56 protein-coding genes (1 of these 56 cut by a window edge) are annotated in these 56,086 nt (G+C 69.9%); 30 read left to right on the top strand and 26 right to left on the bottom strand.

Annotated elements, in window-relative coordinates; all coding sequences use genetic code 11:
* The 5 genes from ACZ7CH_RS11990 to ACZ7CH_RS12010 all read right to left on the bottom strand — a co-directional run.
* The coding region (locus ACZ7CH_RS11990) for a carboxymuconolactone decarboxylase family protein (RefSeq protein ID WP_470373842.1) at positions 1-763 on the bottom strand (763 nt) is incomplete at its 3' end.
* Between the two features lie 65 nt (positions 764-828).
* Positions 829-2,664, bottom strand: a complete 1,836-nt coding sequence (locus ACZ7CH_RS11995; RefSeq protein ID WP_470373843.1) for an endonuclease/exonuclease/phosphatase family protein — start codon at positions 2,662-2,664, stop codon at positions 829-831.
* Entirely contained in the window at positions 2,661-3,785 is a 1,125-nt protein-coding gene (locus ACZ7CH_RS12000; protein ID WP_470373844.1) for a hypothetical protein, read from the bottom strand. Before ACZ7CH_RS12000 ends, ACZ7CH_RS11995 begins: the two co-directional genes overlap by 4 nt.
* Positions 3,782-5,221 carry a (5-formylfuran-3-yl)methyl phosphate synthase gene (locus tag ACZ7CH_RS12005; RefSeq protein WP_458432146.1) on the bottom strand — a complete coding sequence of 480 codons (1,440 nt, stop codon included), beginning with the start codon at positions 5,219-5,221 and terminating at the stop codon, positions 3,782-3,784. The genes ACZ7CH_RS12000 and ACZ7CH_RS12005 overlap by 4 nt, the downstream gene beginning before the upstream one ends.
* Before the next feature lie 309 nt (positions 5,222-5,530).
* The gene (locus ACZ7CH_RS12010) at positions 5,531-6,691 is read right to left on the bottom strand and encodes an ROK family protein (protein WP_458432147.1); all 1,161 of its coding nucleotides are present in this window, start codon (positions 6,689-6,691) and stop codon (positions 5,531-5,533) included.
* A gap of 192 nt (positions 6,692-6,883) precedes the next feature.
* Between ACZ7CH_RS12010 and ACZ7CH_RS12015 the strand changes: the two genes are divergently transcribed.
* The 10 genes from ACZ7CH_RS12015 to ACZ7CH_RS12060 all read left to right on the top strand — a co-directional run bounded on the left by ACZ7CH_RS12015 (position 6,884) and on the right by ACZ7CH_RS12060 (position 17,646).
* Positions 6,884-8,164 carry an ABC transporter substrate-binding protein gene (locus tag ACZ7CH_RS12015; RefSeq protein ID WP_360401949.1) on the top strand — a complete coding sequence of 427 codons (1,281 nt, stop codon included), beginning with the start codon at positions 6,884-6,886 and terminating at the stop codon, positions 8,162-8,164.
* A gap of 26 nt (positions 8,165-8,190) precedes the next feature.
* Positions 8,191-9,138, top strand: a complete 948-nt coding sequence (locus tag ACZ7CH_RS12020; protein ID WP_360401952.1) for a carbohydrate ABC transporter permease — start codon at positions 8,191-8,193, stop codon at positions 9,136-9,138.
* The gene (locus ACZ7CH_RS12025) at positions 9,125-10,033 is read left to right on the top strand and encodes a carbohydrate ABC transporter permease (protein WP_360401955.1); all 909 of its coding nucleotides are present in this window, start codon (positions 9,125-9,127) and stop codon (positions 10,031-10,033) included. The genes ACZ7CH_RS12020 and ACZ7CH_RS12025 overlap by 14 nt, the downstream gene beginning before the upstream one ends.
* A 20-nt stretch (positions 10,034-10,053) precedes the next feature.
* Positions 10,054-11,856, top strand: coding sequence for a glycoside hydrolase family 13 protein (locus tag ACZ7CH_RS12030; protein ID WP_470373845.1), 1,803 nt, complete (start codon positions 10,054-10,056; stop codon positions 11,854-11,856).
* Between the two features lie 129 nt (positions 11,857-11,985).
* A complete protein-coding gene (locus ACZ7CH_RS12035) occupies positions 11,986-14,292 on the top strand; it encodes a family 49 glycosyl hydrolase (protein ID WP_470373846.1) in 2,307 nt (768 codons plus the stop codon).
* Between the two features lie 297 nt (positions 14,293-14,589).
* Positions 14,590-15,297 (top strand): hypothetical protein, encoded by a 708-nt coding sequence (locus ACZ7CH_RS12040; RefSeq protein ID WP_470373847.1) that lies wholly within the window; start codon positions 14,590-14,592, stop codon positions 15,295-15,297.
* A 66-nt stretch (positions 15,298-15,363) separates the two neighbouring features.
* On the top strand, positions 15,364-15,780 hold the full coding sequence (locus ACZ7CH_RS12045; RefSeq protein ID WP_470373848.1) for a hypothetical protein: 417 nt from the start codon (positions 15,364-15,366) through the stop codon (positions 15,778-15,780).
* Complete coding sequence (locus tag ACZ7CH_RS12050; RefSeq protein ID WP_360401970.1) at positions 15,777-16,196, top strand: DoxX family membrane protein; 420 nt, start codon at positions 15,777-15,779, stop codon at positions 16,194-16,196. The genes ACZ7CH_RS12045 and ACZ7CH_RS12050 overlap by 4 nt, the downstream gene beginning before the upstream one ends.
* Positions 16,197-16,498: 302 nt before the next feature.
* Positions 16,499-16,921, top strand: a complete 423-nt coding sequence (locus ACZ7CH_RS12055) for a DoxX family protein (protein WP_470373849.1) — start codon at positions 16,499-16,501, stop codon at positions 16,919-16,921.
* Positions 16,922-16,980: 59 nt separating this feature from the next.
* Complete coding sequence (locus ACZ7CH_RS12060) at positions 16,981-17,646, top strand: lytic polysaccharide monooxygenase (protein WP_360401976.1); 666 nt, start codon at positions 16,981-16,983, stop codon at positions 17,644-17,646.
* 275 nt (positions 17,647-17,921) lie between these two features.
* Here the strand turns inward: ACZ7CH_RS12060 and ACZ7CH_RS12065 are convergent, their stop codons facing one another.
* The 3 genes from ACZ7CH_RS12065 to ACZ7CH_RS12075 all read right to left on the bottom strand — a co-directional run bounded on the left by ACZ7CH_RS12065 (position 17,922) and on the right by ACZ7CH_RS12075 (position 21,684).
* Positions 17,922-18,863, bottom strand: a complete 942-nt coding sequence (locus ACZ7CH_RS12065; RefSeq protein WP_470373850.1) for a Leg1-related protein — start codon at positions 18,861-18,863, stop codon at positions 17,922-17,924.
* Positions 18,864-18,980: 117 nt separating this feature from the next.
* Complete coding sequence (locus ACZ7CH_RS12070) at positions 18,981-20,123, bottom strand: oxygenase MpaB family protein (RefSeq protein ID WP_470373851.1); 1,143 nt, start codon at positions 20,121-20,123, stop codon at positions 18,981-18,983.
* A 157-nt stretch (positions 20,124-20,280) separates the two neighbouring features.
* Positions 20,281-21,684: an FAD-binding oxidoreductase gene (locus tag ACZ7CH_RS12075; RefSeq protein ID WP_360401987.1), complete on the bottom strand. Its 1,404-nt coding sequence runs from the start codon at positions 21,682-21,684 to the stop codon at positions 20,281-20,283.
* Between the two features lie 271 nt (positions 21,685-21,955).
* Here ACZ7CH_RS12075 and ACZ7CH_RS12080 point away from each other — a divergent pair, with 271 nt between their 5' ends.
* The 3 genes from ACZ7CH_RS12080 (at position 21,956) to ACZ7CH_RS12090 (ending at position 24,133) form a co-directional block, all read left to right on the top strand.
* Positions 21,956-22,252, top strand: coding sequence for a hypothetical protein (locus ACZ7CH_RS12080; protein WP_360401990.1), 297 nt, complete (start codon positions 21,956-21,958; stop codon positions 22,250-22,252).
* Entirely contained in the window at positions 22,249-22,887 is a 639-nt protein-coding gene (locus ACZ7CH_RS12085; RefSeq protein WP_360401993.1) for a hypothetical protein, read from the top strand. The genes ACZ7CH_RS12080 and ACZ7CH_RS12085 overlap by 4 nt, the downstream gene beginning before the upstream one ends.
* A gap of 352 nt (positions 22,888-23,239) precedes the next feature.
* Positions 23,240-24,133 (top strand): fibronectin type III domain-containing protein, encoded by an 894-nt coding sequence (locus ACZ7CH_RS12090; RefSeq protein WP_360396492.1) that lies wholly within the window; start codon positions 23,240-23,242, stop codon positions 24,131-24,133.
* Between the two features lie 100 nt (positions 24,134-24,233).
* Here the strand turns inward: ACZ7CH_RS12090 and ACZ7CH_RS12095 are convergent, their stop codons facing one another.
* Both ACZ7CH_RS12095 and ACZ7CH_RS12100 read right to left on the bottom strand, forming a co-directional pair.
* Positions 24,234-24,581 (bottom strand): hypothetical protein, encoded by a 348-nt coding sequence (locus ACZ7CH_RS12095; RefSeq protein WP_470373852.1) that lies wholly within the window; start codon positions 24,579-24,581, stop codon positions 24,234-24,236.
* Between the two features lie 24 nt (positions 24,582-24,605).
* Entirely contained in the window at positions 24,606-25,502 is an 897-nt protein-coding gene (locus ACZ7CH_RS12100; protein ID WP_470373853.1) for a hypothetical protein, read from the bottom strand.
* A gap of 60 nt (positions 25,503-25,562) precedes the next feature.
* Between ACZ7CH_RS12100 and ACZ7CH_RS12105 the strand changes: the two genes are divergently transcribed.
* Genes ACZ7CH_RS12105 through ACZ7CH_RS12115 form a run of 3 tightly spaced genes read left to right on the top strand, consistent with a single transcriptional unit; the run spans position 25,563 to position 26,849 of the window.
* Positions 25,563-25,838 (top strand): hypothetical protein, encoded by a 276-nt coding sequence (locus ACZ7CH_RS12105; RefSeq protein WP_470373854.1) that lies wholly within the window; start codon positions 25,563-25,565, stop codon positions 25,836-25,838.
* The gene (locus ACZ7CH_RS12110) at positions 25,798-26,037 is read left to right on the top strand and encodes a DUF6301 family protein (RefSeq protein WP_470374183.1); all 240 of its coding nucleotides are present in this window, start codon (positions 25,798-25,800) and stop codon (positions 26,035-26,037) included. Before ACZ7CH_RS12105 ends, ACZ7CH_RS12110 begins: the two co-directional genes overlap by 41 nt.
* Complete coding sequence (locus ACZ7CH_RS12115) at positions 26,034-26,849, top strand: TY-Chap domain-containing protein (protein ID WP_470373855.1); 816 nt, start codon at positions 26,034-26,036, stop codon at positions 26,847-26,849. The genes ACZ7CH_RS12110 and ACZ7CH_RS12115 overlap by 4 nt, the downstream gene beginning before the upstream one ends.
* 312 nt (positions 26,850-27,161) lie before the next feature.
* Here ACZ7CH_RS12115 and ACZ7CH_RS12120 read toward each other — a convergent pair whose 3' ends face one another.
* On the bottom strand, positions 27,162-27,422 hold the full coding sequence (locus ACZ7CH_RS12120; RefSeq protein WP_470373856.1) for a hypothetical protein: 261 nt from the start codon (positions 27,420-27,422) through the stop codon (positions 27,162-27,164).
* A gap of 58 nt (positions 27,423-27,480) precedes the next feature.
* On the opposite strand from ACZ7CH_RS12120, the gene ACZ7CH_RS12125 reads away from it, so the two are divergent.
* Positions 27,481-27,813, top strand: coding sequence for a VldE C-terminal domain-containing protein (locus ACZ7CH_RS12125; protein ID WP_360396502.1), 333 nt, complete (start codon positions 27,481-27,483; stop codon positions 27,811-27,813).
* Here ACZ7CH_RS12125 and ACZ7CH_RS12130 read toward each other — a convergent pair.
* Both ACZ7CH_RS12130 and ACZ7CH_RS12135 read right to left on the bottom strand, forming a co-directional pair.
* Positions 27,803-28,669, bottom strand: a complete 867-nt coding sequence (locus tag ACZ7CH_RS12130; RefSeq protein WP_470373857.1) for an alpha/beta hydrolase — start codon at positions 28,667-28,669, stop codon at positions 27,803-27,805. The genes ACZ7CH_RS12125 and ACZ7CH_RS12130 overlap by 11 nt on opposite strands.
* A complete protein-coding gene (locus ACZ7CH_RS12135; protein WP_360396506.1) occupies positions 28,666-29,892 on the bottom strand; it encodes a metal-dependent hydrolase family protein in 1,227 nt (408 codons plus the stop codon). The genes ACZ7CH_RS12130 and ACZ7CH_RS12135 overlap by 4 nt, the downstream gene beginning before the upstream one ends.
* Positions 29,893-29,944: 52 nt before the next feature.
* Here ACZ7CH_RS12135 and ACZ7CH_RS12140 point away from each other — a divergent pair, with 52 nt between their 5' ends.
* From ACZ7CH_RS12140 to ACZ7CH_RS12150, 3 genes are all read left to right on the top strand, one after another.
* A complete protein-coding gene (locus tag ACZ7CH_RS12140) occupies positions 29,945-30,520 on the top strand; it encodes a TetR/AcrR family transcriptional regulator (protein WP_470373858.1) in 576 nt (191 codons plus the stop codon).
* A 340-nt stretch (positions 30,521-30,860) separates the two neighbouring features.
* Entirely contained in the window at positions 30,861-31,499 is a 639-nt protein-coding gene (locus ACZ7CH_RS12145) for an AAA family ATPase (RefSeq protein ID WP_360396509.1), read from the top strand.
* Positions 31,500-31,507: 8 nt separating this feature from the next.
* The gene (locus ACZ7CH_RS12150; protein ID WP_470373859.1) at positions 31,508-32,194 is read left to right on the top strand and encodes an aminoglycoside phosphotransferase; all 687 of its coding nucleotides are present in this window, start codon (positions 31,508-31,510) and stop codon (positions 32,192-32,194) included.
* On the opposite strand, the gene ACZ7CH_RS12155 is transcribed toward ACZ7CH_RS12150, so the two are convergent.
* From ACZ7CH_RS12155 to ACZ7CH_RS12165, 3 genes are all read right to left on the bottom strand, one after another.
* Entirely contained in the window at positions 32,195-32,428 is a 234-nt protein-coding gene (locus tag ACZ7CH_RS12155) for a hypothetical protein (RefSeq protein WP_360396513.1), read from the bottom strand.
* A gap of 201 nt (positions 32,429-32,629) precedes the next feature.
* On the bottom strand, positions 32,630-33,316 hold the full coding sequence (locus tag ACZ7CH_RS12160; RefSeq protein ID WP_470373860.1) for a DUF5984 family protein: 687 nt from the start codon (positions 33,314-33,316) through the stop codon (positions 32,630-32,632).
* Positions 33,317-33,386: 70 nt separating this feature from the next.
* The gene (locus ACZ7CH_RS12165; protein ID WP_360396516.1) at positions 33,387-33,698 is read right to left on the bottom strand and encodes a hypothetical protein; all 312 of its coding nucleotides are present in this window, start codon (positions 33,696-33,698) and stop codon (positions 33,387-33,389) included.
* A 64-nt stretch (positions 33,699-33,762) separates the two neighbouring features.
* Between ACZ7CH_RS12165 and ACZ7CH_RS12170 the strand changes: the two genes are divergently transcribed.
* Positions 33,763-34,542: a DNA-formamidopyrimidine glycosylase family protein gene (locus tag ACZ7CH_RS12170; protein WP_470373861.1), complete on the top strand. Its 780-nt coding sequence runs from the start codon at positions 33,763-33,765 to the stop codon at positions 34,540-34,542.
* Between the two features lie 69 nt (positions 34,543-34,611).
* On the opposite strand, the gene ACZ7CH_RS12175 is transcribed toward ACZ7CH_RS12170, so the two are convergent.
* Positions 34,612-35,139, bottom strand: coding sequence for a hypothetical protein (locus ACZ7CH_RS12175; protein ID WP_470373862.1), 528 nt, complete (start codon positions 35,137-35,139; stop codon positions 34,612-34,614).
* Positions 35,140-35,239: 100 nt separating this feature from the next.
* Here ACZ7CH_RS12175 and ACZ7CH_RS12180 point away from each other — a divergent pair, with 100 nt between their 5' ends.
* Positions 35,240-35,533, top strand: coding sequence for a hypothetical protein (locus tag ACZ7CH_RS12180; protein ID WP_360396520.1), 294 nt, complete (start codon positions 35,240-35,242; stop codon positions 35,531-35,533).
* 81 nt (positions 35,534-35,614) lie between these two features.
* Here the strand turns inward: ACZ7CH_RS12180 and ACZ7CH_RS12185 are convergent, their stop codons facing one another.
* The gene (locus ACZ7CH_RS12185; protein ID WP_360396522.1) at positions 35,615-35,878 is read right to left on the bottom strand and encodes a GlsB/YeaQ/YmgE family stress response membrane protein; all 264 of its coding nucleotides are present in this window, start codon (positions 35,876-35,878) and stop codon (positions 35,615-35,617) included.
* A gap of 237 nt (positions 35,879-36,115) precedes the next feature.
* Between ACZ7CH_RS12185 and ACZ7CH_RS12190 the strand changes: the two genes are divergently transcribed.
* Together ACZ7CH_RS12190 and ACZ7CH_RS12195 are read left to right on the top strand one after the other, a co-directional pair.
* Positions 36,116-37,291: a SpoIIE family protein phosphatase gene (locus tag ACZ7CH_RS12190; RefSeq protein WP_360396524.1), complete on the top strand. Its 1,176-nt coding sequence runs from the start codon at positions 36,116-36,118 to the stop codon at positions 37,289-37,291.
* Positions 37,288-37,629: an STAS domain-containing protein gene (locus ACZ7CH_RS12195; RefSeq protein ID WP_360396525.1), complete on the top strand. Its 342-nt coding sequence runs from the start codon at positions 37,288-37,290 to the stop codon at positions 37,627-37,629. The genes ACZ7CH_RS12190 and ACZ7CH_RS12195 overlap by 4 nt, the downstream gene beginning before the upstream one ends.
* A gap of 6 nt (positions 37,630-37,635) precedes the next feature.
* Here the strand turns inward: ACZ7CH_RS12195 and ACZ7CH_RS12200 are convergent, their stop codons facing one another.
* The gene (locus ACZ7CH_RS12200) at positions 37,636-37,785 is read right to left on the bottom strand and encodes a hypothetical protein (RefSeq protein ID WP_360396527.1); all 150 of its coding nucleotides are present in this window, start codon (positions 37,783-37,785) and stop codon (positions 37,636-37,638) included.
* 112 nt (positions 37,786-37,897) lie between these two features.
* On the bottom strand, positions 37,898-38,935 hold the full coding sequence (locus ACZ7CH_RS12205) for a fatty acid desaturase family protein (RefSeq protein WP_470373863.1): 1,038 nt from the start codon (positions 38,933-38,935) through the stop codon (positions 37,898-37,900).
* A gap of 283 nt (positions 38,936-39,218) precedes the next feature.
* On the opposite strand from ACZ7CH_RS12205, the gene ACZ7CH_RS12210 reads away from it, so the two are divergent.
* A complete protein-coding gene (locus ACZ7CH_RS12210) occupies positions 39,219-40,028 on the top strand; it encodes a MerR family transcriptional regulator (protein WP_470373864.1) in 810 nt (269 codons plus the stop codon).
* A gap of 35 nt (positions 40,029-40,063) precedes the next feature.
* Here the strand turns inward: ACZ7CH_RS12210 and ACZ7CH_RS12215 are convergent, their stop codons facing one another.
* Positions 40,064-41,245, bottom strand: coding sequence for an FAD-dependent monooxygenase (locus ACZ7CH_RS12215; RefSeq protein WP_470373865.1), 1,182 nt, complete (start codon positions 41,243-41,245; stop codon positions 40,064-40,066).
* 117 nt (positions 41,246-41,362) lie between these two features.
* Here ACZ7CH_RS12215 and ACZ7CH_RS12220 point away from each other — a divergent pair, with 117 nt between their 5' ends.
* The 3 genes from ACZ7CH_RS12220 to ACZ7CH_RS12230 all read left to right on the top strand — a co-directional run bounded on the left by ACZ7CH_RS12220 (position 41,363) and on the right by ACZ7CH_RS12230 (position 44,564).
* Positions 41,363-42,283, top strand: coding sequence for a LysR family transcriptional regulator (locus ACZ7CH_RS12220; RefSeq protein ID WP_360396881.1), 921 nt, complete (start codon positions 41,363-41,365; stop codon positions 42,281-42,283).
* Positions 42,284-42,490: 207 nt separating this feature from the next.
* Positions 42,491-43,579, top strand: coding sequence for a TolB family protein (locus ACZ7CH_RS12225; RefSeq protein WP_470371908.1), 1,089 nt, complete (start codon positions 42,491-42,493; stop codon positions 43,577-43,579).
* A gap of 97 nt (positions 43,580-43,676) precedes the next feature.
* Positions 43,677-44,564 (top strand): oxidoreductase, encoded by an 888-nt coding sequence (locus tag ACZ7CH_RS12230; RefSeq protein ID WP_360396537.1) that lies wholly within the window; start codon positions 43,677-43,679, stop codon positions 44,562-44,564.
* A gap of 75 nt (positions 44,565-44,639) precedes the next feature.
* Here the strand turns inward: ACZ7CH_RS12230 and ACZ7CH_RS12235 are convergent, their stop codons facing one another.
* From ACZ7CH_RS12235 to ACZ7CH_RS12245, 3 genes are all read right to left on the bottom strand, one after another.
* The gene (locus tag ACZ7CH_RS12235) at positions 44,640-45,047 is read right to left on the bottom strand and encodes a hypothetical protein (RefSeq protein WP_360396539.1); all 408 of its coding nucleotides are present in this window, start codon (positions 45,045-45,047) and stop codon (positions 44,640-44,642) included.
* Positions 45,048-45,159: 112 nt separating this feature from the next.
* Positions 45,160-46,407: an MFS transporter gene (locus ACZ7CH_RS12240; protein ID WP_470373866.1), complete on the bottom strand. Its 1,248-nt coding sequence runs from the start codon at positions 46,405-46,407 to the stop codon at positions 45,160-45,162.
* A 159-nt stretch (positions 46,408-46,566) separates the two neighbouring features.
* Positions 46,567-49,389 carry an ATP-binding protein gene (locus ACZ7CH_RS12245; protein ID WP_470373867.1) on the bottom strand — a complete coding sequence of 941 codons (2,823 nt, stop codon included), beginning with the start codon at positions 49,387-49,389 and terminating at the stop codon, positions 46,567-46,569.
* A gap of 239 nt (positions 49,390-49,628) precedes the next feature.
* On the opposite strand from ACZ7CH_RS12245, the gene ACZ7CH_RS12250 reads away from it, so the two are divergent.
* Both ACZ7CH_RS12250 and ACZ7CH_RS12255 read left to right on the top strand, forming a co-directional pair.
* Positions 49,629-51,179, top strand: a complete 1,551-nt coding sequence (locus ACZ7CH_RS12250; RefSeq protein ID WP_470373868.1) for a S8 family peptidase — start codon at positions 49,629-49,631, stop codon at positions 51,177-51,179.
* 58 nt (positions 51,180-51,237) lie between these two features.
* Complete coding sequence (locus ACZ7CH_RS12255) at positions 51,238-52,695, top strand: trypsin-like serine protease (protein WP_458432177.1); 1,458 nt, start codon at positions 51,238-51,240, stop codon at positions 52,693-52,695.
* Between the two features lie 104 nt (positions 52,696-52,799).
* Here ACZ7CH_RS12255 and ACZ7CH_RS12260 read toward each other — a convergent pair whose 3' ends face one another.
* On the bottom strand, positions 52,800-53,906 hold the full coding sequence (locus ACZ7CH_RS12260; protein ID WP_360396547.1) for a pectate lyase family protein: 1,107 nt from the start codon (positions 53,904-53,906) through the stop codon (positions 52,800-52,802).
* Positions 53,907-54,159: 253 nt separating this feature from the next.
* A protein-coding gene (locus ACZ7CH_RS12265) for an ABC transporter ATP-binding protein (RefSeq protein ID WP_470374184.1) crosses the window boundary here: on the bottom strand, positions 54,160-56,086 show its 3' portion. It continues 44 nt past the right edge of the window; the window shows 1,927 of its 1,971 coding nt (coding positions 45-1,971); its start codon lies off the right edge, out of view; it ends in the stop codon at positions 54,160-54,162.

The following is a 56,086-nucleotide window of genomic DNA, read 5'->3' on the forward strand; positions in this document are numbered from 1 at the left end:
TGTGCAGGACGGTGAACCAGACGTTGAGCAGGCCGCTGAAGTGAACGGTGAGCCAGGTCAGCTCGACGAGCATGCCGGTGGCGTAGGCGTTGTGGTAGGCGGGGGTACCGGTGCCGGGGTACTGGTCGAGGCCGTGGGTGGTGATGGCGGCGGGGGCGTGGTCGAGCAGGACGCGGTGGGTGTCGCGGACCTGGTCGTCGGTGATGGCGTGGGGGTCGGCCCGGGTGGCGGCGGCCAGTCGCAGGCAGGCCAGGTGCAGGTCGGTGTAGGGCGGAGCGCCGGGGCGGTCGAAGGTGGGGTTGCCGTGGTCGTCGACCAGGTGCAGCAGCATTGCCTCGGCCTGCTCGGCGCGGGTGTCGGGGTCGGGGTGGGGGAGAAGTTCGGACAGGGTGTTGTAGCCGATGACGGTGTGGTGGGTCATGGAGTAGCGGCTGCGGTTGAGCAGGCTGACGACGTTGATGACCAGTTCCTTGGTGACCCGGTCGAGGAAGCCCGAGGTCGGGTAGCGGACGGTGCCGCCCTGTGCGGTGTCGGGGTTGGGGATCTCGGTGAGCACGCCGGCGTCGAAGATGACCGAGTTGGCGTACGGGACCTCGGTGATGGCCAGCGCGGGGTGGTGGGCCATGGTGCGGAACAGGTTGCTGGGGATGCCCCAGGTGGCGATGCTCAGCTCGTAGGCCGCTTCCACCTCGGCGTTCATGCCGGCGCGGGGCAGTGGCGGCACGCGGGTGCCGGTGGTGGGCAGGACGAGTTCGTCGGCCATCGGTTCAGTCCTCCGAAGTTTTGGGACGCTGGCGTCTCTCGGGCGCAACCGGTGGGGACTCGTGGTCACGGGAACGTGAGCCGGACCAACTGGGGGTCGTGGTCGCTGACCTGGTCGGCGAACTCGGCGTTGACGTGGACGATGTCGTAGTCGTAGCCGCCCGCGACCAGGCTCGGGCTGAGCAGGACGTGGTCGAGGACCTGGGCGTTGCCCTGGTGGATGTAGGTGTAGCGCTCCGCTTCGCGCAGGGTGGCGGGCAGGTCGGTCAGACCGAGGTCCTGCAGCGCCCGTAGCGGTGGCGAGAACTCGGTGTCGTTGAAGTCGCCCGCGAGCACCAGTCGTGCGTTCGGGTTGCCGTCCAGCAGCCGGCGGGCGAACTCGCCCAGCAGTGCGGTCTGCTCGCCGCGTGGGACGCGGCTGGGTGTGCGGGGCGGCTGGAAGCGGCCGAAGGTGGGGTCGTCGCCGCGCTGGGAGCTCAGGTGGTTGGCCACGATGACCAAGCGGGTGCCGCGGAAGGTGAACTCCCCGGCCAGCGACTTGCGGGTGTCGGTGAAGGCGGGGTGCTCGGGCTGGATGCGGCCGGGGCTGACGGTGAGCGTGCCGTCCGGCGCGACCTGGACCGGTGTGGTCGCGGTGCCGCCGGGGCGGTCGACGAAGGACAGCCCGATGTCGGTGCGGAAGAGGAACCCGACCCGGATGTTGCCACCCGGCACGCCGCCGTCGGCGTGGTCGAGCGGGTCGATCTGCCGGAAGGCGTAGCGCGGGCCGCCGGCGGCGGTGATCGCGTCCACGAGGTTTTGCCAGGTGCGCCCGGCGGTGGTGACGCCGGTGTCGGCCGGCCCGTCGTCGTCCTGGACCTCCTCGACGACGACCACCGCGGGCGAGGCGAGGTGGGTCGTGATGGTGCGCGCGAGCTCGGCGAACTTCTCGGGCGGCGACACCACCGAAAGGTTCTCGACGTTGAACGTCGCGATCGTCAGCTCGTCGGCCGCCGCGGGCCGCGCGGTCTCCCGGGCCAGGCCCGCTGGGTGGCGGGTCGAAGAGCACGTGGCCACGATCTCGTAGGCGCCGTAACGGTAGTCCAGGACACCGCAGGCCCGGGAGAGCCGGTCGCCGACGTCGATGCCCGCGGGGATGGCGTCGGACACGGGCCCGGAGACCAGGCCGAGCCGTTCCGGGTTGGGGTCGTGCTCCCGCACGGGCAGCGCGCCTCGATCGGCCAGGACCGAGGCGTCCACGCCGTCGTCGGCCACGACGGTGACCCGCCTGCCACCGGAGAACTCCAGTGCCGGGGACACCGCGACCGGCTCGTCCACCCGCACGGGCATGCCCTCCAGCGACTCGTAGAAGTCCAAGCCCTGGGTGTCGGGGTCGAACGCGGCGCTGTGCTCGACGTCGCCGACCACGTCGTCCTTGACCACCTCCCGCGGGGGAACCCGGCCGGACCCGCCCAGCAGGACGGGTGCGGGCACCGGGTGACGGCCCACCACGACCACCGCTGCCGGACCGCCGATGCGAGTCACCGACAGGTTCGCGTTGGCGGGGATGTCGCCGCCGTCGCGGTGCTCCTGCACGACGCCGGAGACCCGCACCAGGTCACCGGCACGCGGGACGGGTGTGTCGACGGCGACCTGGACCGCCTCGGAGGTGGCCGGATCGGCGTCGGGGGTGAGCGAGTGCAGCCAGAACAGCCCGCGTCGGGCGTCGCCGGCCACGACCACGCCCCGCCTGACGGTCACCCGCTGTCCTGTCAGCGGCGACCGGTGCCCGCCGCCCTGCACGTCGTGCACGTCCACCACCGGTGCCCGCAGCGGACCTGCCGAAGCCCCGACGAAGGCCGAGGCCGGGGCCGGGCACAGCAGCACCACAACCGCGCCGAGAACGAGCGCCGGCGTTCTCACCGTGTCGCCTGAGCGGTGGACTCGAGCGGCTCGCGCGGCAGCACCAACTCCGGCAGCGTGCCGTACGGCCACGCCACCTCTGCGCGCGCCCGCACGGGCGCAGTCGCGCCGTCCAGCATCGCCCGCGCCCGCGCGGTGGCGTCGAGGACCTCGTAACCGGGCAGGGTCTGCTGTTCGGTCTCGGCGAGGCTGAACGGGCGGCCGTCGAAGAACCCGGCCATCTCCTCACCGACACCGTAGGCGGGGTCACCGCGGCGGGCCTGGTTGAGGCGGTGGTGGATGTTCCACTCGTCGTGGGCGCCCAGGCTGAACGCGGTGCTCACCCGAGTGCCGTAGTAGACCAGGAACCTCCGGCGCCGCGCCTCGTAGACCATCGCGTCCTGGGGCTCGCTCGGATCCAGCGGGCGGCGCCCGCCTGTGCCGTCGTCGACGGTGGCGAAGTCGAGGTAGAACTGCGGATCGGTGGCGTAGCGGCGGGCGAAGTAGCCCTCCATCCGGTCAGTGAGCGATTCACCGCCGCTGCGCAACGAGAAGAACTCCCGCGCGTCGGTGGGACCGAGGAAGTAGTAGGCGTCGAACGCGCCGCCGAGCTTGAGGTCCCTGCGGGCCGAGTCGGCCAGGTAGTCGTCCTCGATCAGCACACGGGACCACATGCGCATGTAGTCCCCGCCCGTCGGATGGGTCTGGGCCAGCAGTTGTTCCAGGGTCAGGCCGGGGTACTTGTCCTGCAGGGCCGCGATGTGGCGGGTGATCAGACCTGTGCCCTGGCGGGACTCCAGCTGGTAGGCGGCCGGGTTGAGGAAGAAGAACCGTTCGCCCCACTGCTCGGTGAGCCTGCGGGCGGTGTGGTTGGCGATGTCGACGTTGGTGGCGAAGTACCCGCCGCCGCGGGAGCTGATCGGGCAGCTGAGGTAGACCACCACGCGGCCCTCGGCCTGGGCGCGCGCCAGGTCGGACTTGATCAACGCGGTGTGCAGCTCGAACACGTCGAACCACGCGCCGGTGTGCCAGGTGAACTTCATGATCGGCCGCTCCGGCACCGGATACCCGGTCTCGGTCTCGGGCTCCGCGGTGCCGTCCTGGGCACGCAGCAGCGACGCGGGGGTCGTGGTGCCGGTCACGGCGCCGCCACCTCCTCGACAGGACGCTCGCCGTCACCGAGGTCGGCCTGGCGCAGCACCGCGGTCAGGGTGCCGCTTCCGGGGATCCGCGGCTGCACCGGCGTCAACCGGCCGTAGGGGTCGGCCCAGAACACCGACGTGATGTCGGGGAAGTTCTGCCGCAGCCGGGCCACGGCCTCGTCCACACCGTCGACCGACCGCATCTTCTCCGGCAGGCACACGTAGCCGCCCTGCTCGGGGGGAACCAGACCGCGCACGAGTTGGCGCATCATCACCTGGTCGCGTCGCGAGGCCACCGGATCGTCCTCGGCGGGCGGCTGGGAGGGGTCGAGCAGGATCGCCGACCCGCCGCCGCGCGTGGACACCTGGTCGATCTCGGGCACCAGTCGCCACAGCTGCTGAGCCTGGTGGCTCTGCAACGACCCGGCCAGGTTGGCCTCGACCCCGCGGTAGTGGCAGTAGTCGACGAAGAACCTGATGTCCTCCAACGGCAGGATGCCCTTGCGCACCAAGGCCTCCGGCCCGGTGCCGGTGACGTCGTACCGGTTGAAGTCCACAATGGAGGAAACGTCTGCCCCGGTGGGCTCGGTGGTGTCGACCAGGCCGACCCTGGCCACCTTGAACAGGATGCTGGTGTCGAGCATGATGCCGTCGGCCCCGGCGTCCGCGGTCGCGTCGACCATGTTCTTGATCGCTTCCCGGTCGGTCCGCTCGGCCGGGGTGATGCCGAACTCCGAGTGCGGGAACGGCTCGTTGATCTTCACCCTGGTGGTGTCCGACCACTCCGGCAGCACACCGGCCTCGATCAGCTGCTCCAGGTCGGGCCGCTGCGGGAACAGCGGCCCGCCGTCGGGACCGGTCAGGTACTGGTGGTAGTCCAGCAGGTCGATCGTGCCCTCGACCGGTGAGTCCGCCGTGACGGGGGAGAACTCCCGCAGTGCCACCAGTTCGCGCACCACCAGCGGGTTGTCCCGACGTTCCCGCCACAGCACCAGGTCCTGTGCGAACAGCACCGACATCACCTGGCTGTGGCTGAACTGCTCGGTGCGGTTGAGCGTGCGCACCACCTCGGTCAGCACGTCCTTGAGGACCGGCAGGTGCATCCCGTCCAGGCCCACCTTGATGATGTTGCACGGGTGCACCCTGGTGCCCATCGACACCGCCACCCCCAGCGCCGCCTGGGACGCCTTGCCCGCGATCTCGTACGGCGACTTCTCCACCGCGTGCCCGCTGTCGGTGCGCCGGAACAGCAGCTGGTCCTCGCCGATGTTGGTGCTCAGCTGCACCTCCTGATCACGCGTGTAGTTCAGCACCGCGTCGGAGATGTCCATGATGGCCTGCGGCTTGATGTTGCCCAGCGCGCTGCGCGGATCCTCGCTGTCCACGATCCGCGCACCACCCAGCACCGCCTCCCGCGCCTCCTGCGGATCGAACACGCTGACCAACAACTTCCTGTTGTGCTGCCGATCATGTGCGTTGTCCTGCTTCGCGTTCACCATCGTCGAACACGCCTCCATCCGAATCGGACCTCGATCTGATGCAAGCAACCGCCACCGTCGAATCCAATACGGCATCGGACCGGCCATGCCTTCGTGTCCCGGAATCCTTCTGGAGACACCGGCGCCGCCACGGGCGGTAAGCCGGCTTCGGACCGGTTCACCTGCCAGAGCGCATCGCACGCCGGTGGGATGATGTGAGGGGCCACCAAGCCTTGGAAACGACCGCCGCGGCTGCCGCTGCCGCGGTCAGGGGGTTCGCTGGGACGGGGTGGCGAGCACGGTGCGCTGGATGGCCACGGCGGCGGCGCCGCGGGCCCAGAGCGTCGGGTCGTCGTTGATGAACCGCAGGTCGATCGGTGAGGCTTCGGCGTGGCGGGCTTGGGCGATGCCCGCGCGCACGCGCGACTCGGCGACCTGGGCGAGGCGGATGCCCTCGCCGGTGAGGATGACCCGCTCGGGCTGGGCGATGTTGGCGACGGCCGCGATCAGCGTGCCGAAGGCGTGCGCGGCTCGGCCGACGATCTGGTCGGCGACCGGGTTGCCGGCTTCGGCGAGGTCGAGGACCTCGTCGTAGGTGACGGGCCGGCCCAGGGTCAGGGCGGCCTGCGACCGGATGGCGTCCGTGGTGAGCAGGGCCTTCACGCAGCCGCGGTGCCCTTCCGGGCAGGACGGGCCGAGCGGGTCGACGGGGAAGTGCCCGAGCAGGCCCAGCCCGGAGTCCGGGCCGCTGACGAGGTGGTCGTGGATCACGAGCCCGCCACCGACACCGGCGCCGATGGTGAGCACGGCGAAGCTCCGCACGTCCTTGCCGTCGCCGAACCAGTGTTCGGCCTCCAGCAGGGCGTCCAGGTCGTTGGACACCACGGTCGGCCTGCCGGTGGCCGCGGCGACCGCCGCGCCGAGGTCGACCTCACCCCAGTGCAGGAACACCGCCCGCTGCACGTGGGTGAAGTCGCGGACGACGGCACCGATGCCGATGCCGATCGCGGTGACCGGGCGTGCCGGGTTGTCCAGTGCGGCGACCAGCTCGGCGATCTTGGCCACGACCGCTTCCGGGCTGTGGTCGGTGATCTCGACGGCGGCGCTGTCGAGGATGTCCGCGCGCAGGTTCGTCAGCACGCCGTAGGCGCGGAAGCCCGCGAGCTTGATGCCGATGAACCGCTGCACGTCCGGGTCGACGTCGAGGGGTTGCAGCGGTCGTCCGCCGCCGCGCAGGTTCGGTGTCTCCACCTCGCGCAGCAGGCCGACGTCCATCAACGGCTTGGTCAGCCGCGTCAGGCTCGCCGTCGACAGGCCCAGCCGGTCCGCCAGCTCCGAGCGGGCCAGTGGGCCGTGGAGCAGCACCTCCAGCGTCACGCGGCGGGCGGAGGGCAACAGGGGTGCCCAGGGCGATGCGGCGTCGAGCACCGTGCGCTCCTCGTCGGGGGTCGGGGGTAACCGAGCCGCAATAGTATCGCCGCAAAACTCTCTGACAAGACCTCCTGCGTGACAAAAACGTGACTAGCTGCGGGTTGACGGGTTACAGTCAGGTCGCCCTTAATGTTGCGACAAAGAAAACCCCGGTAGGCGACGCCGCCGTCGCGACTCTGGAGGATCGAGATGCGCAAGCACCCCTTGAGGCTGGTCACCGCAGTGGCCACCGCCTTGGCGCTGGTGATGACCGGGTGTTCGAGCGGGGGTGACTCCGGTGACCCGAGCACGCTCAAGGTGTGGTGGTGGGAGACCGACGACAGCGCGCTGTCGATGGCCTGGAAGCAGGCCGTCTCGATCTTCGAGAGGGAGCACCCCGGCGTCACCGTCAAGCAGGAGCTCAAGACCTACGAGCAGATGCAGCAGTCCGGGCAGCTCATCCTCGACTCGAACGACACCCCCGACGTGCTGGAGTACCTCAAGGGCAACGCCACCGCCGGTGTTGTGGCCAAGGCAGGCCTGCTCACCGACCTGACCGAGGTCTCCCAGACCCGGGGCTGGAAGCTGGACAACTCCGCCCAGGACGTCGGCCTCTACGACGACAACGGGTTGATGGGCTCGGGCAAGCGCTACGGCATCACGAACTACGGCGAGTACGTCGGCGTCTGGTACAACCAGGACCTGTTCGCCCAGCACGACGTGCAGGTGCCGACGAACATGGCCGAGTTCGAGAAGGCGCTGAAGACCTTCGCCGACAAGGGCGTCACGCCGCTCGCGCTCGGCTCGGCCGACTACCCCGGCCCGCACCTGCTGTACTCGCTCGCGCTCTCGCACATGAACGAGCAGTCCCTGGCTGCCTACCAGCGGTTCAAGGGTGAGGTCGACTGGTCGGCCTGGGAGAAGGCCGCCACCACCATGCGCCAGTGGGTGGACAAGAAGTACATCAGCACCGACTCCACCGGCATCCCCGCGCAGGACGCGGGCAACGCGTTCATCGCCGGCCAGTACCCCATGTTCGTCTCCGGCACCTGGTGGGCCGGGCAGATCGCCGAGCAGCCCAAGTTCAAGACCGGCCAGTTCCTGTTCCCGGGCAACAAGCTGCACCCCGGCTCCGGGGGGAACCTGTGGGTCGTGCCCGCGAAGGCGAAGAACAAGGACCTCGCTTACGACTTCCTGCAGATCACGCAGCGGCCCGAGGTGCAGAACCTGCTGGCCGACAAGGGTGGCGTGCCGGTCGCCGCCGAGCCGGGGGCGGCGAGCTCGGCGATGGGTCTGCTGGTCGGCGACCGGTTCACCGAGCTGCTCTCCGGCGACGACGGCGGGCTGGCCCTGTACCCGGACTTCCCCGTGGCCGGGCTCAACGACGTCCTGGTCGCCAACACCACCAACCTCGTCGGCGGTGACGCCAGTCCGCAGCAGGTGGTCCAGGCGATCAAGGCCGCCTACGACGCCGGCAAGCCGGCCGCCTAGAAACCGGCCGGGCCGAAAGGATCGCCATGTCCACGCACATCAGCGCACCCCGCCGGGCACGCAAGGCAACGTCCGAACGCCGGGGCGGCTACTGGTGGTACGTCCTGCCGGGCGCGGCCGGGTTCCTGGCCGTCGTCGCCGTGCCGTTCGGGATGAACCTCTGGTACAGCCTCACCTCCTTCCGAGGCGTCGGCGACCCGGTGTTCATCGGGTTCGAGAACTACCAGCGGCTGCTGGGCGACCCGCTGTTCTGGGCGTCTTTCCGGCACAGCGTGGCGTTCATCGTGGCCATGGCGATCCTCCCGACCGCCATCGGCGTGCTGGTCGCGGCGGTGCTGTTCAACTACATCTCACCGAAGTTCGGGACGAAGGTGGCGAGCTTCCTGCGCGCCACCTACTACCTGCCGCAGATCCTGCCGATCGCGGTCGCGGGCGTGCTGTGGAAGTGGATGTACCAACCGCAGTACGGGATCATCAACACCACCCTGCGCGACCTCGGCCTCGGCGGCCTGGCGCACAACTGGCTCGGCGACTCCGGCCTCGCCCTCTACGCCGTGATGAACGTGCTGGTCTGGTTGCAGGTCGGCTACACGGTCGTGGTGTTCATGGCCGGGCTCTCCCGCGTCGACCCCGCGCTGTACGAGGCCGCCGAGCTCGACGGCGCGACCTGGCTGCAGCAGTTCCGCACCATCACGCTCAACCAGCTGCGCCCGGAGATCGCGGTCGTGCTGATCACCACCTCGGTGGCGGCGCTCAAGGTGTTCGCGCCGATCTACGTGCTCACCCGCGGTGGACCCGGCACCAGCACGATCGTGCCCGCCTACTTCTCGTTCTCCAACTTCTTCACCACCACCAAGGTCGGCTACGGCGCCGCGGTGGCATCCGTGCTGGCGCTGATGATCTCGGTCGTCGCGGTCGCGCTGTTGCGCTACCAGACCCGCAACTCCGAAGGGTTCGAAGATGGCCGTCGATAGCCTGGAAAAGCCGGCCGCCGTGACCATGACGATCCCGCCCGCGCCACCGGTGCGCCGCCGGGTCAAGCGCCGCAAGCGCGGCGTCAGCGGCTGGGTGGTGCTCGCCCTGGTCGCCGGGATCGGCCTGCTGATGCTGTTCCCGTTCTGGATCGCGATCATCAACGCGTTCAAACCCGCACCCGACTACATCGCCAACGGGCCGGTCTCGCTGCCCACCGAACTGGACTTCTCCGCCCTGGTCGACTTCTGGGGCGGTGTGGACTTCAACCGCAAGCTGCTCAACAGCGTCGTGATCAGCGGCAGCGTGGCCCTGATCGCGGTGACGCTGAGCCTGCTGTCCGCGTTCGCCATCGGCATCGGCCGCATCCGCGGCCGGGTGTGGATCCTCGCGCTGTTCATGCTCGCGTTCACCATCCCGCAGGAAGCCCTGGTCTACCCGCTGTTCGTGCTCACCCGCGACCTCGGGCTCTACGACACGATGGCCGGCGTCGTCATCATCCTGGCCGTGCTGCAGAGCGCGTTCGGCACCTACATGCTGTCCTCGGTGCTGGGCACCTTCCCGCCCGAGGTGCTCGAAGCAGCCCGGCTCGACGGCGCCACCCGCCTGCAGGTGCTCCGGCTCGTGGTGCTGCCGCTGACCAGGCCGACGATGGCGGTGCTGATGACGTTCTTCTTCATCTGGACCTGGAACGACTTCTTCCTGCCCCTGGTGCTGCTGCCCTCCGCGGACAACCAGACCGTGTCGGTCGCGCTCGGCGCGCTCAGCGGCCAGTACACCAGCGACCCCACCGCCCTGGCCGCCGCGTCACTGGCGGGCATCCTGCCCGCGCTGGTGTTCTTCCTGCTCTTCCAACGCACGCTCATGCGCGGAGTGAACCTCGGCGCGGTCAAATGAACACCCCACGAAGGACGTCCATGACTCTCGACCAGACGGTCACCCCCACCCTGGCCACCGCACCGTGGTGGACCTCGGCCGTGGTCTACCAGGTCTACCCGCGCAGCTTCGCCGACTCCAACGGCGACGGCATCGGCGATCTGCCCGGCCTGATCACCCGGCTCGACCACCTGCACCGGCTCGGCGTCGACGTGGTCTGGCTGTCCCCGGTGTACGCCTCGCCGCACGCCGACAACGGCTACGACATCTCCGACTACCAGGCGATCGACCCGGCGTTCGGCACGCTGGAGGACTTCGACCGCCTGCTCGCCGAAGTGCACGCGCGGGACATGAAGCTGGTGATGGACCTGGTGGTCAACCACACCTCCGACGAGCATCCCTGGTTCGTGGAGTCCCGCTCTTCCCAGGACAACCCGAAACGTGACTGGTACTGGTGGCGTCCGCCGCGTGAGGGTTTCGAAGCCGGGCAACCCGGAGCCGAACCCACCAACTGGGAGTCGTTCTTCTCCGGGCCCACGTGGACCCTCGACGAGACCACCGGCGAGTACTACCTGCACCTGTTCGCCCCCAAGCAGCCCGACCTCAACTGGGAGAACCCCGAGGTCCGCCAGGCCGTGTACGAGATGATGCGCTGGTGGCTGGACCGGGGCGTGGACGGCTTCCGCATGGACGTCATCAACCTGATCTCCAAGGACCCCGCCCTGCCCGACGGTGCCACCACCGGCACCAGCGGACGCGGGGACGGATTCCCCCACTACGGCACGGGACCGCGCATCCACGAGTTCCTCCAGGAGATGCACCGCGAGGTCTTCGAGGGCCGGACGAACCAGCTGCTGACCGTGGGGGAGATGCCCGGCGTCACCTGGAAGGACGCCCGGCTGTTCACCGACCAGCGACGGCGCGAGCTCGACATGGTGTTCCAGTTCGAGCACGTCTCCCTCGACCACGGCCCCGGTGGGAAGTTCGACCCCAAGCCGCTGGACCTGCGCGACCTCAAAGCCTCGCTGGGCCGCTGGCAGACCGCGCTGGGCGAGGTCGGCTGGAACAGCCTGTACTGGAACAACCACGACCAGCCCCGCGTGGTGTCCCGCTTCGGCGACGACGACAGGTACTGGCGCGAATCGGCCACCGCGCTCGCGACCGTGCTGCACCTGCACCGCGGCACGCCGTTCATCTACCAGGGCGAAGAGCTGGGCATGACCAACGCGCCGTTCGCCGGCGTGCACGAGATGCGCGATGTCGAGTCGCTCAACCACTACGCCGAGACCGTCGCCGCGGGCGGCGAACCGGAATCGGTGTTGCGCGGCCTGCGCGCGATGGGGCGCGACAACGCCCGCACCCCCATGCAGTGGGACCCGACTGCCCAGGCCGGGTTCACCACCGGTGAACCGTGGATCACGGTCAACCCCAACCACACCTGGCTCAACGCCCGAGCCCAGTACGACGACCCGGACTCCGTCTTCCACCACTACCGCCGGCTCATCGAGCTGCGCCACTCGCTCCCGGTCGTGGCCCTGGGCGACTTCCGGATGCTCCTGGCCGACGAGCCCCACCTCTACGCCTATGAACGTTCCCTCCACGACGACCGCCTGCTCGTCGTGGCCAACCTCAGCGGCACACCGCAAACCGCCACCCTGAACGACGAATGGTCCGCCGCCGACCTGGTGCTGTCCAACATCGCAGAACCATCCGTCATCAATGGCCGGGTCGCCATGGAGCCGTGGTCCGCGCACGTTTTCCTGCGCTCATTCCCTGAAGGACGACGAGTCATGTCCGGCGTGAATTCTTTTATTGACAAGGAAAACGCGGGACCACTAGCCTGAAAAGGAAGCGCTTCGCGCGCACTGCGCCTGAAACCTCCGGACTTCTTGTTCTGTGACGTCTGCGCTTCTGCGTCACCGGTGAATCCGGAATGACGTGCCCCTTCCCAACGATGAGAAGAGGAATTCGCCATGCCCGCAGCAAGAATGAGCCGACCGGTGGCATTTGCCGCCGGTCTGGTGCTCGCCCTGATCGGCGTCGTCGCGCCGACCGGGGCGAGCACGGGGACGCCCCCGGCCCAGGCCGCCGCCGTCTCCACCGCCGACAGCGAGCAGCTCAAGACGTGGTGGCACGACAACCACGAGTTCAACACCAGCAGCCCGGTGGCCGGTGACAAGGTCAGGCGCTCGTCGTTCTACGACGTCCAGGTCGCCACCGCCGTGGCGCCCGCGACCAAGTACGACTCGTTCCCGTACATGAGCATCGCGCGCAGCGGGAAGGGCAAGATCGGCTACACCAAGGAAGACGGCGCCGAGTTCTCCTCGGCGGCGAACCTGACGATGAGCTGGTCGTCCTTCCAGTACGCCACCGACGTGTGGGTCGACGTCTCCCTGCGTACGGGCCAGACCATCTCCTCAGCCGACCAGGTCAAGATCAAGCCGAGCAGCCTGGACTTCGCCAAGCAGCTCGTCGACAGCGACACCGTGCGCATCAAGGTCCCCTACAGCACGGCGGGTCACCGCTTCTCCGTCGAGTTCGATCCGCAGCTGTACACCGCGTACAACGACATGTCGGGGCCGGCCACCGACGCCGGCAAGCTCACCACCGAGTCCGGTAGCGGCAACCGCGCCATCCACACCGAGCCCCGCAACTCCATGATGATCTTCGCCGAGCCGGCACCCGCCGGGGCGGAGCGGGACCGGCTGATCCCCACCGCGGCCTCGGGGAGCACCTACTACCCGCCGCAGGGGCAGGTCACGAACCTGAACACGATCAGCGAGGAGATCGTGTACTTCCGGCCCGGCACCTACTACATGACCTCGAAGTACCACGCGCTGCTGCCCAAGCAGGTCAAGTGGGTCTACCTGGCGCCGGGGGCCTACGTGAAGGGCGCCATCCGCTTCCCCGACGACAGCCAGGGCCTGTACAAGGTGACCGGCTACGGCGTGCTCTCCGGTGAGCAGTACGTCTACGAGGCCGACACCGCCAACAACTACGACCACCTCTCGGGTGCGTCCAACTGCCACTCCACCTGCGTGAAAATGCTGCAGTTCGCCTCGGCGCAGGGGCGGCAGCAACACCTGGACCTGCAGGGCGTGACCATCAACGAGCCCCCGTACCACTCGTTCGTCGTGTACGGGGACGAGCAGACCTTCAGCATGCGGGTCGAGAACTACAAGCAGGTCGGCTCCTGGTACTGGCAGACCGACGGCATCGAGCTCTACCGCGGCAGCACCATGAAGAACACGTTCTTCAACGCCAACGACGACGTGCTGAAGATGTACCACAGCGACGTCACCATCGATAACACCGTCATCTGGAAGAACGAGAACGGCCCCGTCATCCAGTGGGGATGGACTCCGCGCAACATCGACAACGTCCGGGTCAGCAACACCCACGTCATCCACAACCGGATGTACTGGAAGGACGTCAAGTACAACACCTGCATCCTCAACTCGTCCTCGCACTGGGAGAACATGGGCTCGACCACCACGGCTGACCCCGGCACGTCGGTGAAGAACATGACCTTCGAGAACATCACCGTCGAAGGCATGACCAACTGCGCGATCCGCGTCTTCGCCCTGTCGAGCACCGAGAACATCCACATCAAGAACCTCAAGATCGGCGCCTGGAGCCAGCTGGACCCCTCCTCCCAGGTCAGCCTGCTCAAGCGGTACAGCAACAGCAGCGGGCAGAAGGTCACCCTGGGCAACGAGGCGCGCGACAGCCGCGGCCTGAAGCTGGAGAACTACACCGTCGGCGGCACCGTCATCGACAAGGCCGGCTCCAACTGGGCCGCGGACAAGCTCGGCCGGATCGGCTTCGACGCCGAGACCTGGGACAACTGGAACGCCTGGGGCCCCGGCGGCAACAACCCGGGCCCGGATCCGGTCACCGGCGGCAGGATCGTCAACGGAGCGACCGCCCAGTGCATCGACCGCGCGGGCGGAGGCACCGCGAACGGCACCGCCATCCAGCAGTGGACCTGCGCTGACACGCTCACCATGGCCTGGGTGGTCGAGGGGCAGCAGCTGAAGTCCGGCGGCAAGTGCCTGGACGTCGAAGGCGGCGCCACCGCCAACGGCACCAAGGCCCACCTGTGGGACTGCGGCACCTGGGACAGCCAGAAGTGGGCCTTCCAGTCAGGCGGCACGCTGAAGAACCTCAAGTCCGGTCGCTGCCTCGACGTCGAGGGCCAGAGCACGGCCAACGGCGCCCGCCTGCACCTCTGGGACTGCGGCACCTGGAACAGCCAGAAATGGACTCTCACCACCTGACGATCCGCACGGTGGTCGCCGGCACACCAGTCCGGTGGCCACCGCCCTGTTCCGCACACTCGACAAGCGATCCGTCCCTGATTGGAGGATCGTCGAGTGAGCGTGCCTGGAACAACGCTTCCCTCGTAAAGCTCAGAAAAGAACATCGATAGTGGACTGATCGGGCAGTTTCATATTCGATGTTGACAGCAAAAAGATCGTTTAACTAACCTGAAGAAGCCGCCGCCACGGTGTTTCGGCCCCGGCGGGACACATTTCCCCCGGGTGTTTCCTTCCGATTCTGACGGAGGCACACCCATGAAGAAGTCGGCCAAGACGGCGTTATCCGCAACCGGGGCCGCCGGCCTCGCGTTGTCCGCGGCGTTCGTCGTGTCCTCGCTGTCCGCGAGCGCGAACGTCGTCGCCGTCACCTCGCCTGTGAGCGCGGGACCGGTGGCCCACGGTCAGCAGTACCCGGATGGTCCCTCCTCGGTGGACGGCTCACCCCTGGAGCGGTGCCGCCGTGGCACGGACTACGCCGTACCGAGCCGCAACCCGGTCCTGGACGAGCCGCTCAACACCGCCTTCAAGAGCAACGTCGGCCTGTCGGTCAAGGTGCAGCTCGAAGGCGGCACCTCCTACGGCAGCCGCAAGCTGATCTTCACCAACACCGGCAACGCGCCCGTGCACACCGACTGCCTGGTGTTAAAGTTCCGCGCTCCCTCGGGCTCCGTCGACCACCACTACCGGGCGTCCATCCAGTACGGACACCCGCAGCAGGACTACGTCGAGGTTTCCCGCGGCAACGGCGAGTCGCACTACATCATCCGATTCGGCTTCCACGACGTGCCGCTGGCCGACCGCACCATCCCGGTCGGGCAGACGTGGACCTACGAGCTGGCCGGCTCCGACCAGGGCTCCATGAGCCTGGAGGCGACGCGTGACTCCGTCGAGGTGCTGGCGGACATGAACGTCGGCGGCAACGACTGGATCTCCCAGTACGGCACCAAGCGCCTGGGCAACTGACGCCAGGCGGGGGAGCGGTCCCGCAACGGTGCGGGGCCGCTGCCCGGCCACCCCGGGAGGATCCACATGAGAACCCTTGTCTGCCTTGCCCTGACCGTCGCGGCCGCTGCCGGATGCGCGCCCGGCGGACCCGACCACTCACACCACCACCAGCACCACGCGATGACGGCGCAGGACGTCGCGCTGCTGCGCGGGGTCGCCACCACCTACCTCGGCTTGCTCTCGGGCGGCGAGCCGGCCAAGGCCTGGGACATGTGGACCGCCGAAGCACAACAGCGCGATCCCCGTGACGTGTTCGTCGACCGGCTCGCGCACTGCGAGCTCGGAGTTCCCCACGAGGTGCTCGGTGTCGTGGCCGACGGGCCCGACGTCGTCCGGGTCTCCTGGCGGCGCGGCCAGCGCACCGGCGAGCACTGGCTGCGCTCCCGCGAGGGGCAATGGCGCGTCGACCCCGCCGACACCAGCACCTGCGGTGCGCCGTGATCACCCGCGCGGTGACGCTGCTGCGCGGCTCGCTCGGCCTGGTGTTCGTGTGGTTCGGCGCGCTCAAGGTCGCCGACGTGACACCAGTCGCCGACCTGGTCGCCCGCACCGTGCCCTGGCTGGACCGCGACCTGCTGCTGTTCTCACTGGGATCGGCGGAGATCGTGCTCGGCGCGGCCCTGTGGCTCGGCCGCCGGCTGCGGTGGGTGGCGGGAGTGGCGTTGGCCCACCTGCTCGGCACGTTCCTGGTGCTGGTCGTCCAGCCGCAGGCGGCGTTCCAGGCGGGCAACCCGTTGCTGCTCACCACCGAAGGCGAGTTCGTGGTCAAGAACCTCGTCTTGATCACCGCGTGCCTGGTGCTCATGTCCGCGGCTCAACCACAACCGTCCGAACCTTTGATCGGCGCACGGAAATAGACCACGACGAGGTGGCACGTGCGACCCGCTGGCGTGAGGGCCTACCGGTTCGTGGTGATCGCACGCGAGCCAGCTCGTGGTTGCAGTCCGGCACACCTGCCTGAAGCAACGAGGACACCCTGCCGGGCCCGAACCGCGCAGGGGTGAGCGGGGCCGTCGGTGGCGGCCTGCGACCCCGCTCCGCAAGAGCGGTGGCGTCGTCACGGACAACCGTGCACGACGCCACCGTGGGCGGCCCTGCCGCCTGCTCACCAGCCGTTCGCACCTTCCCGCGACGGCGCTCACCGCAGAAGGGAACCACCGTGGAACTGACGGCCGACCACCGGCAGCTGGCACTGAGTCTGTTCAGGTTCGTCGTGGGGCTGCTCTTCGCCTGCCACGGCGCGGCCACTCTCTTCGGCGTGCTGGGTGGACCGCACGGAGGCCGGACACCCGGCTTCGCGCACTGGCCGAGCTGGTGGGCCGCGGTCATCCAGCTCGTGGGCGGCGCACTGGTGCTGCTCGGGCTGGTCACCCGCGCCGCCGCGGTCGTGTGCTCCGGCTCCATGGCCTACGCCTACTTCACCGCGCACCAGCCCCACGGCCTGTTCCCGATCGAGAACGGCGGCGAGCCGGCCGCGCTGTTCAGCTGGGCGTTCCTGCTCCTCGCGGTTCTGGGCCCCGGCCGGTGGGCGCTGTCCGAGCTGCTCGCCCGCCCGCAGACCGGCACACGCCAAGGGAGGTGATCGCCACAGCACACGCCCCGGTGGGAACAGCACACATCGACTACACGGAGGACTGACCCATGCACGTCACCCTTTCGGCGCCCCGACGCCGGACAGCCCTGCACATCGCCGTGCTGCTGTCCGTCGTCGCCTCGCTCATGACCTTCCAGCCGACCCGCGCCTCGGCACACGGCACGGTCATCGACCCGCCGACCCGCAACTACGGCTGCGCCACCCGCTGGTCCGGCCCCGACGCTCCGGGCATGCAGGAGCAAGACCCCATGTGCCACATCGCGTGGCACCAGAGCCCGGACGCGATGTACAACTGGAACGCCCTGTACGCCAACAACCTGGGCGAGGACCTCGAGCGCGTCGTTCCCAACGGCCAGATCTGCAGCGCCGGTCGCGCGGAGATGGGCCGGTACGGCCCGATGGACAACCCGGGACCGTGGCGGATGACCAAGGTCGACAGCACGTTCACCGTCCACGTCCAGGACGTGGCCCGGCACGGCGCCGACTACCTGAAGATCTACGTCACCAAGCAGGGTTTCGACCCGGCCACGTCGACGATCAGCTGGAACAACCTCGACTTCGTCAAGCAGACCGGCAGGTATCCGGGCCAGCTCGACTACAGGACCGAGGTGAACACCTCCGGCTACACCGGGCGCCACGTCGTCGTCACGATCTGGAAGGCCTCGCACATGGACCAGAAGTACTTCCTGTGCAGTGACGTCGACTTCGGCTGATCTCTTCCCTCCAGGAACCGCGGCCCTTGAGGACACCCGTTCTCGAGGGCCGCGGCCGACCTGCCCACCACTGCGGTCACGCACCGGTTGACCACCTATGCCATTGGCTTGATCGTCAAGCTTGGCGGCAGCCTGAGGGGGAGATGCGCTGGCGTGCTGCCGTGACGACTTGTCGAGCGGCACAGGTCGACATCCGATCCGGCGAGGGCCCAGTCCCGCCTGTACCCGCGCTTCGACGGCCGACACCCGCCGACTCCGGCGTGCTGGTGCTGCGGTCAGGGGCGCAGCAGGTAACCGAGCATCGCGCGGCGCTCGGCGACGTTGTCCGGCTTGGGGTTGAACACCGCGTCGAGCAGGGGCAGCACCCGGTCACGGGCTTCGCGGGTGCGCATGACTCGCTTCCACAACAGCAGGTTGAGGTTGTAGCGCCACTTCGAGGTGGTCGCGAGACTGAGGATGTTCACGACGTTGCCGCGCGTCTTGGGCGGCAACGCATCCACGTCCTCGGGTGTGGCGAGCAGGGATTCGGGCAGCACGTCGAGGCCGTGGGCGGTCATGAAGGTGAAGTCGGTGGGCCAGGCTGCTGCCCACAGGTAGTCGACCATCCGGCACCAGCCGCGCAGGAAGCTGATCTCCAGGTCGGGCCAGGGAGCGGTGTCGACGCCGGCGAGCACGTCGACCACCACGTCCAGGGATGTCTTGTGCGCCTTCCACAGGGCGAGGCGTGCCGGTTCGGGGTCGGTCAGGTCACCCCGGCTCACGAGGGAGAAGTAGGCGTGCCAGTCCTGCACCGCCGGGGCGAGCTCTTCCGGGACGGTTCGGCCTGTGACGTATCGGAAGCGGGAGTGGGCCGGCGGGTCGGCGACCGGCAGGGCCGGCACCACTTCGGCGGCTGCGGCGCCCAGCCACGGGATGACGCTGAGCGTGTAGTTGCCGTAGCCCCACGGCGAGTCCGGGTCGATCCGCCCGTTCTGCCGGGTGCCGGCGCCGAGCCGATCCGTGCGGAACTGCCATTGGTGCTGGAACATCAACCCCCACAACGGGTTGTGCCGGTTGTCGGCGCCGAACCGGCCGCCCGCGTTGGTGTTGTCGATCATCATCCGGTAGGCGGCCATCCGCTGCTCGAAGGAGAACGGGTCGAACACCCCCTCCAAGTCCCGCGCCGTTGACCAGACCGAGTACAGGTCCAGCGCCGCCAACTCGTCCGGATGAGCCATGACCGCAATCCTCCACGATGAGCCGGCGGCGAGAGTGCGGCCCGACCTGCCGGAGTGCCAGAGCCTGTACCGACCGAACCCTCGCACGACGTGGCGGGTCTACCGGTCAGCGCCTTGTCATGCCCGGTCCGCCGCGGTGGGCACAGGCGACCGGCCATCGGCTTCCCACCGCTCACGCAGGTCCGCGGGGATGGTGAGGGTGGTGGACTGGCCGTTGGTGAGGTTGCGGACGCTACCTCCGAGGAGGATGGCGCCGGCGCGGTCGAGGATGGTGGTGGCCAGGGCGCTGTTGTCCTCGGCGCGCTCCAGCGCCCGCACCAGGCGGGTACCCGCGCGCACGACGCCGGCCCAGCCGCGGGACTTCGGCACCTCCATCCAGTCGGCGACCTCGGGGTTGACGACCTGGCGGATCATGGCGGCGACGATGCCGTCGAAGATCTTTCCGGGGAACAGCTTCTCGTAGAGGTCGAGCAGGTGCCGGGTGAGCACCACGCCCTCCGGCGACGGCCCGTAGACGGACTCGACCAGTGTGGCGCTCAGCTCGCGGGCGTCCTCGATGGACTCCGGCATGGCCTCGGCGGGAATCCCGAGCATGGCGCCCGCGGCACGCCACACGTAGTAGTAGTCCTGCGCCTCCTGCTCGGTGACGGAAATGCCCATGCGGCGCATGCCCTCGATCACCTGGACGGAGAAGATGAGCAAGGCGCCGACCATGTCCTGCTGGCACACCGGAACGCCGTCGGCGGCGACGTCCCAGCGGCCGGAAGCGGTGAGGAAGTGGCGCACGGCGGCGTGGATGAGACGCGTCTTCTGGATGGTGGGCACGAACGACCCGCCAGAGCCGAACGCGTCACGGCCCATCATGTCCATGACGAACTGGGAGGTCTCCGACAGCCGCCGGTGGGGCTGGTTCAGGCCGTGGGTCAGGGTGAGCGCCCGGGACGCGCGGGCGTGGGCGTAGCAGTTGACCATCGCGCCGAACGTCAGCACGGAGGCGACGTGCACGCCGTCGTCGACGAAGAAGTCATAGGCCCGCGCCACCCGGTCGGCCTCCACCCACTCCGGCGGGTTGTCCGTCGCGATGAGGAACTCCCGCACCTGCTCGGGCAGCTGCTCGGGGATGGGCTGGTCGTTGGCGCGGAAGTGCTCCAGCACCTCGTTGACCACGCCGACGCGGTTCGTGGCGACCAGGTCGGCGATCACCGCATCGGCCAAGGGGTCACCCTGGAACTTCAGGGCCTCGAACGCGGCTGTGTCCATCACAGGACTCCTTCACTGCTGAGTGATCACTACCTCACTCCTAGTACGCGCCGCACACCAGAACACGATCCGGTGAACGCAGCATCGAGAACAGCTACTCGCTGTAGGCAGACCACATGACCGGGAGCAGTTCGCCGGTGTCGAAGCTGACCTGGGTTCAGCGCACCGACTGGGGGAATCGCAGCACGTGGTCCGGGTCGTAGCGGCGGGCCACGGCGCGCAGCCGGCGCAGGTTGTGCCGGTACGACGTCTGCGCCCAGTCCTCCTGCAACGGGTCGAGGTAGTTGATGTACGTGCCGGTGCCGATCAGGTCAGCCAACGCCTTCTGCGCTTGGTCCACCTCACGCGTGACCTGGTCGGGCGGCAGGCTGCCGACGGAGCCGAAGGCTTCGACGGACGTCGGTGCGCCGCGGTGCGGATAAGCCGTGTCCGTCGGCGTCCGCCGGTCGATCGCCCCGCCGAGCGCACCCAGGACGAGCAGCGCGCTGTCCATGCCGCGCACCGCGTCCGCCACCGCCGAAGGGGCGTGCCACCTGTCCACGATCCGCGACGACGCACGGAACGCGTTGCGGGCCGGCTGACCACCGGTCATGATCGCCGTCGCGGTCGGGTAGTCGACCTCGCCGTGCTCGACCGGCGCGTTGACGCCGACCGCGTCGAGCAGACGGGCGAGTTCCGCGAGCACCACACCCTCGCGCCCGATCCCGCAGCCGGACACGTCCACCGCGCCGTTCGGCATGACCACGCAAGAGGTGGAGACCTCCTCGGGCAGCACCACGCTCCACGGCTGCCAGCCGCCGAGCACGTCCGCCGCCGACCCGGCAGGGAACCGGACGCGGAACACGGTCAGCACCTCCGGCATCGGCGCGGTGGCGAACTCGAACGAGGTGACGACCCCGAAGTTGCCGCCGCCACCGCCGCGCAACGCCCAGAACAGGTCGGATTCGCGGTCCTCCGACGCGGTGACCACCCGGCTGTCCACCGTGACCGTCGTGGCGGCACGCAGTCTGTCGCACACGAGGCCGTAGGTGCGCTGCGTCCAGCCGAGGCCACCGCCGAGGGTGAACCCCGCGATGCCGACGGACTGGCAGTTGCCCAGTGGCAGGCACCGGCCGGCGGCCGTGAGCGCCGAGTAGACCTGGCCGAGGCGTGCTCCCGCGCCCACCACCGCGGTGCCGTCGGGCCGCACCTCGACCCCTGCCATCGGCGCGAGGTCGACCACCAGGCCGTTGTGCGGGGTGGAGTAGGCGGCATAGCTGTGCCCACCGCCGCGGGCGGCCACCCGGACACCGGATCGGCGTGCTTCCTCCAGGCAGTGCTGCACGTCCTGCGGCCGCACGCACCGGGCGATCGCGGCCGGCCGGTGGTGGTCGAACAGCGAGTTGAACGGCAGCCGCGCGGTGTCGTAACCGTCGTCACCGGGCAGCAGCAGCTCACCGTCCAGGTGAGCGCGCAGCCGAGCCCAGCGCGGGGGGCGTGCGTTCGCGACTGCCCCATCGCCGAGGACCGCCGCAGCCGCCGCTCCCGTCCAGCGCAACACTTCCCGCCGCGAAACCGCCACGCCGTCACCTTCCCGGTTCTGGGTGAATCCAACACGGGATGCAGCCAAGGCAAATCCACTGTTCGGCGGCCGTCACCCGGCAACCGGCGGAGGTGGGATCGAGCACGCCGGCCACCTCCAGCAGCGTCCCCGCGGGTTTCAGCCCGTTGAACCGCGGCGCCATTCGCGCACCACCTGAGCTGAACGGGTGGGATTCCCTCAGTCGGGTAACGACGTCGACTACCGGGACGACTGCCGGTTGACACTCCGTCCGCCGATCGAGGGATGCCCGATGGAGCTGAAGGAACCGGTGGCCACGACCGCGAAGGTCGAGGCCACCAAGGCAAGTGCAGTCAAACAGCCGACTGCCGCGGAGACCAAGGAGCGCGAGGCGTTCCGGGCCGCGCTGCCGTCGAAGGCGGAGTTCACCAAGGCGGTGCTCGCCAACCTGGAGAAGGACCTCAAGGCCGCGCTCGCCGCTGACCCCGACCTGAAGGGCGTCAGCAAGGAAGACCTGGCGGCGTGGGTCGCCGCCGACGTCGACGAGGCCTTCGCCGCGATGGCCAAGCCCGGTTGGAGCGAGGCATGACCGCCCTCATCCCGGCCGCGAGCCGCCTCGCGGTGCGCCGGACCGTGTTCGACAGCGTGTGGCTCACGGCGCGCCGGTACCAGCCGATCGTGCTGATCCGCCAGCAGTTCCCGGTGTTGCCCCCGTACGCGTTCGACGAGTTCCGGTCATGGGTCGACGCCAGCAGGCCGATGGTGTTCGCCGAAGGCGTCAGCGCCTGGTTGTCGAGCTGGCTCGCGACCCCGGCCACGCCGGCCCCGACCACCCCGGCGGGTCCTGGCGGCGGACGGCGCCGCGTCAACGCCAAGCACCTGCTGCCGCACGAGGTCAAGCGGTTGCTGGACAACAACGCGGACTACGTGTGCCACCGCACCGACAACGAGGCGGCGGGCACGTGCCGTGAGCCGGTGTACGGCGTCACCGAGCAGCACCTCAAGAAGAACCCGACGGCGCCCGACGGCGTGTGGGCGGTCATCGGTGTGAGGGGCTTCCAGGACTACGGCAGGTACCTCGTCATCTACCCCCGCTACAGCGGAGGCCGCACGTGGCGGCGGATGGACCCTCCCGCCGTCCTCTGCGAGGTCGCGCAGCTCGACCCGGACGACGCCATCGGCTGGTGCACGCAGGAGGACCTCGACGAGGCGCTGACGCTGTGACCAGCCCGAGCCGGCCTTCCGTGCCGAACGGGTAGGACGGCTCCGCAGGCCGCCGAAACGCGGTCGTCGGCGACGAGGACGTCCTCGTCGCCGACGGCACGACTGCGGTGATCAAGCTTTGAGGAGCACTGGGCGGTCAACCCGTACCGTGATCTCTGCGGGATCAAGTCCATTGAGGACAGTTGAAGCACGTCCAATGCAAGAGTTGCTTCCGATCTGCTTCCACTCCGTGCTGCATTTCGGCATTGCTCGAACATCACCTCCGCCTTGCTGCGGCTGAATGGTCGACACGTTCCGACGTTGATGTGCGGGACACTGTCCGCGGTCGAGTGAACACGGAGAGGATGTAGAGGTGCGCAAAAGAGGGAAGCCACTCCGCATCACCGCTTTGTCGCTGGCATCTGCCCTGGCGGCCGTCGGGGTGCTGACGGGAGCCGCAACCCCGGCGTCGGCCCAGACGACCGCGGTGCGGATGGACTACACCTGCACGACCTCCTCCGGGGCGAGTGCCCGGATGACCGCGTGGGTCGTCGGCGGTCTGCCGGACGACGGCGCGGGCCCGAACACCATCGCCAGGCACGAACCCGCCTACATCGACGTGGACCTGGACCTGCGCGAGCTGCGCCCGGTCCTGACGATGGCCGGCGGGGTGCGCCTGGACGCCGACAGCACAGCGACGCTGGACGCGCACATCACCGGCCCGGACGGGACGCGGACCACCCGGGCCTCGTTCACCGTCGCGCCCACGTGGCTGACGACCACCCAGGGGGCCGCGGTGCGGGCCGCGGGCTCCTTCCCGGTGCAGTTCCTGACCACACCGGGCTACTACGACCTGCACGTGGACGACCTGGCACTGACACTGCGCCCCGAGCGTGCCGACGGCACTCCTGTCGGCACGGTCACCGCGTCCTGCTCGCACGACCCGGCGCAGAACGACCTGCTGGGCACCGTGTGGTCGCAGCCCGCCGTCTTCGAGCGGCCGCCGCGCCCGAGCGGGTTGCGGGTGGTCTCGACGACTCCGACGTCCGTGACACTGGCCTGGGAAGCTTCCTCCTGGTGGAACCCGACCTTGGGCTACGAGGTGTACCTGGACGGAGGGCACACCGGCTTGGTCACCGAGAAGCAGGTCACCCTGACCGGGCTGACCCCCGACAGGCAGCACCGGGCGAAGGTCGTCACCACGGACGTGCAGGGCATCCGCTCGACCATGAGCCAGGGCCTGATCTTCACCATCCCGCCGGCCTGACACCCCGACCCGTCGATCACGGGCCCGCGACCGGCGGGCCCTGATGCCGCGGTGCTCACCTTCGCCGCACGCGCCTGTTCTGGGCCGTTCAGCTCCAGGATCAGTCGGTGAGACCGGGCAGGTGGTAGCCGGCCTGGTCGTCCCACTCGATCTCGTAGTCGTCGAGGGTGAACGTCCAGTCCGCGTCCGGCACGGCGTGGCGCAGCGCGGTGACCGCGGCCAGCCAGTGCACGAGCGACGGGACCGCCCGGTCGTCCGCGCCGGGCATCTTGGTCGACCCGTTGAGGACCGTTCCGGACTCCAGCTGGTCGTAGAGGAACAGCCCCTCTTCTTCCGCGGAGAACGGCGCGTTCGCGTTGTGGGTGTCGACGGCCTGGCCGACCGCCGTGACTTCGGCGTCGGTCAGCGGGGTCGCGCGGCGAGCCGTGTAGTAGAGGGAAACGCCCATGCGGGCCACCTTAGCTGGCTTTGATCACGAGTAGTCGATGTCCAGTTCCGCGAAGCCCCTGGAACGGAGAAGCGCCTTGTCGTCCTTCTTGAACGGGTTGCCGCAGTCGACGAACGTGACGCTCGCCAGGGTCGGGCAGTCCAGCAGCGCCTCGACGTTCACGATCCGCTTCGAGTTCAGGACGGTCAGCTGGACCAGGTTCGGCAGCGCCGGGAACACCGTGCAGTCGATCTCGGCACGGACACCGTTGAGGCGCAACGACTCCAGCGTGCTGATCTCGGCGAGCCGGCCCACCGGGAAATCGCGTCCGGTGCCGCCGATCTCCAGCGCGCGCAGCGGGGCCACGAGGTGGTCGACGACGTCGGTGTTCTTCAGGTGCACCAGCTCCAGGTGCCGCAGCGACGGCAGCGCCGCGAGCTGACGCAGCACAGCGGGGTCACCGGACACGTTGGTGCGGAGGAACTCGAGTGGCGGCAACGGGTCGACCACCTGGGGCAGCCGCGGCGTGGTGTAGGAGCTGACCCACATCAGCGCGCGCAGCGCCGGCAGGGCGGTGTCGGCGGCGAGGGGGACCGGAGGGGCTTGGCCGTCGGCGTTGCCGATCACCAGTGACGTCAGCGTGGGGGACGTCAGGTGCGTCACGAGCGGCGCGGGCAGCGTCAGCGACTCCAGGTTCACCAGGTCCGGCAGGTAGGCGGGCAGCACCGCCTTGCGCAGCTGGGCCTCCGTCGGGCACAGGGCCAGGCTGTGCACCCGTGCCATGTTCTCGGGCCGTGGCCGGCCCCGCCACGGAATCCGGACGGCGCCGTCCTCGGTGTAGTGATCGCACTCGTCGGCGTTGCCGACGCAGAGGCCTCCGTCGCCGCGGAGCGGGCCGAGGTACCGCTCGCGGCTCGCGCTGAAGGGGTCGACAGCTGTCATGGCGGGCATCATCCACCGTGAGGTCGTCGCGTCCGATGAGGACCGTGCGAAGATCGGAAGGTGAGCTGGAAGGCGATGACGCCCGTCGAGGCGTGCGACCTCATGGACTTCTGGGAGGCCGCACCCTGGCCGCTCACGCGTGACCAGGTGCAGGAGTGGTTCGGGTGGACGATCGAGGTCGACGGCGGCGTCCCCTACCTCATGAACACGGTCTCCGGGTTCACCACCCCGGACGTGTCGACCCATCGGCTCCAGGGGCGACCTGTCCTACCTCCAGCTCGACGTCGCGGACACGATCCGCGAGGTCACCCCCGCGTCGAGGCGGTTCCTCGGTGACGCCTACGCCCTGATGGTGCGCGAGGGGGAAACCCGCTGGGGCGCACCGGCGATGTGCGACTTCAAAGGCACGTCGTCCGCCACCTGGACCACCCCGTCCGGCGGGAGCATGTCGTTCAGGCTCGACCTGAGGGGGCTGCGCGCGATGTCCGAGACGCCGCAGGGCGTCGCGCTCGACCGGAGGGCCGGACACCGGTGAACGACCGCCTTCCCGCACCCGGACGGTTCGTCCGGTACCGCGACGTCGCCTACCGGCTGCTGCACTCGCCCGACAAGTGGTGGATCGCGTCGGACCACGCCGTCGACGAGTCGTTCACCAGGACGGGCCGCCGCTACTTCGTGAAGCACCTCGGGCCGGACGACGTGCTGGACTGCTACGACCTCGCCCGTCCCGGCACCTACCGCGGCCTGGCCGTCGAGGTCCTCACGACCACACCTCAGGCGTACGTGGTGACCACGCTCGACCAGCGGGCGGGCGCCGAGGGCTTCGCGAGGGCCGACCACCGCGGGCCGCTGGAGAAGCTCGTCGCGTTCGACGACCCGGAGCTGCGGTTCACCACCGAGCTCACGCCGGTTCGGGCGCCGTGGCAGATCGCGCACGCCTGGGATCTGTTCGCCGAACGGCTCACCGACGCGCTGCGCGACGTGACGGACCGCGTGTTCCTCGTCATCCACGCGGCGGACGACCCGAAGCGGTACGTGCAGTTCGCGGCCGGGCCCGACCGCCTCGACGCGGAGGCGCCGGGCGCGGACGTCGTCGAGGACGCCCTCGAGTTCCTGCTGCGCAGGTCCGGGTGGGTCGAGCCCGGGGTCGCACAGCCCAACTGGACGTCGTCGCTGCGGCGGCCCGCGCTCACGGCCGAGTTCGCGCAGCTGGCGCGGCGGTGCGTGGTGGCGCTGAACAAGTCTTACGGGATCACGAGTCCGGACGACCTCCGGTACCGCGCGTGGCACGAGCCGGTGGGTGCGCAGACCGCCGCGGTGAAGCTGCCCGGGCTCGGGCTCGACTGATCACCGAGCGGCATTCCCCGGTGTGACCCGCCTGCCCGCGACATCCGGTGAGGACTGCAGGAAGTGATCATCCGTTCTGGCGCTACCGGGGCAGGCGAGGCTGGAACGTTCCAATCGGGCAGCAATCCATCACGGAAGAGCGAGGCTGCCAACTGCACGGCTCACTTTCAGTAGCAAGGCGTTCACCAGGGGGAGTGTGAGGATCAACACTCGTCTGTGACGTTCCCGTGTTCATTTCGTAATGTGGCCGCCCGTGTGAGCATGCCCTGTCCCCGACGCAAGGTGTTCCCGAATGCCGGGCCGACATAGAACTCAGCCGACACCCAGCAAGAAGCTGCCCATCGCGGTCGCCGCCACCCTCACCGCAGGCCTGGTCGTGACCTTCTGGACGGTCCGCGGTTCCGACCAGCCGGTCGACCCGACCGGAGCGGCCGCCCAGTTGGGCGCCCCGGCGACCTCCGCCGGCCAGAGCTCGACGTCCCCGACGACGTCGACCACCGCGCCGACGTCCTCGGAAGCTCCGACCACCACCACGGTGCCCCCGGTGACCACGACGGTCCCGTTGACCACCACACCGCCACCTCCGCCGCCTCCACCACCCCCGCCGCCCTGCCCGACCACGTTGAACGGCGTGAAGCCGCACGTGGCGCAGGTGGGCCACCACGTCGGGGGCAAGTTCGGCGTCGACAACATCGGTGGCGCCGTCGGCCGCGGTGGCTCCGGCGACCACCCCACCGGCCTGGCGCTGGACTTCATGGTCGACAACGCGACCGGCAACGCCCTGGCCGAGTACGTGCTGGCCAACCGGAAGGCGTTCGGCGTCACCTACGTGATCTGGCGGCAGCGCTACAACGACGGCAGCGGCTGGTCGATGATGGAGGACCGGGGCAGCCCCACGGCCAACCACATGGACCACGTGCACGTGTCGTTCCAGCCGAACGCGGTCGTCAAGGTCACCTGCTGAGCTCACCGGCTCGGCAGGTCCTGAGGTAGCTGAGGAACGACGACTGCAGGCCGGTCACGTGCGTTTCGCGCAGCACCTCGCTGGTCACGGCCGCGCCGCGGGCGGTGAGGTGGTGCAGGACGGTGGCCGCGTTCTTCGTGAGGTTCTGGTAGATCGGCACGGTGCCGAGGATCTCGCGGTCGTTGAACGTCAGGTGCAGCTCGGCCGTGGGCAGGTCTTCGCCCAGTTCCCGAATGCGGGCGAAGATCCGGCTGTCCTCACCGGCGACGCCGGGGCTGCCGGCCCCGATGCTCTGGAAGAGCGTGGTGCCGGTCAGCCAGGCGTAGAGGCTGAAGAGTCCGCCGTAGGAGTAGCCGAAGAGGCCGTGACCGCTCGTGGCCGTGCCGTAGTCGCGTTCGACGCGCGGGTGCAGTTCGTCGGTGATGAAGCCGAGGAACGCATCACCTCTCGTGTCGCGCAGCTCGTCGACGTAGGCGTCGGCCTGCTCGCGGGTCATCGCACCCGCCTGGACCCCCATCTCCACGGCGTCGAGGAACTCCCGGGCGACGGGCTCGCCGGGCGGCACGAGGTCCCTGTTGCGCAGCCGCGCCCAGTGCTGCGCGTCCTCGCCCGCGTAGCCGATGCTGACCTGGATGTACGGCTTGATCGGCTGCATGGGGTCCTGCTGCGTGACGATGAGCGGCGCCGTCAGGCCCACCGCCCAGTTGCCGTCGAGCACGTACACGACGGGCAGCTGCGCCGTGGCGGGGTCGTGGTTCGGCGGCGTGGTGACCCACACGCCGTAGTCGTGGCCACTGCTGGAACGCAGCTCGAAGTAGTCGGTGTCGGCGAGGCAGCCGTTCCACATGGTGCTCATCGGAGATCCTTCACAACACGTCCATTGTGGACGACGAGTACGGCGTTGGCGGGGTCGGCGAAGACGGCCGGGTCTTCGAGCGGGTTTCCGTTCCACAGCACGAGGTCCGCCTGCTTGCCGGGGGCGATGACGCCGACGTCGGGCAGGCCGATGATCTCGGCGTTGGTCTTCGTGGCCGCCACGAGGGCGTCCATCGGTGTCTCGAACTGTGCGCGCAGGCTGAGCTCCTCGCCGCGGCGGTCCTGGTCCGGGCCGATGAGGTCGGACCCCAGCCCGACCCGCACCCCGGCCTCCTTGGCGACGGCGAGCGCCCTGGCCATCCGTTCCCGCGCTCCCGCCACGCGCTCGCGGACCGCTTCGCCCAGGCCGGCGGCGGTGGGGTCGTGCAGCAGCCGTTCGACGACGGTGAACGTGGGCACGAGCGCAACCCCGTGGGCGGCCATCAGCTCCGCCGTCTGTTGGTCGAGATCCGTGCCGTGCTCGACGCAGCGCGCTCCTGCCTCGACCGCGTTGCGGATGCCGTCGTTGTTGTGGGCGTGCACGGTCACGTAGGTGCCGCGTGCCGCGGCTTCCTGCACCGCGACGGCGATCTCCTCGACGGTGAACTGGGTGTCGGTGAGCCGGTCGTTGCCGCCCACGACCCCGCCGGTCACGCAGAGCTTGAGGAACGACGCCCCGTGCCGGAACGCCTCACGCACGTTGCGCCGCAGCTCGTCGGCGTTGCCGGCCATCATGGACAGCGCGCACAAGCCGGGCACGTGGTGGCTGCTCCACAGCTCGGTGGGCTCCCACTCAGCGCCGTAGTAGCCGTGCCCGCCGGTCTGACACTGCACCGGCCCGCACGACAGCACACGCGGCCCCCTGACCTTGCCCTTCGCGATCGCGGCGACAACCCCGCCGTCGATCCCGCCGGTGTCGCGGACGGTCGTGAAGCCGGCGTCGAGCGCCTTGCCGGCCGCGGCGAAGATGTCCGCGGCGATCTCGGCGGCGCTGATCTGGAACGAGAACTGCGGCTGGATCGGGCTCGACAGCCCCAGGTGGACGTGCGCGTCGATGAGGCCGGGCGTCATCGTGAGCCCGTCGCCGTCGATCCGGTCGCCGTCGATCCGGTCTCCGTCGGCGGCGCCGATGATCCGGCCGTTCTCGACGGTGACGGCGCCCTGGGTCGGATCGCGGCCTGATCCGTCCACGACCGTGGCGCCCATCAGCTGGAAACGTCCCATCCGCCCTCTTTTCCACTGGATAAATCTCTTTTCCAATGGATAAACTAGCGGCGTGGTCCTGTCAAGCACCGGCGATGCCCGCGAGCGCCTCCTGGCGCGCCTCCTCGACGTGTTCGACGACGGTCTTCCGCCACCGGAGACGTCGCTGCGCGAGATCGCGGCCCGGACCGAGACCAGTCATGCGTTGCTGCGGTACCACTTCGGGTCGCTCACGGGTGTGCTGGCGGCGGTGCTCGGGGCGCAGCGGGCCCGTGACAACGAGGCGTTGTTCCGGGACGCGGCGCAGGGGACGTTCGACGACCTCGTGCGGGCCATCTGGCGGACGTACATGTGTCCGGAGCAGCTGTCGCGTGCGCGCGGGTTCTTCCACGTCGTGGGGCTGGCGGCGTACCGGCCGGATGAGTACGGCGAGTTCATCTCGTCGCTGGGGGACCTCACCGGGGCGTTGGCGTCGTTGGCGGAGCGGGAGGGGGCCGGTGCTGCGGAGGCGTTGACCAGGGCCACCGTTGTCGTCGCTGCGATTCGGGGGTTGTTGCTGCAGGAGGTTTTGACGCCGGGGGTGTGTTCGGAGGAGGCGGTGGCGTTGATCCTGGGGATGGGTGGGGAGCGATCCGGTTCGGAGGCCTGAACTCGGGTCAGCGTCGGCTCGCGTCAAGCGCTGCTTGTAGCTCGATCGAAGTAAATCTGCGCGATGTCCGCATTGGAGGACCTACAGGCAATACGCATGTACCGGCGGCGGCGTGCAGATGGTGCAATTCATCGAATGCGGGCCGAGCTGCAGCCCGGCGTGTCGGCCTGCGGGCAACTGCACGCCTACGGGAGCCTGCGCACCGGACTACCACTGATCGGAGGAACCCGATTTCATGCTCGCCCGTCGCGCCTACATCCCCGAGGAACTCCTGCCCACGGGCTCTCGGCGGGCATGGCCGCTCGACGTACCATGCGTCGCCCAGTTGGCTGAGGAGGGCATGTCCTTCGAGAAGCCGGTGACCTTCCTCGTCGGCGAGAACGGCTCCGGCAAGTCCACCCTCGTCGAGGCGTTCGCCGAAGCCTGGGGCTTGGACGCGCGCGGCGGGCGAGCCGGGCGCAAGTACGGCAACGACCGCCCGAAGACCGAGCTCGGCGAGATGGTGCGCTTCGAGACCACCGCGGCCGGCGTCCGGCACCGTTCCGGGACCCGCACGAAGCGCAAGGGCTACTTCCTGCGCGCGGAGACCGCCTTCGGGTTCATGGAGGCGGTCTCCGGCATGCGTGGCTACTGGGACGAGGACACCAGCGAGATGAGCCACGGCGAAGGGTTCCTCACCGTGTTCTCCGCGATGTTCCGCGAGCCGGGCTTCTACCTGATGGACGAGCCCGAAGCCGCCCTGTCGTTCCAGTCCTGTCTGCGACTGGTGTCGCTGATGCACCAGCTCGGCAAGTCCGGCGCGCAGATCATCTGCGCCACCCACTCACCGATCCTGGCATCCACGCCGGACGCTGACATCATCGAAGTCGGCGACCACGGGTTCCACCGCACCAAGTGGGAAGACCTCGCTCTGGTCGACCACTGGCGCCGGTACATGACCACGCCGGAGGCATATCTGCGGCACGTCACCGAGAGCTGACGCGGTCGATGGACACCGGCCTGAGCGAGGCGGACGCCCGATACCGGGAGTGGATGCTCGACAACCTCCAGCGTGCCGCGGACCACCTCGGGCTCATCGTCGTCGGCGAGCCCCGGCGTGGGTGGGTCGACCGCTCAGTCGGAGCACCCGCCCGCCGAGATGAGCAGACGTACTGGCTGCGTGTGGTGTCCGAGGACGCGCGGTGGGCCGGTGGTGCGTTCTGGACGGGGAACGTCGACTCGAACGTGTTGACCGGTCTGGCGAAGCCACGTGTCCTCGACGTGTACGAGTGGGAAGAGGTGCGGCGTCAGCGCGCTGAGGTGTTGACGCTTCTTCCTGGTTCTCCGTGCTCTCGTACTGACGCGTTGCGCGACTGCGTCGACCTGCCCGACGCGTGGTGGGCAGAGCTCCGGCGAACGATCGACGTGGTCGCGGCAACGCCGACGGACCGGGTCGGCGTCGGCCAAGACCTCGTCACCACGAGGATTCGGCACCGGTTCGGCGACGGCATCTCCACGGAGGTCTCGGCGTGGGAGACGGTGCATGGCGACTTGCACTGGAGCAACCTGATGCAGCCCGAGTTCGGGCTGCTGGACCGGGAGATGTGGGGGAGAGGACCCGCGGGGGTCGACGCGGCGACGCTGCTCCAGGCGCGGCGATCAGTGTTCTTGGCGTCCGCGACGAGATGGTCCTGATCACCCAGGTCGGTCGACTGGGAACAGCTGGAGGTGCCACTGCTCGTCGGCCCCTTCCCGGAACTTGATCCCGAGGTGGAACCGTCTCCAGGGCAGCGGGATCTCCCAGCGTTCCGTTCGGCCGAGCTCCACTTCGGTCACGTACACGTGTGGTGTGTTCCAGTCGAACTGCAGCTCGGCCGTTGCGGTCCAGCCATCCACGTCGCCCGGCGGGCGGCTGTCGAGCACCTCCACGACGACCTGGACCTCACCGTGTTCACGCCCGGCGAGCAGGTGCACCTGCCCATCGCCGCGATCGTCGATGAAGTTCTCGATCTCCTCGGCTCGACCGGTTCAGGGCAGCTCTTCGGCCTCGAAGAGGAAGCATCCGTGGGCCACCCACACGCTTCCTTCGAAGCGGGACATCACGTTCACCGCGCCCTTCCCGAACACCGGCTACTCCGTCGAAAAGATGCGCGCGACACCTTCGCGAACCGCCGCCCAGTCCGTGCCGGGTGTCCGCCGCAGGGCAGCGGCCATCGCTCCCGAACGCTGCTGGTGTTCCCGGCGGAGCTGCTCCAGGTCGAGCTGGACGTCCGCGGCCACCTCACCGGCCTCGACCTCCGCGATGCGCCGCTCCATCGCGACCATCAGCTCCCGATCGAACGTCTCCACCGCCTGCAGGAACGACTCGGTGGGCACGCTCACCCGTCCCCGCCTCGGCACGGTGCAGTCGACCCCGCTGTCGACGGGATGTCTCCAGTCGACGGTGATCGTGTCCTGGTCGGCCACCGATCGCCACCAGAGGATGCTGGGCCCGGCACGCAGGTAGCTGGTGTTCATGAAGTGGCCGCTGTACCAGTCGACAGCCGCTTCCTCGTCCGCCCCGGGCCAGGCGTCGCCGGTCAGGTGCCCGACGAGGTCCGCGGGCACCGGTTCCAGTGCGGAGGGCAGTACTTCCTGGATGTCCTCCCACAGCCGGACGACGTAGTAGTCGACCGGCGAGGACCGGTGGTGGAACAGCTTGTGCCCGTCCACCTCGATCCAGTAACGGCCGTCGGTCAACGCGAACCAGTGCAGGCGGCGCTCACCCCACGGCTCCACATCGGACAGTGGCGTGAGCTGGAAGTGGAAGCGGATCACCTCGGCAGTGTGCCCACCGCGTGGCCCCGGTGTCGAACGACTTCACCGCGGACCGGAGGGCCGGCTGTGCTCAGGCGTCGCGGCGTTCCAGTTCCTCCAGGCCGTCCTGCCAGCGCTGCTCGCGTTGCAGGGCGGTCTGCTCCCACCACGGGGTGCCGCGCTCGCCGAGGGCTACCTTGGCGAGCTGGACCCGTGCGCGGGCGTCGTGCTCCGCCTCGGGGTCGTCGGTGCGGTGGGCGGCGCTGATGTCACGGCGGGCCTTCATGAGCAGGCTGCGCAGGCGGGCCGCGGGCTCGGGTGGGATGTCGGGGTCGGTGGCCCGCCAGCGCCGCCCGTTGATGATGACGAAGTGCCCGTCTGGCGTGTGCTCCGGCTCGGCCATCGCACCAGGATCGCACCGTTCGGCCTGCCGGGCGTGTTCAGCGGGGGTGGGTGATGATGGAGTGGTGGCAGAAGGCGACAGTGTGGCGCGGATCGCGGCACGGCTCGACACCGCCACGGCCGGGATGTTGATCGTCCACAGTGATGTCCGGCATCCCCGTTTCGCCACCGTCGACCTGGCCGGGCAACGCATTCTCGACTGGCGTGCGCGGGGCAAGCACCTGTTGTGCCGCACCGACGGTGGGCTGACCGTCCACTCGCACCTGCGGATGACCGGCTCCTGGTCGGTGCTGCGGCCGGGCAAACGGCTGCCCGCGCGGGTGATGCCCGATCTGCGGATCGCGTTGCGCCTCGACGACGGCCGCACGCTCGTGGGAGTCGCGCTGCCGGTTCTGACCGTGCTGAGGACGTCCGACGAGCACGCGGTGGTGGGGCACCTGGGTCCGGATTTGCTGGGCACCGACAGCCTCTCCGCCGGTGCGGAGCGGGTCGCGGCGGCCGGGGGAGCGGCGATCGTCGCGGCGCTGCTCGACCAGCGCCGGGTGGCGGGGCTGGGCAACATGTGGGCGCAGGAGCTGCTGTTCCTGCACGGCGTCGATCCGTGGCGGGCGGCCGATTCGGTGGACGGCCTGGAGGTGTTGCTCACCGATGCCCGGCGGCGGTTGCGGCATGCGGTGCGCGAGAACCCCACGCAGAACACGACCGGTAGGCCGCGGCCCCGGCATTGGGTCTACGGCAGGGCTCGCCGTCCGTGCCTGCGTTGCGGCACACCAGTCGCGTTCCGCCCGGCCGAGCTCACCGACCATGGGCGGGAAACGTGGTGGTGTCCCGTCTGCCAGGTGTGACGGGCACGTCCCGCCGGCTGGTCGGTGACCCGGAAGCCTTGGCACACCTGGTGGACCGGCTCACGAACGTCACCGGGTGCCGCGGGGGAGTGGGCCGACGTCGGCGTGGCGGCCTGGGCGCAACGAGGCGTGGCGCTGTCCGGGGCCTGGGCCGGAACGGGCGGCCAGCGCGTCGGCGACGACACCGGTGACGAAGGCGTAGACGGCCTTGTGCAGCAGGTCGACCGCCAGTTCGCCGCGGGGCCAGGTGGGCGGGGGAGCGCCGACACCCGTTGCGTTCTCGAGGATCTGGTCGTTGGTCAGCCGGACGACCGTGAACTTCGCCGAGGACCACGGTCCGCGCAGGCCAGCGTGTGCCATGACCGAGCGCAGGACGCCCAGCAGCACGCCCTGGCCGAAGTGCATCGCCAGGTTGACCGGCACCGGCTGCCTGCCGCCGGGTCGTTCCCGCATGCCCGTGAGGCGTTGCAGGACCCGCGCCGGCACGTGGGAGTCCGGGCGGCCGGTCAGGCGCTGTTCCACCTTCTCGCCCACCGTCATCACCAGCACTCCGGCGGTGCCCGCGACCAGGCCCTCCCACAACGCGCGTTTCATCATGCCGCGTCGAGTACCCGGCGAGGGGCGACCTATCCGCGGCAGGTTGAAGGCGGCGGCGCCGGGTATGCGGTTCGCAGGACGACGTCGAGGGAGGCTGCTGATGACCGCCATGCCCGCGGTGGCCGCGTCGAGCAACTGGCGCGACGAGGACGGCACCCGGTTGCCGTCGGGTGACGTGCACGCCTGGTGGCCGGGGCAGAACCAGACGCTGTGCGGTGTGCCGTTGCACCGCGCGCGGCTCGACCGGTTCTCGCACGTGCTGTGGGCCGACGCGGTGTGGATCAACGACACCGGCGGGGAAGGCACTCCCGCGATGGCGATGTGCCCGCGCTGCACGGCGGCGACACGACCGAAGCGGACCAGGCGCGCCGACCGCACGAGGGCCCGCCCCTGACTCAGGTGGCAGCACTTGGCGGGCACGGCGAACGGCCCCGGTCACCGCGTGGGTGGCCGGGGCCGTTCGAGGTTGCGGCTATCAGCGCACGCTGCTGCGGCTGCGGCCCGAGATGGCCTCCGCGACACCGATGAGCAGCACCGAGGCGATCACCGCGACGATGAAGCCCAGCACGTTGAGCTCGAAGATGTCGCCGGTGCCGAGCAGGTTCGCGATGGTGCCGCCGATGACGGAGCCGACCAGGCCCAGCAGCAGCGTCGCCACGATTCCGAGGTTCTGCTTGCCGGGCTTGATCAGTCGGGCGAGCGCGCCGATGATCAGTCCGGCGACGATGAACCCGATCACGTCAGCCTCCTGAAGTCGATTCTGTTGCCCACCTCGGCTACCCCGGCGCCGCGCCGCCCAATCACAAACGACGATCACGTCACTGTCGCACGGCACGCCCGCGAGCAGGCCCGCGCGCCGCCGGTGCAAGTGGCAGGATCGTCGGGTGAACGTCGTCAGCGGGTGCAACGTGGTCGTGACCGGCAGCGGGCTGGTGGTGCCCGCCGCGGCGATCGCGGCTCACGTCGGAGGCCGGTGATGACCGAGTACGAGGACAGCCTCGAAGACCTCTACGACAACGCACCGTGCGGGTACGTGTCCACGTTGCCCGACGGCACCATCGTGAAGATCAACGCGACGCTGCTGCGGTGGCTCGGCCGTGAGCGGGACGCGGTGGTGGGGCGCGTCAGCTTCAGCGACCTGCTCACCGTCGGTGGCCGGATCTACTACGAGACGCACTTCGCGCCGTTGTTGCAGCTGCGGGGCGAGCTCGGTGGTGTCGCGCTGGAGCTGAGGGCGGCCGGGGGCACGCGGCTGCCCGTGCTGCTGACCTCGACCGTCAAGTCCGACGCCGGCGGCAGGGCGCGGTTCATCCGGACCACGGTGTTCGACGCGCGGGACCGGCGCGCGTACGAGGAGGAGCTGCTCAGGGGCCGCGACCTCGCCGAACGTGAACGCGACCGGGTGCAGCGGCTCGCGCGGACCCTGCAGCAGACCCTGCTGCCCCCGGCCCTGCCGGTGGTGCCCGGTGTGCAGGCCGCCGCCTACTACCACCCCGCGTCGCTGGACCAGGTCGGCGGCGACTTCTACGACCTGTTCCCGTTGCCCGGCGACACGTGGGGGTTCTTCCTCGGCGACGTGTCCGGCAAGGGCGAGGACGCGGCCGTGGTGACGTCGCTGATCCGGTACACGCTGCGCGGGGCGGCGGTCTACGACCCGGACCCCGTGAGCGTGCTCGACCACCTCAACACCGTGCTCTACCAGGCTTCCCAGGGCATGTACCCGCGGTTCTGCACGGTCGTGTGCGGCAGCATCCGCCGCGACGGCGACGCTGCGGTGATGACGGTGGCCGGTGGCGGGCACACGCCGGCCGTGGTGTTCCGGGCGGACGGGACGTCGTCGTTGCTGCACCTGCGCGGCGGACAGCTGGTCGGCGCGCTGCCCGAGGCCCGTTTCGTGGTCGCGGAGCTCCGCCTGGAGCCGGGTGACGCCATCCTGCTCTACACCGACGGCCTCACCGAGGCGCGGACCGGCGCTGACAGCTGGTACAGCGAGGAGGACCTGCTGGACGACCTCGCCGGCCTGGCACCGGCGACCGCGCCGGACGTGATCGCCGCGGTGAACCGGCTGCTGGACGCCCTGGGCGACGGTGTCGAGGACGACACGGCCCTGTTGGCGTTGAGCGTTCCCGCACGGGAGGGTGGTCGCGCGTGAACGACTTCTCGGTGACCGTCCGCACGGTGGCGGCCGGTGTGGTCCTCACCATCCGGGGCGACCTCGACGCGCACACCTCGCCCGGTGTTCTCGCCCGCACGGGTGAGCTCTCCCTGTCCCGCGGGCAGCTGCTCGTCGTGGACCTGTCCGGGCTGCGCTTCTGCGACTCCAGCGGCATCTCGGCGTTCATCGCCGCCAGGAACCTCGCCGTCGGCGCTCAGGCCGACGTCGTCCTGGTCGCTGTGCCGCGACAGGTCCTCCGGGTGCTCGACGTCGTCGGTCTGGGCGCGCTGTTCACGGTGCGCTCCAGCGTGGAGGACGCGCTCTCGGGCCGTTGAGCTGCTTCAGTGCTCCGACGGGACGCGCTGTGCGGGCACCGGTTCCTGGAACAGGTTCGTCCAGGACGGCCGGTCGGACTCGGCCGGGCCGGGCTGGGTGTGGGTCTCGTGGTTTTCGGGATGGCTGAACAGGTCGTTCGCCGAAGGCAGGGTCACGTGGTTCTTTCCGTTTGATGACAGAGGTCTTGACAGGAGAAGTCCTGGGCGCGGAACGCGGCCACCTCTCTGCCAACCGTACACCCTCCGCCGCCGATCCGGTCTTCGTTCGTCAGGCCGTGTTGCGCAGAGGTGCGCCCGCGTCGTGCAGGTGCCGGAGCACCTCGGCGTAGGAGCGGCGCAGCGTGGTCTGGCTGTACGGGATTCCGTGGCGTCCGCAGAAGTCCTCGACGACGGGTTGCGCGTGGCGCAGGTTGGGGCGGGGCATGTGCGGGTAGAGGTGGTGCTCGACCTGGTGGTTGAGCCCGCCGAGCAGCGCGTCGACCCACCGGCCACCGGTGACGTTGCGGGAGGTGAGCACCTGCTTGTGCAGGTGGTCGAGGCGTTGTTCGCCGGTGATGATCGGCATCCCCTTGTGGTTGGGCGCGAACGAGCACCCGAGGTACACGCCCATCAGGCCCTGGTGCACGGCGATGAACACGACCCCCTTCAACGGTGAGAGGACGGCGAAGACCGCCAGCAGGTACGCCGCCAGCGGCACGATCTGGAGCGCGGCCTCGCGCCACGGGTTGCGCAGCTCGTTGCGGCACAGGGCGACGATGCCGGAGATCCGCAGCACGACCGCTTCGGCGAGCAGCAGCGGGAAGAACAGGAAGGCCTGCCGTTTGGTGATCCAGGCGTTCAGGCCGCGTTTGTCCTTGGCCTGGGCGCGGCTGAAGGCGAGGGCGTGGATCTCGATGTCGGGGTCGTGGTCCTCGTGGTTGGGGTTGGCGTGGTGGCGGTTGTGCTTCGCGACCCACCACTGGTAGCTGATGCCGGTGAGGCTGCCGTGCAGGTGCCCCACGACGTCGTTGTGCCGGTGGCTGCGGAAGATCTGCCGGTGTCCCGCGTCGTGCCCGATGAACGCGAGCTGCGTGGACGCCGCGGCCAGGGCGACAGCCGTGAGCACCTGCCACCACGAGTCGCCCAGCAGCACGAAGGCCACGGCGATCCCGCCGAGCAGGACCGCGTTCACCGCCATCCGCACCAGGTAGTAGCCGCGCCGCCGGTCCAGCAACCCGGCTGCCCTGAGTTCCTTGGTGAGGCGGGCGAAGTCGCTGCCGCGCGGGCGGTCGGCCGGTTCGGTCAGTACGTCGGGCGCTGACGACATTCGTCTACTCCGGACGGTGCGGGTTCAGGTGCTCCCGCGGCGTTCGCCTGGGAGGGCGCGCGGGTGGGCCGCTGGAAGCTCGACTGGCGCAGATCAGGAGAAGAACGCCCCCGTGCGTCACCTCGTCCGCACGGTCATCGCCAGATACCCCTTTCGCGGTGGTTCAACCCGAATCGGAGGAAGTCGCGTTCCCAGGGGTGAACGACGGGACCGGCGTGTTGCACCTGCCGCAGCGGCATGTGATGTCCTTCGGGTCACCACAGCTGGAAAGGTTCCGCCTGCGATGCACTTCACGCCTCCCCGCCAGGTGAAGATCGGTGACGCCGCCGCGTTCGCCGGGACGACCCCGCGCGCGATCCGCCACTATCACCAGATCGGTCTGCTCCCCGAGCCCGAGCGGGGTGCGGACGACCGCCGCCGCTACGGCTACGACGACATGATCCGGCTGCTGTGGATCCGCAGGATGGCCGAGGCCGGCATCGCGCTCGACGACGTGCGGGCCGCGTTCGACGGGACCTGGGACGTCGCGGAGAACCTGGGGCGCCTGGAGGAGACCCTGGCCGCGCAGGAGGCGGAGATCCGCCGCCAGCGCGAGGCGGTTCAGCGGCTGCGGGTCGTGGGCAGCCCGCTGGGGTTGTTGTCGGACCTGGTGACGGACCGGCTCCGCCACCTGCCCGCCGGTGCGGTGCGCCCCTCCGACCTGGAGGCCCTGCTGGTCACCGAACGGATCTTCGGCCCGCTGGCCGCCGCGGTGCAGGCCAGCACGGTCATCGTGCTGGCCACCCGCCCCGACCTGCGGGAGGAGGACGACCGCCTGGAGGCGGCCGAGGCCGCACTCGACGACGGCGTCGATCCCGGAGACCCGCGGGTCGAGGAGCTCGCCCGGCAGCGGTTCGCCTATTACGAGGCCGTGGAACGGGCCGTCGAAGCGGCCGGGCTGGACGTCGCCGAGGAGGAGCTCTTCGCCCTCGACCTGGGCGAGCAGGAAACGCAGATGAGCGCCGGCGAAGCGCTCACCAAGATGCCGTACGACTTCTCAGCCGCCCGGATGCGCTGCATCGAGCGCACGGCACAGCTCCTCGCGGACAGCTGACTCCTGCGGAAGGGCTGACGGCCGTTGCGCACGGATCAGAGGTGGCGCAACGACTGCTTCACCACGTGCGCACCTGCGAGGCAGGCGGCCGCACCCGGCTGCTCCCGGTGGCCAGGGGGCGTGATCATCCAGTGGCTGAACGCGGTGTGGTGCCGCGCGAACTCCTGTGGTGTGGCGGAGTGCTCGACGGCGGCGGACAGTTCCGCGACGCGGGCGTACCGCGGGATGCGGTCGGCCTGGTAGGCCGCCAGGGCGGAGGGCACGTCGTCGGCCGCGCCGACCAGTTCGCCGAGCAGCGCGGCGTCCTCGACGCCCAGCGTCGCACCGGCTGTGATGTGCGGTGACATCGCGTGGGCCGCGTCACCGGCCAGGGCGACCCGTGCCGAGACCCAGTGCGGCAACGGCGGTACGAGCACGACCTGGTTGTGCAGGACCAGCTCCTCGGGTGTCGCGCGGATCAGCCGCGTCAGCACCCCGTCGCGGCCGTCCTCCAGGTGGCGGGCCCGTTCCAGCGCCTGGTGCCTCGGGGTGCCGGTGAGCGGTGGCGACTGGAACTGGTTCACCAGCCAGTACACGCTGCCGTCGTGGGTGCGGACGTATCCGCCCCTGCACCCGTTGGTGCCCAGGACGAGCCGGTTCTCCGCGACCGCGACGCCGCCGGCCGGGACGACCGCGCGCCAGGCGTGGTGGCCGCGGTGTTCCTGCGCGGGGGTGCCCGGCACCAGCTGCGCGCGGACCGCCGAGTACGCCCCGTCCGCTCCGACGAGCACCTCGGCTTCCTCCGTGCTGCCGTCGGTCAACCGGACGGTGACGCCTCCGCTGTGTTCCTCGAACGCGCTGAACCCGGCGCCGAGGCGGATGTTCTCGCGTCCCACTGCGTCGGCGAGCAGGCCGGTCAGCTTCGCGCGGTGCACGAGCAGGTACCGGTGGTCTTCGGCATCGAACCCCGGGGTGTCGAGCAGCCTCCCCGAGGGGTCGTGGAAGCGCATCTCGCTGGGCTTGCCGATGGCCCGCACGTGCTCGCCGATGCCGAGCCCGTCGAACACCGCCAGTGCGTTGGCCCAGAGCCCCAGTCCGGCACCGGCGGCGCGGATCTCCGGTGCCCGCTCGCAGACCACCACGTCGACCCCGGCCCGGCGCAGGGCGACGCCCGTCGTCAACCCGACGATCCCGGCGCCGATCACCACAGCCCGCAGCACGGGCGCTTTCCCGGTCATGTTGTTGCCCTCCAACGGTTTCTCTCCCGTTCTTCGACCGTAGGAGCGACCGGGGGTTAACACCAGTGCAACTCTGGCAAGCAACCATTTCGAATGTGATAATCGGCTGTGCGCGACATCGACCTGAAACTGATCGAGGCGCTGGACGCGCTGCTCGCCGAGAACAGCGTGACCAAGGCCGCCGCCCGGCTGCACACCTCGGCGCCGGCGATGAGCCGCACCCTGGCCCGCCTGCGCCGCGTCTTCGACGACCCGCTGCTCGTCCGGGCCGGACGTGACCTCGTGCCGACACCACGGGCAGTGGAGCTGCGCGGTGAGGTGCACGCGATCGCCTCCAGGGCACGGGCGCTGTTCGCCCCGTCCGCCACGGCCGACCCGCGGAGCGCGGTGCGCACGTTCGACCTGCAGGTCACCGACATGCTGTCCACGACGTTCATCCCGTCGCTCATCGACGACCTGCGGGACCAGGCCCCCGGCATCTCGCTGCGGCTGCGGCCGGAGAACCTGGAGGACACCCCGGCGCTGCGGGAAGGCCTGGTCGACCTGGAGATCGGCAGCATCCGGCCCGGCGACGCGGAGGTCCACTCCGAAGCGCTCGTCACCGAGGCGCTGATCGGCGTCGTGCGACCGGGTCACCCCCTCGCCGAGGTGGAAGTGGTGACACCGCAACGGTTCGCCGCCGCCGACCACGTCGTCGTGTCGCGGCGCGGCCGGGCACGCGGCCCGGTCGACGAGGAGCTGACCGAGCGGGGGCTGAGCCGCCGCGTGGTGGCCGTGGTGCCGACGTTCGCGAGCGCGTTGTTCCTCGCCTCGGAGACCGACGTCGTCTGCATCGCGCCCGCCCGGCTGGCCCGCCGGATGCTCGACAAGCTCGGGCTCCGCACGTTCGCGATCCCGGTGGACCTGCCGCCCGTGACGGTCGGCATGGCCTGGCACCCGCGCAACCACCACGACCGCACCCACCAGCTGCTGCGCGACCGCACCCGGCACATCATGGCCGCTGCGGGACCGGGCGATCCTCCCGGACGTTCCTCGTAGTTTTTCCAGTCGCCAGGAATAGCGGCAGTTGCGGTGATCATTGGGGAAATCGACTGTGGGAAAATCCCACTCTCTCCACTCGAAAGAGTGAGATTGAATCCGTTGTGGAGTGTGATTCACATTCCTATAGTCGAGAACGGCCGGTCTTTCGCGTTCTAGCCTGGAAGGTCTCCCCTCGTGAAAGCAACTGTGGCTTTTCTCGTTTCCGTGAGCATGCTGGGTTTCTCCTGCGCCGCTCTCGCTGAAGGTTCCGCGGTCGATTTCGGAAAGGGCGCGCGATTCGAGTCGGAGTGGAAGATCCGCCCGGCCCTGGACCCCGACTACGAGGTGGTTCAGCTCACCAGGGACAAAGAGCTCGACAACAAGATGTACCTCGACGTGGACCCCTACGTCCCGTCGCTCAACTCCGTCCTCTTCATGTCGGAACGCGACGGCGACGAGAACCTCTACCTCATGTCGCTCGACAACGGGAGGTTCGTGCAGGTCACGGACTCCGACGACATCGACGGCGACCACGCCAACGTCTCGCCGCAGACCGAGGAGGCCTTCTACCTCGACGACCGGACGCTGACCAGCGTCAGCCTGCGCGCCCCGTACCGCGAGAAGAAGATCCGCACCTTCTCGAGCAGGTACGACTTCAAGGGAATCCCCTCGCTCACGTCGGACGGCAAGACGGTCGCCGCGTCGCTGTACGACGAAGAGGAGAAAACCTCCTCGCTCGTCCTGGTCGACGTGAGATCGGGGGAGCTGCAAACGGTCAAGAAGATCGACGGGGAGGTCGACCACGTGTTGATCAACCCGGTGCACGGGGACACGCTGCTGTTCCACCTGCGCTACGACTCCCAGATCGGTCTGGTGGACATCGGCACGAAGAAGAAGACGATGCTGACCGATTCGAATGACCACGGTGCGCACCCGTTCTGGGCGTCCAACGGCCGGGACGCCGCCTTCGCACAGCGGAAGCAGGGCGAAACGCCGGACCAGGTGGTGACCTACAACATCCGCAAGCAGGAGTTCTTCAGCTACGACACCCGGGAGAGCAGCAACCACTACGCCATGAACCCCGCGCGGACGATCATCCAGGGCGACGGCCACAAGGACTCGACGGCCTACATCTACTTCTATTACATCAAAGCCGGCACGAACAAGGTCGACACCGTGAAGATGTTCAAGCACGGGAGCTCCTCGAACGAGGAGTCGGTGCACCCGCACGCCGCGTTCATCAACGACACGGACCTGATCTTCAACAGCGACGCGGACGGCAACGGCAACGTGTACCTGCTGAGGGAGAAGTAGGACGCTGGGCCGTGGAGGGGTGCGGTGCCGGATTCCCGGCGCCGCACCCCCGCGCTCGCACCGGTGCTCGACCCAGCCGGTGCCTAGACTGGCGATCATGACGAAGCAGCGGTGGGCCGTCGCAGACCTCCCCGACCAGACCGGGCGCACCGTCGTGGTGACCGGCGCGGCCAGCGGGGTGGGGCGCGGCACGGCCACCGCCTTCGCGGCGGCGGGGGCGCGCACCGTGCTCGCCGTGCGGGACGTCGCCGCGGGGGAGCGGGCGGCGGCGGCCATGCGCGGCACGACCGAGGTGCGTCAGCTGGACCTGGCCGACCTGGCGTCGGTGCGGGCGTTCGCGCAGGGGTGGCAGGGCGGGATCGACGTCCTCGTCAACAACGCCGGGGTGGCGATGACCCCGCAAGGCCGCACGGCGGACGGGTTCGAGCTGCAGTTCGGCACCAACCACCTCGGGCACTTCGCGTTGACGAACCTGCTGCTGCCCTCGATCACCGACCGCGTCGTCACGGTGGCGTCCGGCGCGCACAGGGCGGGGGTGCTCGACCTGGACGACCTCGACCTCGCCCGGTCCGGCTACAACCCGGTGAAGGCCTACGGCCGGTCGAAGCTCGCGAACCTGCTGTTCACGCTGGAGCTGGACCGGCGGTGCCGGGAGGCGGGGTCGGCCGTCAGGGCGTTGGCCGCTCACCCCGGTTACACGGCGAGCAACCTGGGGACGAAGGGCCGCAACCGGCACCTCGTCAAGGTCGTGCACCTGGCCGGGCGGTACCTCGCGCAGAGCGAGGAGCAGGGGGCGCTGCCGTCGTTGTACGCGGCGACTCAGGACCTGCCGGGCGCCAGCTACGTGGGTCCCGACGGGAGGTTCGAGCTGCACGGCCACCCCGCGCTGGTCGGGCGGTCGGCGGCGGCCAGCGACCCGGTGCTGGCGCGGCGGTTGTGGGAGGCGTCGGAGCGGCTCACCGGCGTGACGTTCCCGCGGTGCTGAGATGAGGGAGGTCCGGCCCGCACCTCGGAGGTGCGGGCCGGACCTCCCCCGAGCGTCGCCCTGTGCCCGACGGGCTCAGTCCTCCACGCAGCCCTGCCTGGTGCAGACCACGCCACCGCGGTAGGTGTCGCCTTCCCACAGGGCCACGTAGACGTTGGTGAGTCCACCCGGGTAGTCGCAGTTGAGCCCGACGTTGAACCCCCTGTTCTCGCCGGGTTGTGCCGTTCGCGTCTCGAGAGGTGTCACGCAGTTCGCGGACGTACCGCGGAACCGGCCCTGCTTCTCGGAGGAGCGAGCCCTCAGCTCACCCGGGATGGAGACGCTGCGGTTGTACCACGTGATGGAACCGGAGAGGACGCTCGCGCCGTACTCGATCCGGAAGGGCGTGACCGGGTAGTCGCTCGTGCCGGCGACGCCGATCCCGGGAGCCGCGGCGGCCATCAGGGTGACCGCGCTCAACGTCGCGATGATTGTCTTGCGCATTGTCGTGATCCTTCGTCCGTTCAGCTGGAGCGCGGATTTCCGCACGTTGAACGAACGTAATGAGGCGTTCTACACGGCACCTACACGTGACACCGGGGCACGGCCCTCGCCGTCAACGGCTGGGTTCTTCCTCGTCACGGTCGGCGCCGAAAGTGCGCACACCGCGCACGGCGAACGGCAGCGCTGTGGTCACGACGAGCGCGCTGATGCTCACCCAGATCGCCGCCGCGATGCCCGCGACCGCCGCGAACGGCGCGGTGAGTGCCAGCCCGACCGGTTCGAGCCCCAGCTGACCCAGGTAGTCCAACGACACCACCCGCGCCAGCACGGTGTCCGGCACCCGCCGTTGCAGGGCGCTGACCCACAGCACCGCGAACAGCGATCCGCCGGCCCCGTAGACCGCCATCAGCAGCGCGAGCACCGGTACCGGGAACCCAGCAGCCAACCCGACGAGCACCGGACCGGCACCCAGCATCGCCAGCAGGGCGACGGTTCCGGGTTCCTTCGGCTTCCACCGCCCGGCCATCAGCGCGCCGCCCACGGCTCCGGCCGCCTGCAGGGACAGCAGCCAGCCGTAGGACCCCAGCTCCCCGCGGGAACGCAGCACGATCGGGGCGAGCACCGCCAGCGGCGCGTGCACGAGCAGGACCTGCACCGCGCCCTGGAGGATGACCGCACCCACCCACGGCTGCCGCCCGACCGCCCGAACCCCCTCCAGCGCCTCCGAGACGGGCGACCGGCCGGACTCGGCCCGGCGCGGCGCGGCGCCGGTCGTCCGCAGGCCGATCAGAGCGACCACCGAGATGAGGAAGGTGGCGGCGTCCACCGCGAACACGACCGACGGGCCGAGGGCGGTGAACAGCGCCGCGCCCACCGGGGGCCCGATGATCAGCGCCACCCGGTTGGTCACGCCGTTGAGCCCGTTCGCCGCCTGCAGGTCGTCGTCGGGCACCAGCGAGGGGAGCAGGGCTCGCGCCGCCGGTTCGAACATGGCGCCGCCGACCCCGAGCACGAACGTGATCACCATCAGCGTCGGGACCGCCGCACCGGAGCCGACGGTGGCCAGCACCAACACGGCCACGAGCCGGACGACGTCGGCGAGCGTCATCAGCAGCACCCGGTCGCCCCGGTCGCCCAGCATCCCGCCGACCACCACGAACAGGATCAGCCCTGCGCTCTGCGCACCGAGCACCCAGCCCAGCGCGCTGGCCGGCCGGTCACCGCTCAGGACCAGCAACGTCAAAGCGACCGGTGTGAGCCCGTTTCCCAGTGCGCTGAACACCTGCCCGGTCCACAACCGCCGAAATCGCCGATGCCGGAGCGGGTGAAAAGCCTTCGGCAACCGCATGCGCGGGATCATGCCACCGCCGAATGGTCGTCCTCCGGCACCGAACCGATCGAGAGTTCCTGACGTCCGATGAAATTGATGCACGTGCGGATGTCGTTCGGGGAGCCGTGCCCTGCGCAACCGCGACCACGTGCGGTGGCTGGTCGACGGCCGGCTCGGGTGACGTCGTGCTCAGCCGAGCCGGACGTCGTGCCGGGAACGGGCGTTGAGCTTGCGGCGGACCTTGACGACGTACTCCTCGACCGTGCGGCGGGAGAGGAACAGGGCCTGGGCGATCTCCCGGTTGGTGTGGCCGCCCGCCAGGAGGCGGGCCACGTCCTGCTCGCGCGGGGAGAGGTCGTCGCCGTAGCCGCGTCGCCCCCGGTGGGACGGGGTGGTCGCGCCGGTGCTGCGGATGCGGTGGCGGCAGCGCGCGGCGTCGACCGTCGCCCCCAGCGACTCGTAGGACCGGGCGAGGGCGTCGAGCACGCCGGCCGGGGGAGTGTCGCCCTCGGCCTGCTCGGCGAGCTGGGTGACCCGGTAGGGCAGACCCAGCTCCCGGTGCAGGTCGATCGCCTCGCGGTAGAGGCGGTCTGCCTCGGCGCGGTCCCCGGTCGCGGAGGCGAGTCGCGCTTGGCACGCGGTCAGCGCCGCCTGGGCCAGTGGAGCGTCGGCACCTCGCAGGCCGGCGGTGGTCTCCGCGACGAGCAGCCGCGCGGTGTCGACGCGGCCGAGGGCCAGCAGGCAGTCCACGGCCTGGGGCAGGACGTCGCCCGACCACACCCACGCGTCCTTGTTCCGCAGCATCTCCACCCCGCGGTCGACGTGCGCCTCCGCCGCGGCGGCCTGGCCCCGGCTGAGCAGCATCCCCGCCATGCCGCCCGCCGCCGAGATGCCCACCGGGAAGACCGGGGCGCCTGAGTGCGAACCCGCCGCCAGGAAGGCCTCCTCGGCCCGCACCCACTCACCCCTGGCCGTCGCCAGCCAGCCGCGCGTGAGGTTCAGGTCGGTGGCGAGCAGCAGGTTCGCATAGGTGCCGAGCAGGCGGTCGATCCGCTGTCCCAGCCCCGACCACCGCCCGCTGAGCCAGTCGAGCCGGGACTCGGTGGCCTCGGCGGTGCCGACGACGTAGGAGGCACCGGCCCGCTCGGCCAGGTCGAACCCGTGGCGCAGGAACTCCCGTGCCCGCGAGTAGTACCCGATCCACGAGCACGCGTCCGCCACGTTGCAGTGCGCCCTGGCCAACTGGTGAACCTCTTCGGGATCGTGCACCTCCGCCGGGGAGGGCAGCTGGGCGATGCGCTCCCAGGTGCTCGGGTCACCGGCGATGAGCCGCCCGCCGAGCGTGGTGGCCAGGACGGCGATGCGCAGGGCCGGGGTGGGCAGGTGGTCGACGACCCCCTCCACCCGGCTGAGCGAGGCGCGGTGCTCGGTGATGGACCCCGTCCCCAGGTACGGGCCCGCCGCGGCCGCCATGCCGCGCACGGTGCGTTCCGGTTGCCCGCCGAGCAGGTCGAGGGCGCGGGCGATCTCCTCGGCACCCCGGTCCACCTTCCCGGTCTCGCGCTGCAGCAGCAGTCCGAACCACAGGTGCACCTCGCCCCGGACGTCCGGGTCCAGCCGGTGGTCCGACAGCAGGGCCTCGACCCGCGCGGTCACCACTCCGCCGGGCAGTCCGGTCAGGGCGTAGCCGCACATCCTGGTGGCCAGCCGGTTGGCGTCCCGCGCGCTGGTCCCCGGGTCGGCCAGCACCTCCGAGAGCAGGCCGACCGCGGTGGGCACGTCCTCGACCTCCTCGGCGGCGAGGTCGCCGAAGCGCAGCCACTCGTCCCTCATGCCCGCCGCCTTGGCGTGCACGGCCAGGCGGACAGCCGGCGCGTTGTCCAGTGCGGAGAGCACCGCCACCGCGCGTTCGTGCAGCTCCCGCCTGCGAGGACCGGGCAGCGAAGCGCACACCGCGCGCCGGGCGGTGTTGCACCGGAAGCCGAACCTGTTCGCGGTTCCCTCCACCAACACCCCGGACTCCACCAGCGCGACGAGGTGCTCCGTCGCCGTCTCGCCCGCCACCGCGCAGAGGACGTCCGCGGTCTCCGGCACGCCCAGCACCGCGGCGGCCTCGGCCAGCGATCGGGCGGCGCCGGACAGGGCGCCCAGCCGCTCCCGAACCGCATCCGCCACGAGGACCGGCACGTCGAGTCCGGCCACGACCTCCTGCGCGAGATCGCCTTCCGCGCGCACATCGCGCACCGGGTCGCGCAGCGCGCGAACCGTTTCCTCCACCACGAACGGAATTCCGGCCGTCTCGCGCAGGACGGCCTCGGCGAACGCCGCCGAGGTGATCTCGGCCCCCACGAGCGCATCGGCCATGGTCCGCACGTCCACCGCGTCGAAGGGGCGCAGGACCAGGTCGAGCCCGTGCGGGACGTGCACGACCTGGCCGAGCGGAGCCGCGGTGGGCAGGTCCTCGCGGCGGTAGGTGACCACCACCGACAGGTCCGGCGGCGGGGTGCCCAGCACGAACCGCAGCACCCGGCGGGTCTCCTCGTCCGCCCAGTGCAGGTCCTCCAGCACGAGGACGGTCGGCCCCAGGCAGCGGAGCAGCTCCCGCACCGCGCGGAAGACCCGGTGCCGCTCAGCCGCGGGATCGGGCAGGGGACGCGGCGCGGGCGGCAGCAGGTCGGCGAGCTCGGGCAGGTGGTCGCGCAGCGCGCCGGTGACGGGACCGGGATCGGCCAGCCGGTCACCGCACCGGCTGAGGCAGTCCAGGAGCACCCCGTACGGGAACGGCTCCGGCAGCGGCTGGCACGCACCCACGACCACCCGCGCGTCCCCGTCCCAGACCGCGGCGAACTCGGCCACCAGCCGCGTCTTGCCCACCCCGGCCTGGCCCTCCACGAAGACCGCGGCCGGCGCGTGCCGCACGGCGTCGAGCAGGGCGGCCAGCTCCGCGTCCCGGCCGACCAGCGGTACCGACCCGGACCGGACGGAGAGCGGGCGCACCCCACCACGTCCCATGCCTGCTCGCTCCTGTCGACGGCCCACCCGCAGCGGAACTCCCGCCAGGCTAGGTCGGTCGAGCGGGCACGGTAAACCCCGCGAAATAGAACGCCGTCGACCACGTGTCTTTTCCCGTACCCCTACGGGTCCCAGCCACACTTGTTCACCCCGTCGCCCAGGCCGAATGGTGGTTGCCGAGCGGCCCGACGTCTCGAGCCCCTGCCAGCGGCCGCTCGAAACGCGCGATGGAGGAACAGATGCAAGAGCGCAGAAAGCGGTGGGCGGCAAGCCTGGTCACGGTCGTGGTCGCCACCGCCACCGTGGCGGCCACGGCGGGCCAAGCCGTGGCGCAGCAGCCGGAAGCCGCTGTCGCCCAAGCCGAGCGGCACCACCCCGGGCAGTACGTGGTGGTGCTCAAGGCCGAGGCCCGCGCGGCTGCCGGGGGCCAGGCCGAGGCGCTCACCCGGCGCTACGGTGGCCGCGTGACCGACACGTACTCGGTCACCCTGAACGGTTTCGCGGTCCGCGACCTGTCCGAGCAGCAGGCACGGCGGCTGGCGGCCGACCCGTCGGTCAGGTCCGTGCACCAGGACGGCACCAGCACGGCCACCGGCGAGCAGCCGAACCCGCCGTCGTGGGGGCTGGACCAGGTCGACCAGCGCACCACCGCCCTGGACAAGAAGTACGCCTACCCCAACGAGGGCGAGGGCGTGACCGCCTACGTCATCGACTCCGGGATCAGCGTCCAGCACCCCGAGTTCGAGGGCAGGGCGAGCCACGGCTACGACCTGCTCGACAACGACGCCGACGCGAGTGACTGCTACTGGCACGGCTCGCACGTGGCCGGGACGATCGCGGGCAAGACCGTGGGCGTGGCGAAGAAGGCCAAGGTCGTGGCCGTGCGCTCGCTCGACTGCCGGGGCTCCGGCCCGGACTCGGTCACCGTCAGCGCCATGGAGTGGGTGGCCAAGAACGCGGTGAAGCCCGCCGTGGTGAACCTGAGCCTGGGCATGGACGTCCTCGGCGTCGGTGACGAGCAGGTCAAGGCGATGGTGGCCAAGGGGCTCGTGGTGGTGGTCTCCGCCGGCAACAACGGCGAGGACGCGTGCGGGGTCAGCCCGGCCCGCGTCCCCGAGGCGCTCACGGTCGGCTGGTTCAACAAGGACCGCACGCGCGGCGGGAACTACGGTCGCTGCGTCGACCTGTTCGCTCCGGGTGGCAACATCCACTCCAGCGACAACGCCGGGTCCTTCCGCACCGCCAGCGGCACCTCGATGGCCTCACCGCACGTGGCGGGCGCCGCCGCGCTGTACCTGTCGGCCCACCCCGGCGCGACCCCGCAGCAGGTCGGCGATGCGCTGGTGCGCAGCGCCACCCCCGACCTGGTCAGCAATCCCGGGACCGGCTCGCCCAACAGGCTGCTCTTCGTCGGTGACGTCGGCGGCGGCACCCCGTCCCGGTGCGGAGCCAGGAGCAACGACGAGGACGTGGCGATCCCCGACGCGGGTACCGCGGTCGGCACCTCGGTGACCCAGGACTCCTGTGACGGCAAGGCTTCTGCCGCGCTGTCGGTCCGGGTCGACATCGACCACGGCTACACCGGGGACCTCGCCATCGGTCTCGTCGGACCGAGCGGGACGGCCTACCCGCTCCAGCGCGCCGGCGGTGTCGGCGAGTCCGGCGGCGTGCACCGCAGCTTCACCGTCGACGCCTCGCGCGAGGAGGCCAACGGCACCTGGCGGCTCCTGGTGACCGACACCTACCGGTTCGACACCGGCACGCTCACCGGCTGGTCCATCACGTTCTGACCGAAGTGGACGGACAACGTCCTCCGGCTCGATCACACCCCTGCACCGAAGGAACACGATGAGAACACCACGCTTCGCAGCGGTACTCACCCTGGCACTGGCCGCGGTGACCATGCCCGTCGTCACCGCGGCGGGCGCCACGCCCGCCGGCGGGACCAGCACCGCGGCGACCCCGACCGACCAGCTGCGCCCCGGTGGCGCCGGAGCCCTGATCGTCAACGGGGAACGCACCACCGTGAAGGAACACCCGTTCGTCATCGCCGGCATGCGCGTCGGTGGCAACGGCCCGCAGGGTCAGTCCTGCACCGCCTCGGTGGTCGGCAAGCGCAAGATCCTCACCGCGGCGCACTGCATGGTCGACGCCACCGGCGCCAAGAGCTACGTCTACGGCGACGACGACCTGAACACCCCCGGCGACGAGACGTTCCGCACCGCCGTCGAGTCGTTCAAGACCCACCCCGGCTACACCGGCTCCGGCGGCTGGCGCACCGGTTACGACGTCGCCGTCGTCACCACGGCCGACGACCTGCCGGTCCCGCAGAGCCAGTGGGCCGCGGTGGCCGGCTCGGGGGACAGCGCCCTCACCCGGCCCGGCGGGTCCGGCTTCTCCCTGGGCTACGGCAAGACCTCCTCGGCCGGCGGGTCCGGCGAGCTGCGCAAGACCACCCTGCCGGTCAACGACCCCGCGGGCTGCCAGGTCTTCGACATCAGGGTCAACGGCGACCTGATGGTGTGCACCGGCTACGACGACGGGCGCACCGCCAACTGCTCGGGTGACAGCGGCGGTCCGTTCATCGTGGACGGCGTGATCGTCGGCGTCTCGTCGTGGGGTGCCAGCGGCTGCAACCGCTACAGCATCATGGCGCGGCTGACCAACTCCATGGGCGACTGGGCCAAGGGCGAGATCGGCGGCGGTACCCAGCCCGGCAGGTTCGCGGTGGCGTTGTCGCCGTCCTCCGGCAAGGCCGAGCCCGGCAAGCACGTCTCCACCAGCGTCACCACCACAGCCGGCGACCAGGGCCCGGAGAAGCTGGAGCTGAGCGCGTCCGCCCTGCCCGCAGGAACGACGGCCACGTTCCAGCCCGCGGCCGTCAACTCCGGTGAGGTGGCCAAGCTGACCCTCGCGACCTCGGCCACCACCCCGGCGGGCACGTACAAGGTCACCGTCACGGCCAAGGGCACCGCGGAGTCCAGGACCGCCGAGTACACGCTCACCGTCGGCAGCGGCACCGTGAACGGCCCCACGCCCTCGGTGTCGCCGAACTCCGGCAGCGTCCCGCCAGGCGGCTACGCCACCGCGACGGTCACCGTCACCGGTGGCACGGGCACCATCCGGCTCACCGGCGCCGGCCTGCCCAACGCGCCGATGTTCACCCCGCAGACCGTCAACCCGGGCGGCACCACCCGGATGACGCTGATGGGCCCGTACCAGCGCGGCACCTACAGGGTGACCGTCACGGCGACGGACAGCGCGGGCAAGACCGGAACCGCGGAGTACACCCTCACCGTTCGCTGATCTCCCCACCGGGAAGGTCTTGCGAACATGGGGGAGCCCGTGACCGCCTCGGCGGTCACGGGCTCCCCTCGTCGAACAGGATCTCGCTCAGTCCGTGCGGAGTTCTACTGGCAGCTGCCGTTCGACTCCGCCAGACCCGTTCCCGAGCCCGCCGTGCGGCTCACGACACCCGGAACGCAGGTGGCCTGGTCGAGGGTGAAGGCGTAGGGCACGGAGACGGTCGTGGTGGACTTGACGTCGGGCCCGGCGGGCCTGTGGTCGCTGCTCGGGGCGGACCACGTCACGGTGTCGAAGACGTTGCCGCTGACCTGCCAGTAACCGGCCTCCGTGGTGTAGAAGGTGCCGAGGACGTCGCGGGAGTTCTTGAAGTAGTTGTTGTCCACCTTGGCCTTGGCGCCGGCCCGGGAGTTGATGCCGGACTCGTTCAAGCTCACGTAGTGGTTGTTGTACATGTGGGCGATGCCGCCGCGCAGCAAAGGCGCCCGGGAGTCGATGTTCTGGTACAGGTTGTGGTGGTAGGTGATGAACCCGTTCGAGCGGTCGCTCTCGCTGGACCCGACCAGGCCGCCGCGACCGGAGTTGCGCAGGGTGCTGTAGGACAGGGTCACGTACTGGGTGTTGTTCTTCATGTCGAACAGGCCGTCGTAGCCCTCCGACTCGCCACCCGAGGCCAGGAGGTCGACGTGGTCGACCCAGACGTTGCGGACGTTGCTCTCCATCCCGATGGCGTCGCCGCCGTTCGAGGTGGGGGAGCCCGACTTCTTGACGTTCCTGACCGTCACGTTCCGGATGATGATGTTGCGGGACTCGCGGATGTGGATGCCCAGCTGGTCGAAGACGGCTCCGCTGCCGACGCCGATGATCGTGACGTTGCTGATCCGCTTGAGCTCGATCACGCCGGCGGCGGTCTCGCAGCTGCTGCCGGAGACCTTGGCGGTGTTGCCGTGGTTGATCGTGCCAGACACCTCGATGACGATCGGCGTGCTGCTGCTCGCGCGGCCGCACAGGGCCTGGTGGATCTGGGTTCCCGTGGTGGCCCGGACCGTCGCCCCGCCCTGTCCGCCGGTGGTCCCGCCGTTCTGGGAGGCGTAGCCGGTCGCGGTGCCGGCCGCCGCCGACGCCGGTGACGTCACCAGCACCGCGCCGGTCGAGGTCGCGACGGCCACCGCGGCCACGACAGCGGAGATCCGCCGTGCGACTGGTCGTTTCATTTGTCCTCCTGCGTCTTCGAAGATCGGACGAATTCATCGAAATGACGCTGATCGCTATGGCGGTGGGAGTCAGCGTAGCTGGCGGCGCTTTTGTCGAGTATTGCGCAACAACGCGTGCTGAGCAATAAAATTCACGGTCATGAACTCAAAGCCCCAGTCGTGCGGGTCGTCCGGATGATTCATGAATATGAACGATTCGATTTTCCGTAGCCTGGAGGACGTGATTTCGCCTGTTCGAATCGAACAGGACGCGCTATTCGACGCGTGCGCCCGGCACCTCGTCCAGGTACGCCTTGGCCTGCAACGTGAACAGCTCGGCGTACCCGGCCCCGGCCGCCATCAGCTCCTCGTGCGTCCCGTACTCGGCGACCTTCCCGTGCTCCAGCAGCAGGATCCGCTCCGCCTGCCGCACGGTGGAGAACCGGTGCGAGATGTAGAGGGTCGTGCGGCCTTCCGAGAGCTCCCGCAGGCGGGCGAACAGGTCGTGCTCGGCCTGCGCGTCCAGTGCGGAGGTCGGCTCGTCCAGCACCAGGATCGGTGCCTCCCGCTGGAACGCCCTGGCCAGCGCGATCTTCTGCCACTCGCCGCCGGACAGGCTGACGCCCTGGTCGAACCAGCGGCCGAGGGGGCTGTCGTAGCCCTGCGGCAGCCGTTCGATGCGCTCGTCGGCACCGGCGCGGCGGGCCGAGTTCTCGATGTGGGGCCGGTCTTCGAGCCGGGCGAGGTCGCCGAGACCGATGTTCTCCGCGGCGGTGCCCTGGTAGGTCACGTAGTCCTGGAACATCGCGCTGACGCGGGTGCGCAGCTCGACCGGGTCGTACTCGCGGATGTCGACGCCGTCGAGCAGGATGCGGCCGCCGGTCGGGTCGTAGAGGCGGCACAGCAGCTTGAACAACGTCGACTTGCCGGCGCCGTTGCGGCCCACCACCGCCACCGTCTCGCCGGGGCGGATCTCGAAGCTCACGTCGTCGAGCGCGGGTTCCCCCGCGCCGGGGTAGCTGAAGGTCACCGAGTCGAACTCGATGTGCCCCTCCACGGTGGACGGCATCGGCCGCGGAGCCGGTGGGGCGGTGATCTCCGGCTTGGTGTCGAGGAACCGGTACAGCGTGTCGAGGTAGAGGTTGTTCTCGTACATCCCCGAGAACGCCGTGAACAGCCCCGAGACCGACGCCTGCACCGACGCCGCCGCGGCCGTGTACAGCGCCAGGTCGCCCAGGGTGAGCCGGCCGCCGACCGCTTCCAGTGCGATGTACAGCGTGATCGCCGAGCCCGCGAGGGTGCTCAGCAGGCCCCAGGACGTCGAGCTGACGTTGCGGTTGACCGTGAGCTTGCGCTGCCGCTCGTAGGAGACGGTGCCGAGCCGGCGGAACCGGTCGACGAAGTACGGGCCGAGCCCGAACAGCTTCGTCTCCTTGGCGTAGGTGTCGGTCGTGACCAGCGAGGACAGGTAGTCCATCCGGCGCTTGATCGGCGACATCATGAAGGTCAGCCAGAACGCGCGCGAGCCGTACCTCGACTGCGAGATGAACGCCGGGATCGGCGCCAGCAGCGCGACCAGCGCCAGCAGGGGGCTGATCGAGACGAGCAACGCGATCATGCTGCCGAACGTGATCAGCGTCCGCAGCAGCCCCAGCGCGGAGTTCATCATCGACAACGGCCGGGTGGGCGCCTCCTGCGCGGCCTGGCGCAGCATGTCGTACGACGCGGAGCCCTCGAAGTAGGCGAGGTGCAGGTCGCTGGCGTGGGTCATGACCCGGTGGCGGATGGTCAGCGTCATGCGTTCCTGCAGCAGCGACTGCGCGATCGACGTCAGCGCGCTGCTGACCGCGGTCGCGGCGAGCACGCCGAACTGGAGTGCCGCGACCTTCGCGATGTCCCCGGTGGTGCCGGTGTGCTGGATCGCCGCGACGACGGAGTCCAGCAGCAGCTTCGCGATGTAGGCGGTCGCGGTCGGCAGCAGCCCGGACAGCAGCGTGATCAGCGTCAGCACGACCGTCAGGACCGGGCTGGCCTGCCACGTCAGCTTCGCGACCTTCGGCAGGCCGCGGACGGTGCCCGCCACGGACGTCCTGACCCGCCTGAGGCGGGAGCGCAGGTCCTTCGGTTGTGGCTCCGGTGTCGGTTCGGGGATGTCGACCGGTCCGGTGAGCCCGCTGTCCGGAACGGTCGTGGGAGCGCGC

The organism is Lentzea sp. NPDC037011 (genome assembly GCF_055607425.1).

Excerpts from the sequence above, each read along its gene's own strand:
- ACZ7CH_RS12015 (WP_360401949.1), top strand. The coding sequence starts at position 6,884 with ATGCGCAAGCACCCCTTGAGGCTGGTCACCGCAGTGGCCACCGCCTTG.
- ACZ7CH_RS12020 (WP_360401952.1), top strand. The coding sequence starts at position 8,191 with ATGTCCACGCACATCAGCGCACCCCGCCGGGCACGCAAGGCAACGTCC.
- ACZ7CH_RS12025 (WP_360401955.1), top strand. The coding sequence starts at position 9,125 with ATGGCCGTCGATAGCCTGGAAAAGCCGGCCGCCGTGACCATGACGATC.
- ACZ7CH_RS12030 (WP_470373845.1), top strand. The coding sequence starts at position 10,054 with ATGACTCTCGACCAGACGGTCACCCCCACCCTGGCCACCGCACCGTGG.
- ACZ7CH_RS12035 (WP_470373846.1), top strand. The coding sequence starts at position 11,986 with ATGCCCGCAGCAAGAATGAGCCGACCGGTGGCATTTGCCGCCGGTCTG.
- ACZ7CH_RS12040 (WP_470373847.1), top strand. The coding sequence starts at position 14,590 with ATGAAGAAGTCGGCCAAGACGGCGTTATCCGCAACCGGGGCCGCCGGC.
- ACZ7CH_RS12045 (WP_470373848.1), top strand. The coding sequence starts at position 15,364 with ATGAGAACCCTTGTCTGCCTTGCCCTGACCGTCGCGGCCGCTGCCGGA.
- ACZ7CH_RS12060 (WP_360401976.1), top strand. The coding sequence starts at position 16,981 with ATGCACGTCACCCTTTCGGCGCCCCGACGCCGGACAGCCCTGCACATC.
- ACZ7CH_RS12065 (WP_470373850.1), bottom strand. The coding sequence starts at position 18,863 with ATGGCTCATCCGGACGAGTTGGCGGCGCTGGACCTGTACTCGGTCTGG.
- ACZ7CH_RS12070 (WP_470373851.1), bottom strand. The coding sequence starts at position 20,123 with ATGGACACAGCCGCGTTCGAGGCCCTGAAGTTCCAGGGTGACCCCTTG.
- ACZ7CH_RS12080 (WP_360401990.1), top strand. The coding sequence starts at position 21,956 with ATGGAGCTGAAGGAACCGGTGGCCACGACCGCGAAGGTCGAGGCCACC.
- ACZ7CH_RS12085 (WP_360401993.1), top strand. The coding sequence starts at position 22,249 with ATGACCGCCCTCATCCCGGCCGCGAGCCGCCTCGCGGTGCGCCGGACC.
- ACZ7CH_RS12095 (WP_470373852.1), bottom strand. The coding sequence starts at position 24,581 with ATGGGCGTTTCCCTCTACTACACGGCTCGCCGCGCGACCCCGCTGACC.
- ACZ7CH_RS12100 (WP_470373853.1), bottom strand. The coding sequence starts at position 25,502 with ATGACAGCTGTCGACCCCTTCAGCGCGAGCCGCGAGCGGTACCTCGGC.
- ACZ7CH_RS12130 (WP_470373857.1), bottom strand. The coding sequence starts at position 28,669 with ATGAGCACCATGTGGAACGGCTGCCTCGCCGACACCGACTACTTCGAG.
- ACZ7CH_RS12135 (WP_360396506.1), bottom strand. The coding sequence starts at position 29,892 with ATGGGACGTTTCCAGCTGATGGGCGCCACGGTCGTGGACGGATCAGGC.
- ACZ7CH_RS12145 (WP_360396509.1), top strand. The coding sequence starts at position 30,861 with ATGTCCTTCGAGAAGCCGGTGACCTTCCTCGTCGGCGAGAACGGCTCC.
- ACZ7CH_RS12150 (WP_470373859.1), top strand. The coding sequence starts at position 31,508 with ATGGACACCGGCCTGAGCGAGGCGGACGCCCGATACCGGGAGTGGATG.
- ACZ7CH_RS12165 (WP_360396516.1), bottom strand. The coding sequence starts at position 33,698 with ATGGCCGAGCCGGAGCACACGCCAGACGGGCACTTCGTCATCATCAAC.
- ACZ7CH_RS12175 (WP_470373862.1), bottom strand. The coding sequence starts at position 35,139 with ATGATGAAACGCGCGTTGTGGGAGGGCCTGGTCGCGGGCACCGCCGGA.
- ACZ7CH_RS12180 (WP_360396520.1), top strand. The coding sequence starts at position 35,240 with ATGACCGCCATGCCCGCGGTGGCCGCGTCGAGCAACTGGCGCGACGAG.
- ACZ7CH_RS12190 (WP_360396524.1), top strand. The coding sequence starts at position 36,116 with ATGACCGAGTACGAGGACAGCCTCGAAGACCTCTACGACAACGCACCG.
- ACZ7CH_RS12205 (WP_470373863.1), bottom strand. The coding sequence starts at position 38,935 with ATGTCGTCAGCGCCCGACGTACTGACCGAACCGGCCGACCGCCCGCGC.
- ACZ7CH_RS12210 (WP_470373864.1), top strand. The coding sequence starts at position 39,219 with ATGCACTTCACGCCTCCCCGCCAGGTGAAGATCGGTGACGCCGCCGCG.
- ACZ7CH_RS12215 (WP_470373865.1), bottom strand. The coding sequence starts at position 41,245 with ATGACCGGGAAAGCGCCCGTGCTGCGGGCTGTGGTGATCGGCGCCGGG.
- ACZ7CH_RS12230 (WP_360396537.1), top strand. The coding sequence starts at position 43,677 with ATGACGAAGCAGCGGTGGGCCGTCGCAGACCTCCCCGACCAGACCGGG.
- ACZ7CH_RS12235 (WP_360396539.1), bottom strand. The coding sequence starts at position 45,047 with ATGCGCAAGACAATCATCGCGACGTTGAGCGCGGTCACCCTGATGGCC.
- ACZ7CH_RS12240 (WP_470373866.1), bottom strand. The coding sequence starts at position 46,407 with ATGATCCCGCGCATGCGGTTGCCGAAGGCTTTTCACCCGCTCCGGCAT.
- ACZ7CH_RS12245 (WP_470373867.1), bottom strand. The coding sequence starts at position 49,389 with ATGGGACGTGGTGGGGTGCGCCCGCTCTCCGTCCGGTCCGGGTCGGTA.
- ACZ7CH_RS12250 (WP_470373868.1), top strand. The coding sequence starts at position 49,629 with ATGCAAGAGCGCAGAAAGCGGTGGGCGGCAAGCCTGGTCACGGTCGTG.
- ACZ7CH_RS12255 (WP_458432177.1), top strand. The coding sequence starts at position 51,238 with ATGAGAACACCACGCTTCGCAGCGGTACTCACCCTGGCACTGGCCGCG.
- ACZ7CH_RS12260 (WP_360396547.1), bottom strand. The coding sequence starts at position 53,906 with ATGAAACGACCAGTCGCACGGCGGATCTCCGCTGTCGTGGCCGCGGTG.